Source organism: Marinobacter sp. F3R08, from assembly GCF_018860425.1.
In the GTDB taxonomy this organism is placed as follows: domain Bacteria; phylum Pseudomonadota; class Gammaproteobacteria; order Pseudomonadales; family Oleiphilaceae; genus Marinobacter.
Genome location: NZ_JAHKPI010000015.1, coordinates 398,561 through 456,231 on the forward strand (window position 1 = coordinate 398,561; position 57,671 = coordinate 456,231).

The 57,671-nt window shown below is 55.1% G+C and carries 46 protein-coding genes and 1 tRNA gene (2 of these 47 running past the window's edge); 36 read left to right on the plus strand and 11 right to left on the minus strand.

The window, feature by feature from the left end; translation table 11 throughout:
- Positions 1–108: the 5' end (the start) of a GntR family transcriptional regulator gene (locus KO499_RS10920; RefSeq protein ID WP_215983770.1), read on the minus strand. Its footprint begins 567 nt before the window's first position; only the first 108 of its 675 coding nucleotides appear in the window; the start codon lies at positions 106–108; its stop codon lies off the left edge, out of view.
- A gap of 144 nt (positions 109–252) precedes the next feature.
- Here KO499_RS10920 and dctP point away from each other — a divergent pair, with 144 nt between their 5' ends.
- The 7 genes from dctP to KO499_RS10955 all read left to right on the plus strand — a co-directional run bounded on the left by dctP (position 253) and on the right by KO499_RS10955 (position 8,217).
- A complete protein-coding gene (gene dctP, locus KO499_RS10925; RefSeq protein ID WP_215983771.1) occupies positions 253–1,251 on the plus strand; it encodes a TRAP transporter substrate-binding protein DctP in 999 nt (332 codons plus the stop codon).
- Between the two features lie 87 nt (positions 1,252–1,338).
- The gene (locus tag KO499_RS10930; protein WP_228339875.1) at positions 1,339–1,860 is read left to right on the plus strand and encodes a TRAP transporter small permease subunit; all 522 of its coding nucleotides are present in this window, start codon (positions 1,339–1,341) and stop codon (positions 1,858–1,860) included.
- Between the two features lie 2 nt (positions 1,861–1,862).
- Positions 1,863–3,200 (plus strand): TRAP transporter large permease, encoded by a 1,338-nt coding sequence (locus KO499_RS10935; RefSeq protein WP_215983772.1) that lies wholly within the window; start codon positions 1,863–1,865, stop codon positions 3,198–3,200.
- A gap of 22 nt (positions 3,201–3,222) precedes the next feature.
- On the plus strand, positions 3,223–4,584 hold the full coding sequence (locus KO499_RS10940; RefSeq protein WP_215983773.1) for a malonyl-CoA decarboxylase: 1,362 nt from the start codon (positions 3,223–3,225) through the stop codon (positions 4,582–4,584).
- Entirely contained in the window at positions 4,581–6,110 is a 1,530-nt protein-coding gene (locus tag KO499_RS10945) for a malonate--CoA ligase (RefSeq protein ID WP_215983774.1), read from the plus strand. Before KO499_RS10940 ends, KO499_RS10945 begins: the two co-directional genes overlap by 4 nt.
- A 26-nt stretch (positions 6,111–6,136) precedes the next feature.
- On the plus strand, positions 6,137–6,892 hold the full coding sequence (locus KO499_RS10950; protein WP_323133339.1) for an Asp/Glu racemase: 756 nt from the start codon (positions 6,137–6,139) through the stop codon (positions 6,890–6,892).
- A 128-nt stretch (positions 6,893–7,020) separates the two neighbouring features.
- Positions 7,021–8,217, plus strand: coding sequence for a PilT/PilU family type 4a pilus ATPase (locus KO499_RS10955; protein WP_228339876.1), 1,197 nt, complete (start codon positions 7,021–7,023; stop codon positions 8,215–8,217).
- Between the two features lie 53 nt (positions 8,218–8,270).
- Here KO499_RS10955 and KO499_RS10960 read toward each other — a convergent pair whose 3' ends face one another.
- Complete coding sequence (locus KO499_RS10960; RefSeq protein WP_215983775.1) at positions 8,271–9,464, minus strand: NAD(P)/FAD-dependent oxidoreductase; 1,194 nt, start codon at positions 9,462–9,464, stop codon at positions 8,271–8,273.
- A gap of 43 nt (positions 9,465–9,507) precedes the next feature.
- A complete protein-coding gene (locus tag KO499_RS10965) occupies positions 9,508–10,311 on the minus strand; it encodes a PhzF family phenazine biosynthesis protein (protein ID WP_215983776.1) in 804 nt (267 codons plus the stop codon).
- Positions 10,312–10,552: 241 nt separating this feature from the next.
- Between KO499_RS10965 and KO499_RS10970 the strand changes: the two genes are divergently transcribed.
- Complete coding sequence (locus KO499_RS10970; RefSeq protein ID WP_215983777.1) at positions 10,553–11,968, plus strand: PLP-dependent aminotransferase family protein; 1,416 nt, start codon at positions 10,553–10,555, stop codon at positions 11,966–11,968.
- On the opposite strand, the gene KO499_RS10975 is transcribed toward KO499_RS10970, so the two are convergent.
- Both KO499_RS10975 and KO499_RS10980 read right to left on the minus strand, forming a co-directional pair.
- Positions 11,965–12,630 (minus strand): response regulator transcription factor, encoded by a 666-nt coding sequence (locus KO499_RS10975; protein WP_215983778.1) that lies wholly within the window; start codon positions 12,628–12,630, stop codon positions 11,965–11,967. The two genes, KO499_RS10970 and KO499_RS10975, sit on opposite strands and share 4 nt — an antisense overlap.
- Positions 12,623–14,137, minus strand: a complete 1,515-nt coding sequence (locus tag KO499_RS10980; protein WP_215983779.1) for a PAS domain-containing sensor histidine kinase — start codon at positions 14,135–14,137, stop codon at positions 12,623–12,625. Before KO499_RS10980 ends, KO499_RS10975 begins: the two co-directional genes overlap by 8 nt.
- 151 nt (positions 14,138–14,288) lie before the next feature.
- Here KO499_RS10980 and KO499_RS10985 point away from each other — a divergent pair, with 151 nt between their 5' ends.
- From KO499_RS10985 to KO499_RS11010, 6 genes are all read left to right on the plus strand, one after another.
- Entirely contained in the window at positions 14,289–15,917 is a 1,629-nt protein-coding gene (locus KO499_RS10985) for an acyl-CoA synthetase (RefSeq protein WP_215983780.1), read from the plus strand.
- Between the two features lie 95 nt (positions 15,918–16,012).
- On the plus strand, positions 16,013–17,389 hold the full coding sequence (locus KO499_RS10990) for a solute carrier family 23 protein (protein ID WP_215983781.1): 1,377 nt from the start codon (positions 16,013–16,015) through the stop codon (positions 17,387–17,389).
- A gap of 242 nt (positions 17,390–17,631) precedes the next feature.
- Complete coding sequence (locus KO499_RS10995) at positions 17,632–18,465, plus strand: metal-dependent hydrolase (protein WP_215983782.1); 834 nt, start codon at positions 17,632–17,634, stop codon at positions 18,463–18,465.
- Between the two features lie 110 nt (positions 18,466–18,575).
- Positions 18,576–19,526 (plus strand): DegV family protein, encoded by a 951-nt coding sequence (locus KO499_RS11000; RefSeq protein WP_215983783.1) that lies wholly within the window; start codon positions 18,576–18,578, stop codon positions 19,524–19,526.
- A 138-nt stretch (positions 19,527–19,664) separates the two neighbouring features.
- Entirely contained in the window at positions 19,665–20,699 is a 1,035-nt protein-coding gene (locus KO499_RS11005) for a hypothetical protein (RefSeq protein WP_215983784.1), read from the plus strand.
- Positions 20,700–20,752: 53 nt separating this feature from the next.
- A complete protein-coding gene (locus KO499_RS11010; protein ID WP_215983905.1) occupies positions 20,753–21,382 on the plus strand; it encodes a LysE family translocator in 630 nt (209 codons plus the stop codon).
- A gap of 71 nt (positions 21,383–21,453) precedes the next feature.
- On the opposite strand, the gene fdxA is transcribed toward KO499_RS11010, so the two are convergent.
- Positions 21,454–21,777: a ferredoxin FdxA gene (gene fdxA, locus KO499_RS11015; RefSeq protein WP_215983906.1), complete on the minus strand. Its 324-nt coding sequence runs from the start codon at positions 21,775–21,777 to the stop codon at positions 21,454–21,456.
- Between the two features lie 150 nt (positions 21,778–21,927).
- Positions 21,928–24,558: a DNA mismatch repair protein MutS gene (gene mutS, locus KO499_RS11020; protein WP_215983785.1), complete on the minus strand. Its 2,631-nt coding sequence runs from the start codon at positions 24,556–24,558 to the stop codon at positions 21,928–21,930.
- 81 nt (positions 24,559–24,639) lie between these two features.
- Here mutS and pncC point away from each other — a divergent pair, with 81 nt between their 5' ends.
- Together pncC and recA are read left to right on the plus strand one after the other, a co-directional pair.
- Positions 24,640–25,140, plus strand: a complete 501-nt coding sequence (gene pncC / locus KO499_RS11025; protein ID WP_215983786.1) for a nicotinamide-nucleotide amidase — start codon at positions 24,640–24,642, stop codon at positions 25,138–25,140.
- 164 nt (positions 25,141–25,304) lie between these two features.
- Positions 25,305–26,351, plus strand: coding sequence for a recombinase RecA (gene recA, locus KO499_RS11030; protein WP_215983787.1), 1,047 nt, complete (start codon positions 25,305–25,307; stop codon positions 26,349–26,351).
- Here recA and KO499_RS11035 read toward each other — a convergent pair.
- Positions 26,348–26,608 (minus strand): hypothetical protein, encoded by a 261-nt coding sequence (locus KO499_RS11035; RefSeq protein ID WP_215983788.1) that lies wholly within the window; start codon positions 26,606–26,608, stop codon positions 26,348–26,350. The two genes, recA and KO499_RS11035, sit on opposite strands and share 4 nt — an antisense overlap.
- Before the next feature lie 281 nt (positions 26,609–26,889).
- On the opposite strand from KO499_RS11035, the gene KO499_RS11040 reads away from it, so the two are divergent.
- Positions 26,890–27,360: a flavodoxin family protein gene (locus KO499_RS11040; protein WP_215983789.1), complete on the plus strand. Its 471-nt coding sequence runs from the start codon at positions 26,890–26,892 to the stop codon at positions 27,358–27,360.
- A gap of 14 nt (positions 27,361–27,374) precedes the next feature.
- On the opposite strand, the gene KO499_RS11045 is transcribed toward KO499_RS11040, so the two are convergent.
- Positions 27,375–27,752, minus strand: a complete 378-nt coding sequence (locus KO499_RS11045; RefSeq protein WP_215983790.1) for a PilZ domain-containing protein — start codon at positions 27,750–27,752, stop codon at positions 27,375–27,377.
- A gap of 217 nt (positions 27,753–27,969) precedes the next feature.
- Here KO499_RS11045 and KO499_RS11050 point away from each other — a divergent pair, with 217 nt between their 5' ends.
- The 3 genes from KO499_RS11050 to KO499_RS11060 are packed head-to-tail and all read left to right on the plus strand — an operon-like array spanning position 27,970 to position 32,667.
- Complete coding sequence (locus KO499_RS11050; protein ID WP_215983791.1) at positions 27,970–30,378, plus strand: Lon protease family protein; 2,409 nt, start codon at positions 27,970–27,972, stop codon at positions 30,376–30,378.
- A 39-nt stretch (positions 30,379–30,417) separates the two neighbouring features.
- Entirely contained in the window at positions 30,418–31,044 is a 627-nt protein-coding gene (gene fixJ / locus KO499_RS11055) for a response regulator FixJ (protein ID WP_215983792.1), read from the plus strand.
- A 45-nt stretch (positions 31,045–31,089) separates the two neighbouring features.
- Positions 31,090–32,667, plus strand: a complete 1,578-nt coding sequence (locus tag KO499_RS11060; protein WP_215983793.1) for a response regulator — start codon at positions 31,090–31,092, stop codon at positions 32,665–32,667.
- Here KO499_RS11060 and KO499_RS11065 read toward each other — a convergent pair.
- Entirely contained in the window at positions 32,664–33,539 is an 876-nt protein-coding gene (locus KO499_RS11065) for a MaoC family dehydratase (RefSeq protein WP_215983794.1), read from the minus strand. The genes KO499_RS11060 and KO499_RS11065 overlap by 4 nt on opposite strands.
- Positions 33,540–33,825: 286 nt before the next feature.
- Here KO499_RS11065 and KO499_RS11070 point away from each other — a divergent pair, with 286 nt between their 5' ends.
- Positions 33,826–34,857 (plus strand): AraC family transcriptional regulator, encoded by a 1,032-nt coding sequence (locus KO499_RS11070; protein WP_215983795.1) that lies wholly within the window; start codon positions 33,826–33,828, stop codon positions 34,855–34,857.
- A 133-nt stretch (positions 34,858–34,990) separates the two neighbouring features.
- A tRNA-Asp gene (locus KO499_RS11075) sits at positions 34,991–35,067 on the plus strand.
- 302 nt (positions 35,068–35,369) lie between these two features.
- Here KO499_RS11075 and KO499_RS11080 read toward each other — a convergent pair.
- Positions 35,370–36,419: an AraC family transcriptional regulator gene (locus KO499_RS11080; RefSeq protein WP_215983796.1), complete on the minus strand. Its 1,050-nt coding sequence runs from the start codon at positions 36,417–36,419 to the stop codon at positions 35,370–35,372.
- A 154-nt stretch (positions 36,420–36,573) separates the two neighbouring features.
- On the opposite strand from KO499_RS11080, the gene KO499_RS11085 reads away from it, so the two are divergent.
- The 14 genes from KO499_RS11085 to thrS form a co-directional block, all read left to right on the plus strand.
- Positions 36,574–38,643: an NADPH-dependent 2,4-dienoyl-CoA reductase gene (locus KO499_RS11085; protein ID WP_215983797.1), complete on the plus strand. Its 2,070-nt coding sequence runs from the start codon at positions 36,574–36,576 to the stop codon at positions 38,641–38,643.
- A 108-nt stretch (positions 38,644–38,751) separates the two neighbouring features.
- Positions 38,752–39,999, plus strand: coding sequence for a DNA repair protein (locus KO499_RS11090; protein ID WP_215983798.1), 1,248 nt, complete (start codon positions 38,752–38,754; stop codon positions 39,997–39,999).
- Positions 40,000–40,116: 117 nt separating this feature from the next.
- Positions 40,117–41,001, plus strand: a complete 885-nt coding sequence (locus KO499_RS11095) for an NAD(+) kinase (protein WP_215983799.1) — start codon at positions 40,117–40,119, stop codon at positions 40,999–41,001.
- A gap of 2 nt (positions 41,002–41,003) precedes the next feature.
- Positions 41,004–42,017 (plus strand): metallophosphoesterase, encoded by a 1,014-nt coding sequence (locus KO499_RS11100; RefSeq protein ID WP_215983800.1) that lies wholly within the window; start codon positions 41,004–41,006, stop codon positions 42,015–42,017.
- A 43-nt stretch (positions 42,018–42,060) separates the two neighbouring features.
- The gene (locus KO499_RS11105) at positions 42,061–42,915 is read left to right on the plus strand and encodes a rhomboid family intramembrane serine protease (RefSeq protein ID WP_215983801.1); all 855 of its coding nucleotides are present in this window, start codon (positions 42,061–42,063) and stop codon (positions 42,913–42,915) included.
- A 174-nt stretch (positions 42,916–43,089) separates the two neighbouring features.
- A complete protein-coding gene (locus KO499_RS11110; protein ID WP_215983802.1) occupies positions 43,090–43,380 on the plus strand; it encodes a YeaC family protein in 291 nt (96 codons plus the stop codon).
- The gene (locus tag KO499_RS11115; protein WP_215983803.1) at positions 43,377–44,216 is read left to right on the plus strand and encodes a DUF2797 domain-containing protein; all 840 of its coding nucleotides are present in this window, start codon (positions 43,377–43,379) and stop codon (positions 44,214–44,216) included. Before KO499_RS11110 ends, KO499_RS11115 begins: the two co-directional genes overlap by 4 nt.
- A 79-nt stretch (positions 44,217–44,295) precedes the next feature.
- Positions 44,296–46,938 carry an aminopeptidase N gene (pepN, locus tag KO499_RS11120; RefSeq protein WP_215983804.1) on the plus strand — a complete coding sequence of 881 codons (2,643 nt, stop codon included), beginning with the start codon at positions 44,296–44,298 and terminating at the stop codon, positions 46,936–46,938.
- A gap of 134 nt (positions 46,939–47,072) precedes the next feature.
- The gene (locus KO499_RS11125) at positions 47,073–48,461 is read left to right on the plus strand and encodes a DUF1329 domain-containing protein (protein ID WP_215983805.1); all 1,389 of its coding nucleotides are present in this window, start codon (positions 47,073–47,075) and stop codon (positions 48,459–48,461) included.
- 145 nt (positions 48,462–48,606) lie between these two features.
- On the plus strand, positions 48,607–49,755 hold the full coding sequence (locus tag KO499_RS11130; protein ID WP_228339878.1) for a WD40/YVTN/BNR-like repeat-containing protein: 1,149 nt from the start codon (positions 48,607–48,609) through the stop codon (positions 49,753–49,755).
- A 46-nt stretch (positions 49,756–49,801) separates the two neighbouring features.
- On the plus strand, positions 49,802–52,186 hold the full coding sequence (locus tag KO499_RS11135; RefSeq protein ID WP_215983806.1) for an efflux RND transporter permease subunit: 2,385 nt from the start codon (positions 49,802–49,804) through the stop codon (positions 52,184–52,186).
- 185 nt (positions 52,187–52,371) lie between these two features.
- The gene (locus tag KO499_RS11140; RefSeq protein ID WP_215983807.1) at positions 52,372–53,355 is read left to right on the plus strand and encodes a TAXI family TRAP transporter solute-binding subunit; all 984 of its coding nucleotides are present in this window, start codon (positions 52,372–52,374) and stop codon (positions 53,353–53,355) included.
- An 84-nt stretch (positions 53,356–53,439) separates the two neighbouring features.
- On the plus strand, positions 53,440–56,043 hold the full coding sequence (locus KO499_RS11145; protein WP_215983808.1) for a TRAP transporter permease: 2,604 nt from the start codon (positions 53,440–53,442) through the stop codon (positions 56,041–56,043).
- A gap of 152 nt (positions 56,044–56,195) precedes the next feature.
- Positions 56,196–57,671 carry the 5' portion of a threonine--tRNA ligase gene (thrS, locus tag KO499_RS11150; protein ID WP_215983809.1) on the plus strand. 450 nt of this gene lie beyond the right edge of the window, so 1,476 of the gene's 1,926 nt are visible here — the first part of the coding sequence; the start codon lies at positions 56,196–56,198; the stop codon falls past the right edge of the window.

Consider the following 57,671-nt stretch of genomic DNA (forward strand, 5'->3'; position numbering starts at 1 on the left):
TTCCCTGGCAAGCGCATCGTGGTCGAGTTTCTCACCAGGTAGCAGTCGACCGTTGATGATGTCTTCTTCAAGAGCATCTTTCAGTTTTTGTGCATTTGAGCGCTTCATTGTTACTTCCCATTCTGCGTGGGTGACCACGGATCTGGTCAGATTATAATCTATTTTTGTTGACAAGAATATATATCATGGCTATTGATGTATACATCAGATTACTCTGATCGATATTACAAAAACAATTTTGGAGACCGAATAATGAAAATGCCCTTCGCAAAGTTGGCCATAGCGGCCTCACTGTCTGTTTTTTTCTCCGGTATTGCCGCAGCTGACACAGTACTGCGCGTTTCCCACCAGTTTCCCGGAGGAAAGGGGGATGTCAGAGACGAGATGGTTCAGCTTATGGCCCGAGAAGTCGCTGCCGCTGATGTTGGTCTGGAGCTTCAGATTTATCCCGGTCAGTCACTGTTTAAAGCCAAGGAGCAGTGGGGCGCACTGGTTCGCGGCCGGGTAGATATGATTTCGCTGCCGCTAGACTACGCCAGTGGCCGTCATCCCGAATTTTCAGCAACCCTGATGCCGGGTCTGGTCCGCAACCATGAGCGCGCCGCTCGCCTGAACGATTCCGAGTTCATGGGAATGATCAAGAGCGTCATCAATGACGCGGGAGCCATGGTGCTTGCCGACGCCTGGCTGGCGGGTGGTTTTGCATCCAATACACAGTGCGTCACGTCGCCCGATACCGTGAAGGGACAGACCATGCGTGCAGCCGGCCCGGCCTTTGATGAAATGCTGGCAACGGCGGGCGCGTCTATCGCCTCCATGCCTTCCTCAGAAATCTACACCGCCATGCAGACAGGTGTTCTTGATGGCGCCAACACCTCCTCAGGTTCATTTGTTTCTTATCGCATCTATGAACAGGTTACCTGTCTGACCGCGCCGGGTGCGAATGCGCTCTGGTTTATGTATGAGCCGGTACTGATCTCCGAGCGCAGCTGGAACAGTCTGAATGAAGAGCAGCAGGCGGCCTTGACCGCCGCGGGTGAGAAAGCGGAAGCGTACTTTGCCAAAGAAGCGGCAGGTCTGGACCAGAAGATGGCAGACGTCTTTGCCGAGAATGGTGTCGAAGTGGTCAACATGTCTCACGAGAACTATGAAGCATGGCTGGCTATCGCCAAGGAAAGCTCTTACAAGACCTTCGCAGAAAATGTTCCTAACGGCCAAGCCCTGATCGACGCTGCACTGGCAGTCGAGTAACGCTTCAACATCTGGTTTCAATGTAAATCTTGCTCTGTCCGGCCTGTCTGCCGGGCAGGGTAAGCCCAACTTTTCCGGGTTCTCACTATGTCCCAGTCTTCCAGTTATCAAAGGCCTCCAGTCGGAGGCATTCTTGGCGGGTACATCCGGTTCATGGATGTTGTCTCGCTGGGCGCAGCCTTTTTGGCGGGCATTCTGCTTGCTCTTGGTGTTCTGTCAGTTGTTCACATGGTGTTTGTGCGTTATGTCATGGGTGAGAGCACTGTCTGGCAAACTGAGTTCACCACCTTTGCCATCGCTGCCTCCATGCTTCTGGCTGCGGCCTATGTACTTAAAACCGGCGGCCATGTTGCCGTAACGGTTCTACCTGACGCTCTGCACGGATTGCCCAAGCGGTTGATGAGATTGTCGGCTTCGCTGGTGGGCCTTGCCTTCTGTCTGGCACTGACCTTTGGCTGCTGGTACTACTTCTACGAAGCCTGGGCCTTCGAATGGACGACCGGGACAATCTGGAACCCGCCTCTGTGGGTGCCGGTTCTACCGGTTGCTGTGGGTGCCTCCCTGCTGTCGTTGCAGTATCTGGCCGAAATTCTGCGAGCGGAGCTATAACTATGGATCCGGTTACTAGCGGTATTCTTGTTGTTATCGTGTTGCTGGTTCTGATGGCCATCGGCACGCCTATTGCCTTCGCGCTGGGTGCGGTTTCTCTGGGCGCCTTGCTTCTGGACCAGGGCGTAGGGGAACTGGTCTATTTTGGCGAAACCTTTTTTGGTCATGTGGCGTCTTTTGGCTTCGTTGCGATACCCATGTTTATCCTGATGGGGGCGGCGGTTGCCTCGTCACCAACGGGCCGGGATCTTTACCGGTCTCTGGATCTGTGGATGGGCAAACTACCCGGCGGCCTTGCCATCTCTAACATTGCAGCTTGCTCCATTTTCGCCGCATTGTCTGGTTCCTCACCGGCAACCAGTGCTGCGATTGGAAAACTGGGTATCCCGGAAATGCGCAAGCGTGGTTATCCGGATGGTGTTGCCGCCGGCTGTATTGCCGCCGGCGGTACCCTTGGAATTCTGATTCCGCCCTCAGTCACCATGATCGTCTACGGAATCTCTACCGAGACGTCTATCGGCCGATTGTTCATTGCCGGTGCCATTCCGGGGCTGATGCTGGCGGTGCTGTTTATGATCTGGACCCTGATTGCCTGCAAGATGGCGGGTGGTTACAACACTCCTAATCCGGTGTTCCAGGCGGCAGCACAGATCAAAGAGAACGTTGAGGGCAATCTCAAAGCCCTGGTGCGTGTTCTGCCATTTCTGCTGGTTGTCATGGGCATTCTGTTTGCTCTGTACGGTGGTGTGGCTACGCCCTCTGAGGCGGCGGGCGTTGGTGCTTTCCTGTGCCTTGTGCTGGCGATTCTCGTGTACCGGATGTGGCAGGCCAAACCAATCGGCAACATCATGCGCGACGCGCTGCGTGAGAGTGTGATGATCATGCTGATCATTGCCACCGCAGAGATCTTTGCCTTTGCACTGTCGTCACTGTTTATCACTCAGACTGTGGCCGGTGCCATCGCCGACCTTGAGGTCAATCGCTGGGTTCTGATGGGGATCATCAACCTGTTCCTGCTGGTTGCCGGGTTCTTCTTGCCGCCGGTCGCGGTTATCGTGATGGCAGCTCCCATCCTTTTACCGATTATTCTCGCCGCCAATTTTGATCCCTATTGGTTCGCGGTCATTCTGACCATCAACCTGGAAATTGGCCTGATTACGCCGCCTGTTGGCCTGAACCTATTTATTATCAAAGGGATAGCGCCTGACATCGCGCTCCGGGATATCTTGCTTGGAAGTCTGCCTTATGCTTTATGCATGATCCTGGGGATCTTGCTGTTGTGTTTCTTCCCACAGATCGCCCTGTGGTTGCCGGACCTGATTATGGGAACCGGATCATGACGCCAGGACAGGAGATTTCGCTATGAACATGAGCTTTCTGCAAGAGCTGTTTAGCAGCATTACCCAGCGCGATGCCCTGCAGCGCAGGTTCGGACCTAAGAAGAGCAGCTACGATTCGGTGGATATGGTAGAGGCATGCCATGAGTTGCTGCACAGCGATGGTGAGGCGGCCAGCATTGTAATGGCGAGTCGAGCGCTTGAGATTTACCAGTCGCTCGGAGATGACGACAAGCGCGCTTTCTTCGATGTACTGGCGACGGATTTTGCCGCCGATCCGGACAAGATTGATGCTGCCTACAGGGTGTACAGCAAGGATCGCTCCAATCAGTATCTGGCGGCATTGTTCCGTGTCTGCGAGCCGTTGCGTCAGGAGCTTCTCAGGCGGCTTAATCTGGCACGGGGCGCCACCTATGAATTGGTGAGAATGCGTCAGGATTTTCTGGCGTTGATGAAGGGACACAAGGATTTTGACCCCATTAACGCAGATTTCATTCATCTGTTCGCCTCCTGGTTTAACCGGGGCTTTCTGGTGTTGCGACGCATTGACTGGACGACCCCAGCATCCATCCTGGAGAAAATCATCCGCTATGAGGCGGTGCACAAGATTCAGGGTTGGGATGATCTCCGGCGCCGATTGAATGATCGGGATCGTCGCTGTTTCGGCTTTTTTCACCCGGCCATTGGCGATGAGCCCCTGATCTTTGTGGAAGTGGCGCTGACCAAGGGGATCCCTGACAAGATCCAGCCCATCCTCGCGAACGACCACTACGATATCGACGATCCCCATCTGGCGGATTCAGCAGCATTTTTCGGTATCAGTAACTGTCAGGTGGGGCTTCGGGGCATTTCGTTTGGCAATTTCCTGATCAAACAGGTGGTGCAGGAACTCAAGCAGGAACTGCCCAATCTCAAGAACTTCGTCACCCTGTCGCCCTTGCCGATGTTCCGTAATTGGCTGGAGCAGACCTATCACCCCGATTCAGGCCTCCTGACACCGGAAGCGCAACAGGTTCTGAGTCACCTGGATAATCCGGAGTGGACGAACCACCCGGAACTGTCGGAGCGCCTGAACCAGGTCATTCGCCCACTGGCGGCTCGCTATCTGTTGAAGGAAAAAAACAGTGCCGGCCTTCCGATGAATCCGGTGGCACGTTTTCATCTGGGAAATGGCGCCGAACTGCATCGTATCAACTGGCTGGGTGACGTGTCGGAGAAGGGCATGGAGCAGTCAGCGGGCCTGATGGTTAATTACCTGTATGTGCTCGAGAACATTGAGAGAAACAATGAAAAATACACCACAAACGGTGAAGTCGTTTGTTCCCCGAGCGTGCGTGAACTGAGCAAACAGGGTCGGAAACTGCTTCAAGGAGAATCTGAAAAATGAATCACAACCTATTTCATACCTTTGCAACCAAGATGCAGGAGCGGGGCACGGCGAATTTCATCACCACGCCGGAAGGTAAGACCTATACATACGCTGATGCCCTGGCCAGGACCGGGCGCATTGCCGGCGCCCTTCAAGAGCTGGGTGTCCAGCCAGGCGACCGGGTTGCGGTTCAGGTGGATAAAAGCCCCGAAGCAATTCTTCTTTATCTGGCAACCTTGCGAATCGGCGCGGTGTATCTGCCTCTGAATACCGGATACACCGCCGATGAAATCGGCTATTTCCTGGGTGATGCTGAGCCGGCGCTGTTTGTCTGTCAGCCGGTGGCGCTGGAGGCAGCAAAAGCCATTGCCGCCGAGACCAACTGTCCCTGTGTAAAAACGCTCGGCACCAACGCAGACGGATCCCTGATGGATGCCGTGGAAAAGGCAGCCGCGTATGACGGTATAGAGCAGCGTGCCGAGGACGATCTGGCTGCGATTCTATACACCTCGGGAACCACGGGCCGCTCCAAAGGCGCCATGCTGACGCATAAGAATCTTGGTTCAAACAGTAAGAGTCTGGCCGAGGCCTGGCGCTTTACCGAGAAAGACCGGCTGATCCATGCCTTGCCCATTTTCCACACTCACGGCTTGTTCGTTGCCTGTAATGTGATTCTTGTTACGGGCGCGAGCCTGTACTTCATGTCCAGGTTCGACGTGGATGCCATTATTGCGGCCATGCCTGAAGGAACGTCTCTTATGGGCGTACCGACCTTTTACACGCGCCTGCTGCAGGATGACCGTCTGACTCCGGAACTGACGGCCAACATGCGTTTGTTTACCTCGGGGTCGGCGCCGCTCACTGCAGAAACCCATCAACAGTTCGAACAGCGAACAGGGCATGCCATTCTGGAACGCTATGGCATGACCGAAACCAATATGAATACGTCCAACCCCTATGACGGTGATCGAATTGCCGGCACTGTCGGGTTGCCGCTGCCGGGCGTTGAAATTCGCGTTACCAATCCGGAAGCCGGCGATCATCAGCCGTTGCCCCAGGGTGAGATTGGCATGCTGGAAGTTCGGGGCCCGAATGTGTTCAAGGGCTATTGGCGCATGCCGGAGAAGACCAAAGCGGAACTCCTGGAGGACGGCTTCTTTGTTACCGGCGACCTGGCATTGGTAGACGAGCGTGGCTATGTCCAGATTGTGGGACGTGACAAGGATCTGGTGATCTCGGGGGGCTTCAACGTCTATCCGAAAGAAGTGGAACAGGTCATCGACGCCATGCCGGAAGTCATGGAATCTGCCGTCATTGGTGTATCTCATCCGGATTTTGGCGAAGGCGTGACGGCGGTGGTGGTCCTGCTGCCGGGGCAAAAGCTGGAAGAGGCCGATGTGGTCAAGGCGCTGGCAGGACACCTGGCGAAATTCAAGCAGCCCAAGCGCGTCTTCTTCGTTGATGCTTTGCCCCGCAACACCATGGGCAAGGTTCAGAAGAAGCAGTTGCGGGACCAATACAAAGACATTTACCAGAACGCCTGATCCAGGCCGGCGCAGGAGACGCAAACATGACAAGAAGCTTTCGTATCGGCCAGATCGTTCCGAGCTCAAATACCACCATGGAGACAGAGATTCCGGCAATGCTGCGGGCTCGTGAGGCGGTGGAGCCTGAGCGTTTTACGTTCCATTCCAGCAGAATGCGGATGAAAAAAGTCACCAGGGAAGAGCTGGCGGCCATGGATGATGAGTCGGATCGTTGCGCCCTTGAGTTGTCCGATGCGGCTGTCGACGTGATGGGGTACGCGTGCCTGGTGGCCATTATGAGCCGGGGGGCTGGGTATCACCGTGAGTCTCAGTCCCGCCTGCATGGTGTCACCGTGGAGAACGGCCACCCGACACCCGTTGTCAGCAGTGCTGGCGCTCTTACCGAGGGCCTTGGCGTCCTCGGAGCCAGGCGCGTGGCAATCATTACGCCCTACATGAAGCCCCTGACTCAAATGGTCATTGAGTACATTGAGGCAGAAGGTATTCAGGTGGTCGACAGCATTGCTCTGGAGATTCCCGATAATCTGGAGGTAGGCCGTCGGGATCCGCTGGCGTTGACCGAGATCGTGAAACGCCTGGATATCACCGAAGCCGATGCGGTGGTTCTCTCTGCCTGCGTGCAGATGCCATCACTGGCATCCATTCAGCAGGTTGAGGACTCGCTGGGATTACCGGTGGTGTCGGCGGCAACCTGCACCACGTATCAGATCCTGAAGCAACTGAAGCTCAGACCTCGGGTGCCGAACGCCGGGAGGCTTCTGAACGGCAGCTACGGCTGATAGTGGGCGGCGGGCTTATCATGCAGTTTGAGGTTTTTCCTGATTCTTTGGTTTTGCTTAAATGAACTAAGCTTGAAGAGAGACGAAGGACAAAGCCTCAACGCTGTTACCTGCAGGGAGCATGAATTTTGACCACGCCTATTGAAAAATATCTGAATGTGTTGGCAAAAAATGATGGTTCGGACTTGTATCTGAGTACCGGAGCGCCGCCTTGTGCAAAGTTCCAGGGAACTCTGAAGCCGCTATCCCGGGAGGCACTCAAGCCCGGTGAAGTAGCTGCTATCGCCAACAGCATCATGGACGACGAGCAGCGTGAGGTTTTTAACACCGAACTGGAGATGAACCTCGCCATTTCACTGCCGGGTATTGGTCGGTTCCGGATCAATATTTTTAAACAGCGAAACGATGTTGCGATTGTTGCCCGGAATATCAACACCGATATACCCAAGTTCGAGGATCTTGGATTGCCCCCGGTTTTGAAAGAACTGGTCATGAGCAAACGCGGCCTCGTGCTCTTTGTGGGTGGGACCGGCTCAGGTAAATCCACATCGCTGGCGGCGCTGATTGACTACCGAAACAGCAATGTTGGTGGCCATATCATCACCATCGAAGATCCCGTTGAGTTTGTTCACAAGCACAAGAAATCCATTGTGAACCAGCGCGAAGTGGGCGTGGATACCCGCAGTTTCAAAAATGCCCTGAAGAACACCCTGCGTCAGGCTCCGGATGTAATCCTCATTGGCGAAATTCGTGACCGGGAGACCATGGAGCACGCGCTGGAGTTTTCTGAAACCGGTCACCTGGCGATTTCGACGCTTCATGCGAACAACGCTAATCAGGCGCTCGAACGCATCATTAATCTGTTTCCGGATGAGAAGCGACCGGCCTTGCTCATGAGCCTGGCCCAGAATATCCGTGGTTTCGTTTCCCAGCGTCTGGTGCCAACGGCCGATGGCAAGCGCTGTGCTGCCGTCGAGGTGCTGCTGGGTACGAAAACCGTGCAGGAAATGATACTCAAGAATCGGCTGCCAGAGATCAAAGAGATCATGGAGAAGTCTGAGAATCTGGGTATGCAGACGTTTGATGCGGCGCTGTTTAAACTTCATGAGGCCGGTCGGGTGAAGCTGGAGGATGCTATCGCCAACGCTGACTCTCCCAACAACTTGAGGCTGCGAATCAAGCTTTCCAATGGCGAAAGAGAGCCTGTAGCAGAGGAAAAACCAGTAGCCAGCAAGCCCTCCCTATCGATGAACGAGCTGACCCTGGAAGACATTGCGGAAGATGACGAAGACGATCAGGGAGATGTCTTCAGGCCTGGTCCGTGAATCTGTGACGGGCCGGGATTGCTTGTCTGGAATCGCCTGGTGAAACCACCAGATCAGGCATCGTTGCCAGCAGCCACACCCGAGGCCCAGGCCCACTGAAAGTTGTGGCCGCCAAGGTGCCCGGTCACATCCACCACTTCGCCAATAAAATACAGGTTGGGTCGTTCCAGCACTGCCATGGTTCTGGAGGAGAGCTGGCGGGTGTCTACGCCACCGAGGGTGACTTCCGCTGTGCGGTAGCCTTCAGTGCCAGAGGGTTTGATTGACCAGCGACCCAGAACATCGGCTACCTGATCAATATCGCTGTTCTTGTAGCCCTGCAGGGGGCCTGTCCAGCCCTGAAGTTCATTGAATGCCTGGGCAAATCGTTTCGGCAGGTGCTGGGCCAGGTAGTTCGCAACGGTGGACTGAGGGCGGGTTTTTCGCAGGTTCAGGAGATCGTCCTTGATGCGGCACGCAGGCAGCAGATTGACGGCCAGCCGGTCACCGGGTGTCCAGAAACTTGAGATCTGGAGCATGGCCGGGCCGCTGAGTCCGCGATGAGTGACTAACATGGGTTCCCGGAAATGTTGGTTATGGCATTGCACGTCAACCGGGCAACTGACGCCTGACAGAGGGGCTAGCTGTTCTTTCAGCTCAGGCTGCAGGGTAAAGGGCACCAGACCTGCCCGGGTGGGCAGTATCTCCAGGCCGAACTGCTCGGCCACCTGGTAACCAAATGCGCTGGCGCCCATGGTTGGAATCGACAATCCGCCGGTGGCGATCACCAGGGATTCGCAGGTCAGATCGCCGGTTCCGGTCTGCAGGCGGTAACCCGGGCCGGTTTCGGTGATGCGCTTAACCTCTGTTTTCATTCGTATTTCTGCACAGGCCCATTCACATTCGGTGAGCAGCATGTTGAGGATCTCCTTTGCGCTGTCCTTGCAGAACAGCTGACCGGGTGCTTTCTCCTCGTGCTCAATACCATGGCGATCCACCAGCTCGAGAAAATCCTGGGGAGTGTATCGCTTCAGTGCGGAAATGCAGTATTGGGGGTTGTCTGACAGGAAATTGGCGGGTGTGCTGTTCAGGTTGGTGAAGTTACAGCGCCCGCCGCCGGACATAAGGATTTTTTTGCCCGGTTTGTTGGCATGATCCAGCACCAGCACGCGGCGGCCCCGGTATGCAGCGGTTGCTGCACACATCAGGCCTGCGGCGCCGGCACCGAGGATGATTACGTCGTAGTGTGATGTTGAACCTGCTGCCATGCTGCCCGCCAATCGGATGAAAACGGCGGGCAGTATATCAGTCTCAGGGCAGGGAGACGGAGCCTTCCATGTAGAATGCAACCTGGCCGGCGATGTCCACCCTGTTACCTTTCAGTTCGCAGCGCAGTACGCCACCCCGGGCGGAAATCTGGCGGGCGTCCAGCCGGTTTTTGCCCAGCTGTTGCGCCCAGTAGGGCACCAGCACGCTATGGATGGAGCCGGTGACCGGATCTTCGTCAATACCGGCTCCGGGGGCGAAGTAACGACTGACAAAATCGCAGTCATCACCGGGCGCCGTTATGATCAGCCCCTGGCTGCCCAGCTGTGTGAGTTTCCGGAGATCCGGCTGCGCGGCCCTAACGGCGGCTTCATCGTCCAGAATAATCATGTAATTGGTGTCGTTCGGAACATAGAAAGCCGTTTCTGGCGCCGTCTCCAGAGCTTCCCGAATCAATGTCGGGGTTGGCTGTTCTTCAAACGCCAGATTCGGGAAATCCATGATCAGCCAGCCGTCGGCTTGCCTGACCGAAAGAGGGCCACTTTTGGAGTGAAAACGGATCTCGTTGTTATCCCAGCCAAGCTTGTTGAAGATCACCCAGGCGCTGGCCAGGGTGGCGTGGCCGCACAGCGGTACTTCAACGCCGGGTGTGAACCAGCGGATGTGAAAGTCGGCGTCTGCGCGGTCCGCAAGCGGCACGAGAAAGGCCGTCTCAGAGAGATTGTTTTCCATTGCAAGGGAGAGCATGACGGTATCCGGCAACCACTGCTCCAGCGGCATCACCGCCGCCGGGTTGCCAGCAAACATAGTTCGGGTGAAGGCGTCGACCTGATAGATGGGGTAAGCCATTAATTGTTCTCCTGATGAGTTTCTGGGCCGGATCTGGCAGCGTTTTCCGATTCTGTTGGAATTGTAGAGTTTGGACTGACTGGCGTAACAGATTCAGATATTCTTTTTTGAACCGGTACAGGGTAGGGGAAATCGTATCTGTACCGGTTATATTCTGGGGTACCTGTACTGCACGGATCAGTCTGTGCTCTGTTGCAATAGAGCAGTGGCTCCCCGAGGGCTAATTGATGAGGGACAGGGTATGGGCATTCTCTACAATCAGGTGGCGGATCAGCTTCAGGCATTAATTCATGAGGGCGTATACCGGGATGGAGACCGGTTGCCAGGCGTGCGCCTTCTCAGCCGGCAGTTCGGGGTGAGTATTTCGACCATTCTGCAGGCACACCAGACTCTGGAGGCGCGGGGCTTCCTGCAGGCCCGGGAGCGCAGTGGTTATTTTGTACGTCTGCCCGCAGTGGACGCACCCGAGCCTATCATGCGTCGGCACCGGAGCCGACCGGTGCCGGTCAGTGCCCGTGAGATGGCGCTCGATTTGTGTGCCGACGAGCAGAAACGCATGGTGCCCCTGGCTACCGCGCTTCCACACCCGGATTACCTGCCACTGCGTCAGATCCAGCAGAGTACGCTGTGGGCGGCGCGGAGAGGCCGCGAAACGCTGGATTACGCCTTTCCCGGGAAGGAAACTTTCCGGCGACAGATTGCCCAGCGCATGGCCACAATCGGTGTGCCGGTAACCCCGGATGAAGTGCTGGCTACCAATGGTGCTCAGGAGGCTATCATCCTGGCGCTGCGGGCGGTGACCCAGCCCGGCGATATTGTGGCGGTCGAATCGCCGTCTTTTCCCGGCATTCTTCAGGCCCTTGAGGTTGTCGGGCTGAAGGTAATTGAAATCCCCACCCATCCCTCTGAGGGGTTGAGTCTTGAGGGGTTGCAGCTGGCACTGGAACAGTGGCCATTGAAGGCGTGCGTTGTGGTGACCAATCACAGCAACCCTATGGGGGCACGGATGTCAGACGAGCGGAAAAAACAGTTGGTCTCCATGCTGGCGGCTGTGGGAGTTCCTCTGATTGAAGACGATATATACGGGGATCTCCAACATTCGGGAGACAGGCCGCGGCCGGCAAAGGCGTTTGATCGTAGCGATAATGTGATTTACTGCAGTTCCTTTTCAAAAACGATCTCGGCAGGTTTGCGCCTTGGCTGGATGGTGCCCGGGCGTTACATGGCCAGTGCCCGGCAGCACAAGTATTTCATGAACCTGGCCACCTCCTCGATTTCCCAGATGGCGGTGGCGCATTTTCTGGAACAGGGCGGCTATGACCGTTATCTGCGGTCAGCCCGGCAGAATTATCGGGAGAGTACCGAGCGGATGCGCGCCGCCGTGGCCCGGGCATTTCCGGAAGGCACCGCCGTAAGTCGGCCCCAGGGTGGCTTCGTGCTCTGGGTGCAGTTGCCGGACGGTGTTTCCGGAACCGGGGTCTATCAAAAGGCCAGGGCCGAAAATATCAACGTCGCTCCGGGACTGATGTTTTCTACCGCCAACAAATACGAGAACTGCCTGAGGCTGAACAGTGCCAATCCCTGGAGTGAGCGGATTGAACAGGCGGTGGCCAGGCTGGGTGCACTGGCTCACGAGGCGCCGGTCGCCGAGTGCTAAGGTTGCTCTTTTCCTTCGCCCCGAAGGTCGAGAGGGTCCAGCAAGCCAGCCGCAATGGCGGTTCCGGTAACGTCTGGCAAACGGTCTGCACCCAGGCGTTTCATCACCCGGGCCCGGTAAAGATCAATGGTCTTTACGCTGACATTCAACTGGTCCGCGATTTCCCGGCTGGTGTAGCCCCTGGCCAGCGGAAGAAAAACGTCCCGCTCTCTGCGCGTCAGGGTTGCAAGGAGAGCGTCGGTGGTTTCGTCCCGGGACGGCTGATTGTCGGTGTGCCTGTGTTCCTGTAGCGCCTGTTGCACGCTGTCTAACAGCAGTTGTTCATTGAATGGCTTCTCAATGAAATCGAAGGCACCAAATTTGAATGCCCTGACAACGATGGGTACGTCAGCGTGGCCGGAGACGAAGATAATAGGCAGATCCAGGCCCCGCTTTTGCAGTTCTTCCTGGACGTTGAGGCCGCCGAGGCCTGGCATGCGGACATCCAGAACGACGCAGCCGGCTTTCTTGTTGCCTACAGCGTCAAGGAATGTCCGGCCGTCGCTGTAGGCTTCGACGTTCAGGCCAACCGATTCCAGCAACCACTGGGTCGATTCCAGCATTCCCGCATCGTCGTCAACAATACAGACGGTGGTGGCTTCCGGTTTCGCGTGGTTAGTCATCTGGCTGGATCTCCGTGGTTGTTGTTCTGTGTTTCTGGCCCTGACTGGCGGGAAAGCGGCAAATCAGGGACAGGCCCCCGGTTTTCGCCGGGCGTGCGTCCAGGAAGCCACCAAATCCTTCAATGATTGAGCGACTCATGGAGAGCCCGAGGCCCAGCCCCTGCGGCTTGCTGGTGTAAAACGGCTGGAACATCTGTCGGATGGATTGTTCATCAAGTCCGGGGCCTTCATCGATGACTTCAATCAGGGTTTCGTCCTGATCATTGACGCAGGTTGTGATGACAATACGGGACGGTGAGGGTGACGCCTCGTCATCTCGGGCTTCAGTATTGGCTTCGATGCCATTGCGGATCAGGTTGATCAGAACCTGCTCCAGAAGCACCGGGTCGGCCGTGATCACCGGGGCGCGGCGAGCCAATCTCTCATAGATTCGAACCTGATTTTTTTCTGCTTCCCCCTGGCACAGTCGCGTTACGTTGGTAACCACATCATTCAGCGCTATTGGCGCTGTCCGCTTGTGGCCCTTGCGCAGGAAGGCGCGCAGGCGCTTGATCACTTCCGAGGCGCGGTTGGCGTGGTGAACAATCTTTTGCAGCCCGTCGTCCACCCGATCCAGGCATTCGGGGTTGGTTCGGGCGCTTTTCAGATAGCGTTGGCTGGCGCTGGCAAAGTTCACGATGGTTGCCAGGGGCTGGTTCATCTCATGGGCAATACTGGACGCGAATTCGCCCAGAGTTGCCAGTCTGGCGGTGTGGGCGAGTTCGTCTGCCAACCGACGACTGTTTTCCTCCGATTCCACCCTGGCAGTAATGTCCCGGGAGACGCTGACTACTTCGATAACGGCGCCGGTGTAGGTTTCGCGAATGGCCCGGCTGGCAATTTCGAACCAGCGGCGGGAGCCGTCCCGGTGATTAATCTCAACGGTCATGGTGGCATAGCCGTCATCCCTGAGCCGGTTGCGGGTTTCCGCCAGTTTTTGTGCCACGTTGTTGCCCCGCAGGATCTGATCAAGTGGCTTGCCCCGAAGCTCTTCCGGCCAGTATCCCAGTAACCGCCAGGAAGCGGGCGTAGCATCGATAAAGTGCCCGCCTGGTGCGTGCCGGGAAATGAGGTCGGTGGTGTTTTCGGTGATCAGCCGGTAAAGCCGGTTGGACCGGGTGGCCTCCTCCCGGCCCAGCACCTCTTCGGTGGCATCTCGCGCCCGGGCCAGAACCCGGCTGCTGCCGGAGTCAGGGATAAAGCTCCAGATCAGGATACGCTCCGAGGCGTTGACGGGGATTCTGGATTCCACGTTTTCTATGGCCCTGTCCTGTTCAAGGGCGGACTTGATCAATGCCATGAAGTTGACCGGGAGCAATCCGACTGACGAGGCCAGATTTGCGTTCTGGCGCAGCGTATCGCAGGCACGGTTACCCATGAGCACGCTGCCGGTGACATTCAGAATCAATCCGGGTTGCGGGTCGGCGTCGTGCAAACTAAATACACTTGAAGGGGAAGAATCGGTCATGGCTTTATTTATAGTATATTACCCATAATACATTGGTATAATTTCTAGTATTTCTTCTATCCAATACTATTCTGGCCAGCCCGAAGTATAGCTATTTTAGCGATATTCCTGAATACGTCATAAGAACAACAGTAATCAAGAGGACCACGCAATGACCTCGATCTTCGACCAGGGCCTAGCGCCCGTTGATGCAAACTACGCCGTCCAGTCTCCAATCGACTTTATTGAGCGCACCGCCAGTGTTTACCCGGAATACCCTGCCATTGTTCACGGGGCGATCCGGTATAACTGGGCACAAACCTATGAACGCTGCCGCAGGCTGGCATCTGCTCTGAAGGGGCGTGGAATTGATCGCGGTGACACCGTTGCCGTGATGCTGCCGAATATTCCTGCCATGGTGGAAGCCCACTTCGGGGTTCCGATGATTGGTGCAGTGCTCAATACCCTTAACGTCCGTCTGGATGCCGAGGCGATTGCCTTCATGCTTGGGCACGGTGAGGCCAAGGTTGTAATCGCGGACCGGGAATTCGGTGAGGTGATTAAAGACGCCGTTAGCCGTCTGGATAACAAGCCTCTGGTGATTGATGTTGATGATCCCGAGTACGGCGAGGGTGTTCAGGTCAGTGACCTGGATTACGAGGCCTTCCTGCAGGAAGGGGATCCGCAATTCCAATGGAGCTTTCCCGAGAACGAATGGGATGCCATTTCCCTGAACTACACCTCGGGCACCACCGGTAACCCGAAAGGTGTGGTTTATCATCATCGCGGCGCTTACATAAATTCCATCGGCAACCAGACTGTGTGGTCCATGGACATGCATCCGGTGTACCTGTGGACCTTGCCGATGTTCCACTGCAACGGCTGGTGTTTCCCCTGGACCATCACTGCCATGGCCGGTACCCATGTCTGTTTGCGTCGGGTTGATCCCGAGAAAATCCTCCAACTGATCCGCGACCATCAGGTCACCCATATGTGTGGTGCTCCGATTGTGCTCAACGCACTGCTGACTGTTCCGGAATCTGCCAAGGCAGGTATTGATCACGAAGTGAAGTCGATGACTGCTGGCGCAGCGCCTCCCGCCCAGGTGATCGGTGCTATCGAAGAAATGGGTATCCAGGTGACTCATGTCTATGGCCTGACCGAAGTCTACGGCCCGGTGACGGTGTGTGCCTGGAAGACTGAATGGGATGCGCTGTCATTGCACAATCGTGCCCGCAAAAAAGCCCGTCAGGGCGTTCGTTATCACACCCTGGCAGGCACTATGGTTGGTGATCCGAACACCATGGAGCCGGTGCCTAAAGACGGCAAGACCATTGGTGAAATTTTCCTGCGCGGTAATACCGTGATGAAAGGTTACCTCAAGAACCCCAAGGCGACCGAAGAAGCTTTCCGGGGAGGCTGGTTCCACACCGGTGATCTGGCGGTATGGCACGAAGACGGATATATGGAGATCAAGGACCGACTCAAGGACATCATCATCTCCGGTGGTGAGAATATCTCCACCATTGAGGTTGAAGATACCCTGTACCGGCACCCGGCGGTTCTGGAAGCAGCCGTGGTCGCCCGGCCGGATGAGAAATGGGGCGAAACGCCTTGTGCTTTCGTGACGCTGAAGCCTGAAGCGGGGCAGGTCAGTGAAGAAGACATCATCAACTTCTGTCGCGAACATCTGGCCCGGTTCAAAGTACCCAAGACCATCGTCTTCTCGGAACTGCCCAAAACCTCTACGGGCAAGATTCAGAAGTTCGTGCTGAGAGATCAGGCCAAAGAGCTCAACTGATCTCCTGACCGGCTGCGCTGTCCGGGCGCAGCCGACTCTTACCTGAAAAACAACATTATCAGGCACACGCGCCGCGTGAGCCCGGAGGTCCTTTTATGCAAATGTTTCACCGAAAGAACGGGGAAGAGCAGCCGTACTGGCCGGCTGGTCCCTTCAAGATCCGCCTGCCGTTTGTCCATTACCGTTGGGAATTTGCGGAGATGGTCCAGGCGTTGATCATGTTCGTGGTCAGCCTGGCCATGATTCCGCTGCTTGAGAAATACCTGGGCGTGCCTTACGACGTCGCCCTGGCCTACGTGGTGATCTGTGGTATCGGATTCATGTTACCTGCACTGCTGGGCGTCCCGTTGGTGCCAGGCTGGATAACACCCGGTATTCCGGTCGTGCTGCTGTTCCTGAGTGACTATGAGCCAGGCCCTGAAGCGATCCAGGCCCTGTTCGCCCTGCAATTCCTGGTGTTCATCATTTTCCTCGTACTCGGTGTTACCCGGCTTGGTAGCAAGCTGGTGGAACTGATTCCCCGCTCCATGAAAGGGGGAATCATCATTGGGGCCGGTATCGCAGCCCTGATGGGTGAGATCGAGGCCGGGGGCCGACTGGCAAATACGCCGATCTCCCTGATCATCGGTGGTCTGGTGTGCCTTTACCTGATGTTCTCCGTGTCTTTCAAAGGCTTTGTTGAAAGCAATTCGATTGCCCGCAAGATTGCCAACTACGGCATGGTTCCGGGGATGGTGGTGGCTATCCTGGTTGGCTTTATCACGGGCGAATACGCGGTGCCGAACGTCGAGTGGGGTATTACCAAACCGGCCTTTGATGAGCTGTGGAACTACCTGCCATTCGCCGTTGGTTTTCCGGATGCGAATGTATTCCTGTACGCGATTCCAACGGCGGTGATTGCCTATGTAATCGCCTTCGGGGACATCGTGGTCGGCCAGTCACTGATGAATCGCGTCGATCATCTTCGTAAAGATGAAGACATTGATAACAGCATTGACCGTGTGCACCTGGTAACCGCTATCCGTAACGGTGGTCATGCGTTTTTCGCGCCCTATCCTGGCCTGGCCGGTCCAATCTGGACGGCCGTGACTGCGACCATGGCTGAGCGTTACAAATACGGCCGTAATGCCATGGACTCCATCTACAGTGGCGGTGGTACCTTCTGGATCACCGGGTTTATCGCACTGTTTGTTCTGCCCCTGGTGAGCTTCTTCCAGCCGGTGCTGCCGATCGCCCTGTCGCTGACCCTGCTGCTGACGGGCTATATCTGTCTGATGGTTGGTCTGGAACAGCTGGAAAACAATACTGAGCGCGGCATTGCCGGCACCATGGGTGTGGTTCTGGCGGTGTACGGTGCAGGCTGGGGCCTCGCCACGGGTGCTGTCCTCTATTTCCTGATCGAACGCACCAAATTGCTTGGCTTTACCGCCGACCCGGAGGCTCCGGGGAAGCAATCCACAGAAGAGCACTAAATCTGTGCCTTCCGGCACTGAGCCGGAGGGCGCTGACCCCCTGTGTGTCCTTGGGAGGCTTCGTGCCTCCCTTTTTTTGCTTTCAATGCAATGTTGACAGACTGTCATTTGGTGACAGGTTGTCATTTTTTTCCTGGTTGTGGCTTCCTTCTCTTCGGTTTCCGGGTTTAAACTGTGTCGACTGATGATTTTTTGTCCGCTGTTCATTGCTGAAAACAAAATTACAAAAACAGGAGGCAGTCATGACAATCAGTTCCACGCCCGAGGGTGTGTCTGTTGAGCCGAGACATTTGCGGTTCGATATCGAAGAAGACCTCAAAACGCTCTGGCATGGCGATGATGCCTTCCGGACAGCGTTTTTCAACGCACTGTCTCTGCAATTCCCTCGCGGCGAACAACATTTCATCAATGCTGTTCGGCTTTATCGTGACCGGATCGAGGACCCCAAGCTGAAAGCGGAAATTCGTGGTTTTATTGGTCAGGAAGCCCTGCACAGCCGCGAACATAATGACTATAACGAAGCCTTGAAACTACGAGGCTACGACATCGATGCGTTGGACGCACGATTCCGAAAGCACATGACGTGGGTGAACAAGCTGCCACCAAGCCAGCAACTGGCGGGCACCTGCGGTGCCGAGCATTACACGGCTGTTCTGGCAAACGCCATCCTGAGTCAACCTGAATGGATGGAAGGGGCCACGCCAGCCATGGCGAAGCTCTGGCGCTGGCATGCTGTTGAGGAAACCGAACATAAATCCGTTGCCTTTGACGTTTACCGGGAATGTGTCGGCAATGAACGGCTGCGCCGGGTTATTTTCCTGTTTGTTACCTGGAATTTCCTGAAATACACCTTCATCAATACCTGCAGCTTGCTGAAATCTGACGGCAAACTATGGAAGTTCGGTACCTGGGCGGGTGGTTTCAACTTTCTCTGGGGCAGACCCGGGATTCTGCGTAAGTGTCTGCCGGAGTTTCTGGCTTACCTGCGCAAAGGCTTTCATCCCTGGCAGCAGGACAACCGGGAGCTCCTTGAACGGAACCTGAAGGAACTGGGTATGGCTTCCTCTACAGGGTAGGGGGTGCTGAAATCCCGGGAAGGTTGTGTAACACTAAGCGTCACAAAGAATAACGACAATAAATAAAGGGGACTTCCGATTGAGAAGTTGCCCGAAGTTGGAGGCCCATCATGCGAGTTGGTTTGATCGTCGATTCTGCGTGCGATTTACCCTATGAGTTCAGCCGCAAGCACGATTTGTTCATTCTTCCTGTCACTGCCGTAATAGACGGTCAGACCTATATAGACGATCACGATCCCGTCCGCACCCAGGAGTTCTACCAGAGTGGCCTGTTACAGAAAGGGCACGAGGCCGAAACCCGGGCGTTCACAACGCAACAGATCCATGATCTGTTCATGGAGAAGATCGTTACCCAGTTTGATGTTGCGATCTGTGAGACGGTCACGAAAACCCGCAGCCTGATTTTTCAGAATGCCACAGAGGCGATGAACAGTGTTCTTGCGAAGTACGAACGTGCGCGGGAGGTCGCAGGTCGCGAGGGCCGGTTTTTCATGAGGGTCATCGACAGCAAGCAGATTTTTGCCGGCCAGGGTTTGCTGGTCGCTCACACCCTGAAACTGATCGACGAGAAAGTGTCCAAGAATGCACTGCGTCATGAGGTAGAGAACTTTTCGGACAACATCTACACATGCGTAATTCCACGGGACCTGCACTATATCCGCGAGCGGGCAAGGCGTCGTGGCGACAAAAGCGTATCAGCACTGGGTGCCTTTCTTGGAAAAACGCTCAATATTACGCCGGTCATTTTTGGACAGGGCGCTGAAGGTCAACCTGCTGCCAAAACCCGGAGTTTCGATGTCGCGGTGGAAAAGGTCATGAATTATGCCGCTGCGCGGGTGGAAGCCGGGCTGCTGACCCCCTACGTCAGCCTGTCGTGCGGCCTTACCTGGACAGAGATCGAGGATCTGCCCGGCCTCAATCGCCTCAGGGACGCCTGTGAACGGAACGGTGTTGAACTGCTGCTGTCTCAGATGGGCATAACCAGCAGTATCTATGTCGGTCCAGGCAGTCTTTGCCTGGCTCTGGCTGCAGAACCTCACACCTTCAACGATTTCCAGTAAGCTCATCAAATAGATGCGGTTGAACCGGACTGGCCCGGCCGCATTTGTTCGCCTGTGATTTAAGCGAATCCTCCTGCCCATGCTTCATGTTAGCCTCTGAACAATGCACTCCTTTCCAATAACAGGACTACTGATGCCATGACCAAAGGCAGATCCGATCTGGCTACCGAGTTGCTTGAACAGCATGTGAAGCACGAGCTGGCCTCACTCAAGGGGGCAAAGTTACACAGGTTTCTGGAGCAGGAGGTGACAGAACTCTGGAGTTATGCCGGTAAGATAACCCTGAACCGGATTACCTCAGAGGCGCAGGTGATGGGGGTGATCCAGCGGATTGTGATGAACATGGAGCTGGACCCAGGCATTCCGCGACTGGCGGCGGACATGGCCACCGAGGTGCTTAATGCGAGCGTGCAGTCCCAAACCACTCTGGGGGAGATTATCACGCGTGAGCAGGCAACCGGTTTTCTCGAAGAGGCCCTTGAGCTCAGGCATCAGCGTGAGCGAATCATCAGTGAAATTATGGCTCATCCGGTCTATCAGGAGCTGGTGTCTAACGTGGTTTACCACGGCCTGGTGAACTACCTGTACGAGGACAACCTGATTACCAAGTCTGTGCCGGGTGTCGGTTCAATGATGAAGTTTGGCAAGCGTATGGCCAACAGAGCCGTGCCTGGTCTGGACGAAACCTTTGAGCGGCGCCTGAAGGCCTGGTTATCGGACAGCTTGCCTGGCCTGATCAGTCGGAGTGAACAGTTCCTGCATGAGGCTCTGTCGGATGAGGAGTTACGGAGCAGTGTGATGGCCGCCTGGGAGGCTCTGGAGGGGCGCACCATTGAGGAGCTGCGGGAGGGCCTTGGCGATGTGGAGTTACAGGAGTTTCTAGTGTCAGGTTTTGAGTTCTGGCAGCAGTTCCGCAAGACCGACTACTTTGAAGGCTGTGCCCGGGCCGTGGTTTCACACCTGTTTGCACAATATGGTGAGCGCCCCCTGACGGATCTTCTGGGGGACATGGGCGTAAGCACTGAAGTTGTGATGACGGAGATGGATGCCTACGCAATTCCGGTTATAGACGTATTGAGGGAAGAGGGCTATGTTGAGGCCCTGGTTCGTCGGCGGCTCGCACCTTTCTATACCTCAGCCGCTGCCCGTAAAATCCTCCGGCAGGAGGCCTGACGTCTCGATTACCGGTCGGGCTGTTTTTGAATATAAAGGGAGCCAAGGTTTTGATCTCTGATCTGTTCTGGGCCTATCTGGTCGCCATCACATTGCTTACCATAACGCCCGGTGTCGATACCCTGCTGGTGATGCGTAACACCGGCCGTGGCGGCTTGCGGGATGGTTATGTGACCAGTGCGGGGATCTGTAGTGGCCTGTTTATTCACGCCACGCTCTCGGCACTGGGTATTTCGCTTCTGCTTGTGGAGACTGCCTGGGCATTTTCCGCTCTGAAGTGGGCAGGTGCCTGTTACCTGGTGTGGCTGGGTATTGGCTCGTTGCGTCAGGCTTTTCGCCGTAGCAAAGCCCCAGCGGCGAGCGCAGAAACGGTGGTCCGCCGGAAGGTTACAGTAGCGGTATCTTTCCGGGAGGGTTTGCTGTCCAACGTTCTGAATCCAAAAACTGCACTGTTCTATATGGCTTTGCTACCACAGTTTGTAGATCCTGCGGGAAATGCGTTTCAACAATCCCTGATGCTGGCGGGCGTGCATTTTCTGCTGGCGATGCTCTGGCAGTGCGGTCTGGCCTGGGTGGTGGTCACCTTCCGGAGTCTGGGCGTGAACGCTCGGCTCAAGCAGGTGCTGAATGGCCTGACCGGTGGTTTTTTTGTTGCCATGGGAGCAAAACTGGCCAGTACATAAAGAATCGGGCATCGTTCGGGTAATAAAAAAGGGAAGCCTCAGCTTCCCTTTTTTTGGTCAGTGCCAGTAGGTCACTTTTCCAGATACTGGAGTTTGTCCGGCTTGCCGTCCCACTCTTCAGCATCCGGCAGCGGATCTTTTTTCTCGGTGATGTTCGGCCATTTGCCTGCGAGATCGGCATTGATCTCAACAAACTGAACCTGATCGGCGGGCAGCTCGTCTTCAGAGAAGATGGCTTCGGCCGGGCACTCTGGCTCACAAAGCGCACAATCGATGCACTCGTCCGGGTCGATTACCAGAAAGTTCGGTCCTTCGTAGAAGCAGTCTACCGGGCAGACTTCCACGCAGTCTGTGTATTTGCACTTGATGCAGTTATCAGTAACGATAAACGCCATAGTCAGATCCCTGGTCCAGTGGTCGGTCAGTCTCATCAGGAGCGCCGTCTGGCGCCACCGTTATATTTTAATGCGCGATATTGTAGGGAGCGACCCGCACTGCCGCAAGCGTTAGGCTGCTATAACCTTATTACACAGATCAATTTTCCATTATTTCTTCATCAATTCCTTCAGTTCGTACAGTCGGTTCATGGCATCGCGTGGGGTTAACCCATCCAGATCCAACTCGCTGAGGGCCTCTTCCACCGCGCTGGGCTCAAAACTTGAAAACATATCGCCCTGGTAGACGGGTTCGCTGACCTGAGTGGCTGGTTTTGTGCGTGCGCCATCGGTGTGCCCGGTGCTGTCCGTTGCTGCAGGCGCCGCCGGAGTGGCACTGCCTTCCAGGTGTGAGAGCTGGGTTTTGGCGTTGCGGATTACGTCCTGTGGTACGCCGGCCAGTTTCGCGACCTGAAGCCCATAACTCTGGCTGGCCGGGCCATCGTGCACGTTGTGGAGAAACACAATGCTGTCGTCGTGCTCAGTAGCCGTGAGGTGGACGTTGACGGCATGTTGCAGTTCATCAGCCAGCTGGGTCAGCTCGAAGTAATGGGTGGCAAACAGGGTGTAGCAGCGGATTTCCCGAGCCAGATGTTCTGCGGTCGCCCAGGCCAGTGACAAGCCGTCAAAGGTGCTTGTACCGCGCCCCACCTCGTCCATCAATACCAGACTGTGTTCGGTTGCGTTATGCAGGATGTTGGCGGTTTCGGTCATTTCCACCATGAACGTGGAGCGGCCGCCAGCGATGTCGTCTGAGGAGCCCATTCGGGTGAATATCCGGTCCACCGGGCCGATGACCACGCGATTGGCGGGTACGAAGCTGCCGGTGTAGGCGAGCAGGGCGATCAGCGCGGCCTGGCGCATATAGGTGGATTTACCGCCCATATTCGGGCCGGTAATCACCAGCATTCGTCGCTGGCCATCCATCAGCAGACCGTTGGGGACGAAGGGCTCGTCCAGCAATTGCTCGACCACCGGGTGACGGCCTTCTTCGATATCAAAACCCGGAGACTCGCTGAATTCCGGTGCAGAGAAACGCAGTGAGGTGGCCCGTTCTGCGAAATTGCTCAGAACATCCAGCTCCGCCAGTGCCTGAGCCGCATCCTGGAGTGGCGCCAGTTGCGCCGCGACAGTTTCCAGCACGTCATCGTACAGGCCCTTCTCGCGGGCCAGGGCCCGGCTCTTTGCACTTAAAGCCTTGTCTTCGAATTCTTTAAGTTCCGGCGTAATGAATCGCTCGGCATTCTTCAGGGTCTGGCGTCGAATGTAATCCACCGGTGCCTGATCAGACTGGGCCCGGCTGATTTCGATGTAATAGCCGTGTACGCGGTTATAACCGACCTTCAGCGTGCTGATACCGGTACGCTCCCGCTCACGGGTCTCGACATCAAGCAGGTACTGACCGGCGTTCTCGCTGATGTTGCGCAGCTCGTCCAGCTCCTCGTCGAAGCCTTCCTGTATCACGCCGCCCTCCCGGATCACCACTGGCGGGTTGTCGATGATCGCTCGCTCAAGCAGGTCTGCCAGTTCCGGATACTCACCAATGGTGGTTGCGAGTTTAACCACGTGGTGCGAATTCACCGGCCTCAGTGTCTGCTGAAGATCCGGCAATGCCAGGAAGGCATCCCGCAAGCGGGCCAGATCCCGTGGGCGCGCGGATCGCAGGGCTACCCGTGCCAGTACCCGTTCAATATCACCAACGGCTTTCAGAAGGTCGTGCACCGGTTCGTAGTGAAACCCGTCGAGCAGGGCAGAAACCGCTTGCTGGCGCTGGCGGACAATCTCCACATCACGGAGCGGGCGGTTCAGCCAGCGCCGGAGCTCCCGGCCACCCATGGCTGTCGCGGTGCGGTCCATAACCCAGGCCAGGGTGTACTGGTGACCACCCATCAGGTTGGTATCAATTTCCAGGTTGCGGCGGCTGGCGGCATCCAGGATCACCGCTTCATCACGCCGTTCACGGGTCAGCTTGCGAATGTGGGGCAGGGCGGTGCGCTGGGTTTCCCGGGCATATTGAAGCAGACAGCCGGCAGCACAGACGGCCAGGTTGAGATCCTCGCACCCGAATCCGGTCAGGTCGCGCACCTGTAACTGCTGGGTGATCACCCGTCGGGCGGTGTCTGACTCGAACAGCCAGGGCCCCTGGCGCCGTATGCCGGTGAAGCCTTCCAGTACGTCCTGGTAGGGGAAATCCTCGCTGACCAGGATTTCCGCCGGGCGCACCCGCTGGAGTTCTCCCTGCAGGGCTTCCAGGTTCTCCAGCTCTGACACCGCAAAACGGCCACTGGAGATGTCCAGAGACGCAAAGCCGAATTGCTCCCGGTGGTTATAGATGGCCACAAGCAGGTTGTCGCGGCGGTCCTCCAGATAGGCGTCGTCACTCAGGGTGCCCGGTGTGACAATACGGACCACCTGGCGCTCCACCGGTCCCTTGCTGGTGGCCGGGTCACCGATCTGCTCGCAAATGGCGATGGATTGACCTGCCCGAACCAGGCGGGCAATGTAGCCCTCAGAGGAATGGTAGGGAATACCTGCCATGGGAATCGGGTTGCCACCGGACTGACCCCGGGCGGTGAGCGTAATGTCCATCAGCTCGGCCGCTTTCTTGGCGTCTTCGTAGAAGAGCTCGTAGAAATCCCCCATGCGGTAGAACACCAGTTCATCGGGGTGCTGGCCTTTGATCTTCAGGTACTGCTGCATCATTGGAGTGTGCTTGGAAAGATCGGTCTGAGCTGCTGACATGAACGGGTCCGGTAGCCTTGCTTTGGATGAAGGCGTGAATTGTAAGAAAATAACCGCCGCGATGAAATGAAGGAGGTCATTATGCTGGCCAGCGATCAGGAATTGGAAGGGGCAGGTAACCGCCTTGGTGAACGATTATTGCGTGCCGGCCGCACTGTTGCTACGGCCGAGAGTTGCACTGGCGGCTGGGTTGCCAAGGTGCTGACCGACCGGGCCGGTTCCTCGGCTTATGTACTTGGCGGGCTGGTAACCTACAGCAATGAAGCCAAGCAGGGGCTGCTGGGGGTTACCCCGAAATCGCTGGATGATCACGGTGCAGTGAGCGAGCCGGTGGTGCGGGAAATGGTCGCCGGTGCGCTGGTGGCGACCGGGGCTGATGTCGCCGTGGCCATAAGCGGTGTAGCGGGGCCCGGCGGTGGCAGTGAGGACAAGCCTGTGGGTACTGTCTGGTTTGCCTGGGGCAGTGACTCTGCCTCCACTGTAGCGGTGGTGAAACGTTTCGAGGGCGACCGTGATCAGGTGCGTCGGCAAGCTGTTCTCTTTGCTCTTCAGGGAGTTAACGAATTTGTGAGCGAACTCTGACGGCTTTCACATCCGGAGGGGTTGGTCTCCTCTGCGGGTTATGCTTTAATACTGTTCAAATATACAGGGAATTGGCTGTTTAAGCCTTAAGAGTTCCCGGCTAACTATTTCGCTGCCGGCCTTTCATTGACTGCCGGCGGCTCAGGCGACAGAGGGTTTGACTGATGGAAGACAACCGCAAAAAAGCATTGAGCGCAGCACTTGGACAGATCGAGCGCCAGTTCGGCAAGGGCGCTGTAATGAAAATGGGCGACCAGCCCCGCGAAGCGATTCCTGCGGTCTCCACCGGTTCCCTGGGCCTGGATGTTGCTCTGGGTATTGGTGGCCTTCCTTATGGTCGGATCTGCGAAATCTACGGTCCTGAGAGCTCCGGTAAGACCACACTTACCCTTCAGGTAATTGCAGAAGCCCAGAAGGCAGGAAAAACCTGTGCGTTTGTGGATGCCGAGCACGCGCTCGACCCGGTTTACGCCGAGAAGCTGGGCGTCAATGTCGATGATCTGCTGGTTTCCCAGCCGGACACCGGCGAACAGGCTCTGGAGATCGCCGATATGCTGGTCCGCTCCAACGCGGTTGACATCATCATCGTTGACTCCGTTGCCGCTCTGACGCCGAAAGCGGAAATCGAGGGTGAAATGGGCGATAGCCATGTTGGTCTGCAGGCGCGACTAATGTCACAGGCGCTGCGGAAACTGACAGGGAACGTGAAGCACGCCAACTGCCTGATGATCTTCATCAACCAGATCCGTATGAAAATTGGCGTCATGTTCGGTTCTCCCGAAACGACGACTGGCGGTAACGCCCTGAAATTCTACTCCTCTGTGCGCCTGGATATCCGTCGTATCGGTGCGGTGAAGGACGGTGACGAAGTGGTGGGTAACGAAACCCGGGTGAAGGTCGTCAAGAACAAGGTGTCGCCGCCGTTCAAACAGGCCGAATTCCAGATCATGTACGGCAAGGGCATCTACCACATGGCAGAAGTCCTGGATATGGGGGTCAAGGAAGGCTTTGTTGACAAGTCCGGTGCCTGGTACGCCTATAACGGTGACAAGATTGGCCAGGGCAAGGCCAATGCCTGCAAGTTCCTGGAAGAGAACATGGACATCGCTAACGAGATCGAAGCCAAGGTTCGGGACAAGCTGATGCCCAAGCCGGTCTCCAAGAAAGACGCTGAAGAAGCACCGGCGGAAGCCAACGGCGAATTGCTTTAAGTCTTGATCAGCGACATGGGCATGGACGGCAGGCGTAACTTGACGCCTGTCGCATCCGCGCCTTTTTCGGCTCTCTCTCCAGATATCAGTGTTTCCTCCAGTTCTCGCCTGAAGTGCCCCGGTGCAGCGCCAATATCGGTCTCAAGTCGTCTCAGGTAGTCGGCACCGCCAGCTTGCTGCAGCTGCCTTCTGATCCAGTTTCTGTATTTCATCCGGCGATAGAGTTTGTGTAGCTTTGAAGCGTTGATTTTTTGCATCGACTTTTCCTCCTGTGCAGTTTAAACATGCTAAGCAGAAGTCTTTGCAAAGTATCGATTCAGATCGCCTGAAAGTGCGCGTAACAGATCTCCAGATTTCATCTCTGTGCTGTACGGAAAGTGAACATCTGTGCTTGTGATTCCTGGATTCGTTCGCACTGGTTTTTATCGGGAGAATTGATTGGGCCATGCTGGAATTCAGAAAGCCGCTGGTGGCAGAATGCATAGATATCCAATGATCGCTCAGATCTGCCATTCTTCAGCCACACATGGGGCAAGGTATGGACGCAAAAAAGAGATTACTGATCGTTGCCCATGCGCCATCCCCGAACACCCTCACCCTTCGGGACGCAGCAGTGCAGGGTGCCCGTCACGAAGACATTGAGAATGTTGAGGTAACTGTCCTCGCGCCACTGGATGCTGGCCCTGAGGATGTTCTTGCTTGTGATGCCATCATTCTCGGCACGACTGAAAACCTCGGGTATATGAGCGGGGCCCTGAAGGATTTTTTTGATCGCAGTTACTATCCCTGCCTGGAGAAAACCCAGGGTTTGCCTTTTGCTTACTTCATCCGGGCCGGCCACGACGGCACAGGCACCAACCGGGCGATTGAAAGTATTACTAGAGGTCTGCGCTGGAAGCGGATTCAGGAGCCCCTTATTTGCAGGGGAGAGTACCAGGTTGCTTTCGAATACCAGTGCAGGGAGCTCGGAATGTATGTGGCGGCCAGTCTGGATGCGGGATTGGTGTAAGCGGAGGAGCCGGCTTAGCTGGCAAATCGGTTGTAAATGCCTTCAATCCGTGACAGAGCGTTGTCGACGGTTCGTGAATATCTCTTGTTATCCAGGCAATAGCTGAACTGAACGCTGACGCGATAACCGGTCTGATAGGGGTGGCATTCCACCACGCGGGCACTAACCTGGGATTCACTGATGTATTTGCCATCAAAATCCATGTACAGGCGGACTCCAGGCTCCAGCGGCCTTGGGCACAGTATTGCCATACCGTAGCGGTTGAGATCAAGGCAGGTAACCGGTGTGGATTGTTTGCCTCGGCGAAAGAAACCACGTTCCTGAAGCTGGACCTTCAGGCAGGAAGCTGGGTAGCGGTTCTTGATTCTGCGCTCTGCGGAATCATGGGTCATACGCTGCCGTCCGTTGCTTGCATTGGATTTGGGATTGGACCACGAAGTGTAGTTCCGCATAGATTGCCTGAAAAATAACCGATTGCGAAAATGTGAACTGGTCAACATATTGCTGCGCATTGTGCGCAATTCCAGAAATCTTCCTGCTGCACGCGACAGAGCTGACCACAGAATCTACAATGATCGGCCAATGTGTTAATCGTTACAGGACCTAACCTTGAAGTCACTGTCTCTGCACCAGCTCTACAAAGCATGTGTTCTGAAGGATCTGCCGTTTAAAACCACCAAGCAACTGGAGCCGCTGGCTGAAATTGTTGGCCAGAACCGCGCTCAGGAAGCTGTGCGTTTCGCTCTGGCGATGCCCCACGGCGGCTACAATGTCTACGCCGTTGGCCGTAATGGCCTGGGTAAGCGCACCATGATGTTGCGCTACCTTGAGCACCATGTGGATACGGATCAGCAGAGTCATGACTGGTGCTACGTGGCTAATTTCGAGGAGCCTCGTATACCGAAACTGCTCCAGCTTCCTGCCGGAAAGGGGACACAGCTCAAGCAGGACATGGAAAAGCTGATGAGTCGCCTGGTAAAGGTGATTCCCCAGACCTTTGACAGCGATAGTTTTCTTGAGCGTTCTGAGCAGTTGAAGAACGAGTACGGACAGAAGCAGGAAGACGAGTTGGAGAAGGTCGCAGCACAGGCCAGACGAAAAAAAGTCAACCTGACGGTAACTACGCCGGGTGGTTACCGGTTGGTTGCCATGAACGGTGAAGAGCCCCATACGGCGGAATCTTTCCAGGCTCTGACGGATGAGCAACGAGACAAGTTTGAAGATTCGATCAACAAACTGGAGAAAAAGCTCCGGCAGGCGCTGCGCAAACTGGCCGACTGGGAGCAGGAGTACGCTGACAAACAGCAAGCCCTGAACCAGGAGACCCTGGAGAGCATTTCCGGTCATCAGATTGATGAGTTGGTCGAGAAATACAAGGATCTTCCCGAGGTATTGGCGTACTTCGAGGCGGTAAGGGCGGATCTGGTCGAGAATCTGGACATCTTTCTTGAGGATAACGAGGAGCAGGCTGCGATTGCCTACGCCTCCCTCGACAAGAAAATGCCTCGCCGGTATCTGATCAATGTGCTGGTGCACCAGAAGACCAATGAAGTGCCGGTTGTCGTGGAGGACAATCCCACCTATCACAATCTGTTTGGGTATGTGGAGAACGTTACCTTCAAGGGCTCCGTGTTCACGGACTACTCTCTGATTCGCCCCGGCAGCCTGCATCGGGCCAATGGCGGATACCTTCTGATGGATGCCATCAAGGTTCTGGAACAGCCTTTCGTATGGGACGGACTCAAGCGCGCCTTGCGATCAAAATCCATACAGATTAACTCCCTGGAGAGAGAGCTCACTCTTTCAGGAACCATCTCCATCGAGCCCGAGTCGGTTCCACTGGATGTGAAAATTGTTTTGTTCGGTGATCGTGAAACCTGGATGCTGTTACAGGAGTACGATTCCGAGTTTGCCGAACTGTTCCGGGTGACAGCGGATTTCGAGAATGAGATGTACCGTTCCGATGCCAGCCAGTTGCTCTACGCCAAGTTTATCGCCAGTCTTGTGAGCGAGAAGAAATTGCTGCACTGTTCGAACAAGGCGGTTGCCAGGATCATTGAGCACAGCGCCCGGATGGCTGAGCATCAGGACCGACTGTCACTGCACGCGGCAGATATTGCGAATCTTCTCCGCGAATCGGATTTCTGGGCCCGGCAGGCCGGCGCCAGACTGATTCAGGACCTCCACGTGGAGAGAGCACTGGAAAGTGCAAAATATCGCAGCAGCAGGATCAGGGACCAATTCTATGATTCGATCCGTGATGGCACCACGCTCGTAACAACGAGCGGCAATTGTGTTGGTCAGGTCAATGCGTTGTCAGTGCTGTCTACAGGTGGTTTCGAGTTCGGCTTGTCCAACCGTGTCACTGCGACCTGCTATTATGGAGATGGCGCGGTCATCGATATTGAGCGCGATGTGAAACTCGGCGGTAATATTCACTCCAAGGGTGTGATGATCCTGAGTTCCTGGCTGGCCTCTCATTTTGCGGTCAACGATCCGATGCATCTGTCGGCCAGTCTTACGTTTGAGCAGAATTATGGTGAGGTGGACGGTGACAGTGCCTCGCTCGCTGAGCTGTGTGCGTTGGTGTCGTCCCTGTCCGGTATTCCGGTACGACAGGATCTCGCGATTACAGGGTCGGTCAACCAGTTTGGTGAGGTTCAGCCCATTGGCGGAGTCAACGAGAAGGTCGAAGGCTTTTTCACAACCTGCCAGCTCAAGGGTGGACTCTCTGGCAGCCAGGGCGTCATTGTGCCCAGTACCAATGTGCAGAACCTGATGCTCGACAGCGAAGTTGTGCAGGCGGTGCGTACGGGGCAGTTTTCGGTCTATGCCGTTGCCCGTGTTGAGGAAGCCATAACCCTTCTGCTTGGCAAGCCGGCGGGCAAGGCCGATGATAAAGGCCGGTACCCGAAGCAGAGTGTTTTTGGCATTATCCAGCAACGGCTTGAATCAATGAGGGAGCACGAGCGTCAGGAACATGCTCGTGAGGACCCAAAAGACCCGTCAATTCACTGACCGGCGATCATAAGAAAACGGACAGGAGAGAACACACTGATGACTGATATCCAGCAAACCGTATTCGTGGTAGAGGACGATGAAGCAGTCCGGGATTCTCTGGAGTTGCTGCTGAAATCCGACGGCAAGCCGGTCAAAACCTTTGAAAGTGCAACTGCGTTTCTGAAAGAGTATTCCGACAAGATGGCGGGCTGCATTGTGCTGGATATCCGCATGCCCGGTATGGATGGCATGGAGCTCCAGAAAAAACTCAATGAAAAGCACTCTATTCTTCCGATCATTTTTGTGACCGGCCACGGCGACGTTCCCATGGCCGTGGATGCCATGAAAGAGGGCGCAGTAGACTTCATCCAGAAGCCTTACCGCGAAGAAGCGCTGCTGGAAAAAATCGAGGCGGCACTGAAGCAGGATCTGGATCAGCGTAAATCCCTGGATGAAAAGCAGGAGATTATTCGCCGTATCAAGAGCCTGACGCCCCGGGAACACGAGATTATGGATCGGATGATTGCCGGTCAGGCCAACAAGGTCATTGCCATTGAGCTGGAAATCAGTCAGCGCACGGTGGAGATTCACCGCTCCCGTGTTATGCATAAAATGGGTACACATTCCCTGGCACATCTCGTTCGTATGGTCCTGTCCGTAAAGGACCTTATCGACGCAGGGTAATCCCGGCGGCATCATAAGGCTACGTTATTAACCGGCCCGACATTTATGACTGAAGCTGTCAGCGAGAACTCGGAGGTGACGGTTCTGCTTGTGGATGATAATCCGCAGAACCTCAAAGTCCTCTATGAGACCCTGAAAGACAAAGGTTACCGGCTGCTCATTGCCAATGAAGGCGACAAGGCCCTCGACCTTGCCCATCGCCATCAGCCCGAAGTGATTCTCCTCGATATCATGATGCCGGAGATGGATGGCTATGAAGTGTGTGAGCGCCTCAAAGCGGATCCTCAGACGGCGGATTGTGCTGTTGTTTTCCTGTCTGCTCTGGATGACCTGCAAGCGAAGGTGAAAGGTTTCTCCCTTGGGGGAGCCGACTACATCTCCAAGCCCTTCCAGTCCCAGGAAGTAATCGCCAGGGTAAAAACCCATGCAAGTGTCATTCGTCTCGAGCGGGAGCTGCATGCCCGTAATCGCGAGTTGCAGAGTGATCAGGCACGGATTCTCAACTCCATCAGTGAAGGCATCTACGGTCTCGACGAGAACGGCATTATTGAATTTGCCAACCCTGCGGCGGCATCGATCGTTGGCTGTCCTGTGGAAGAGCTGATAGGTCGTAATTTTTTTGAAACTCATTTCGCCACGGCCGGAGACAATCCGGACAGCCTGCCGGTAAAGGCTACGTGTCGGCAGGGTCAGGCAGAGAGCCAGAGAGATATCCGGATGATGCGGGCGGACGAAACAGGGTTCCCGGCAGAGTATCGTTCGACGCCCAAGCTGGATTCCGATGAGTTGCATGGCGCTGTTGTAGTGTTCAGGGATATTACCGCGGAGCTGGATAACGAAAAGGCGCTTGAAGACGCCCGGCAATTGGTTCAGGAGCAGCGTGACCAGCTTGCCCACACATCCCGCCTGACCACCATGGGGGAAATGGCTGCCGGCGTTGCTCACGAGGTAAATCAGCCTCTGACCGCTATCACGAATTACGCCCGTGTCGCCAAGCGGATGATGTCAAAGCCGAGCCTGGATGTGGATCTGCTTCAGCAGACCCTGGATAAGATCGAAGCCCAGTCCCACCGTGCCAGTGAGATTATCCGCCGGATCCGCCGGTTCATGAAAAAGCCGGCCACTGGCAAGGAAGTATTGTCAGTTTCTGCGTTGCTGGAAGATACCCGGCAGTTCGCGGAGGTGGATATGCGCAACAACAAAGGTGCCATTGAAGTTTCGGTTCTCGGAGATATACCGGACGTTCTTGCGGATCCGATCCAGGTACAACAGGTCGCACTGAACCTGATACGTAATGCTCTGGAAGCTACGAGCAGCATTGATTCGGAAGCTCCGGTAGAAGTGACGGCCAGTCTGCACAATGGAACCTGTGTACGAATTCAGGTGCGCGACCATGGTGTCGGCTTGTCCGACGATGCTGAGGAGAAGCTGTTCCTGCCGTTCTTCACAACCAAGGATGAGGGGATGGGGATAGGCCTATCAACCTGCCGCTCCCTGATCCAGGCCCAGGGCGGTGACATTGGATTTGAGCGCCCGGAGGATGGTGGCGCCTGTTTCTACTTTACCCTGCCCGTTGCCGGCGCTCATGGTTCGCCCTGCGCACAGGATAGTGAATCCCCCTAGAGCCAATCGATTCGCCCGATCAGGTGGGGGGCACTGCCGTTGGCATTAAGTACCTGATAGTCCCAGCGCTTGTCCCCCGTCAGCCAGTTCAACTGGGCTGATCCGGGTAAATACAGCGGCTTTTTGAAGTTGCAACTAATCCGCAAAGCCCCGCCTTTCCAGCTCGCTTGTTGCTCCAGTAGCGCAAGCGCATGGGCGTGCGTCCACATGCCGTGGGCGATTGCTCTTGGGAAACCGAATGCTTTGGCGCTAAGGGCGTGGATGTGGATAGGGTTGCTGTCACCTGAAAGCCGGGCATATCGTCGCCCAATGGACTCGGGTGCTTCCAGCTTCTCTGTATTTGGATAGTGCGTCAGCTCAGGTGGTGTTTTGGGTTCCGCAGGGCTGTTTTCTGCCTTTGATTGACGAAACAACATTGTACTTGCCTCTTCCCAAACCCGTTTGCCGGCCGAACGGGCCTCAGTGATCAGAGTAAACTCCAGGCCCCGGCCACTTTCCTCGGTATTTCCCAGGCGTACGCAAAAATCCAGGTTTTCCCCGATGCCGATTGCGCGGTGCTGGGTAATTGTGTTTCTCAGGTGCACCAGGCCAAGCAGTGGCAAGGGAAACCTCTTCTCGGTCAGAAGTTTCAGGTGTAAAGGAAAGGCCAGAACGTGAGGCCAGGTGACGGGCAGGTGGCTGTGAGCCAGGAAGCCGCACACCTCTTGGTAGCGCTTCAGATTGTTGCCTGCGGTGCTGACGCCTAAAAGGCTACCGGAGAGGTTCGGGATGCTGATGGGCCCACCCTTAGGCTTTTGTTTTCGCCGTAGCGTTCTGATGTACATTGGGAGCAAGGCGGGTGCAGAGTTGTGGTAAACGAGGTTCTCTGGCATTGGTCTTCTCCTTCAGGGCCCGTAGGGTTCACTCAGGCACCGCCTGATTTGAAAGCTGTGACGTAAAGGGTAGGCATTTTTTTGCAATCTGGTACGACTCGATGCCTGTGGACTGATATGCTTCAATATAAGACTAATGTCTAATAAGGGATGGTTTATAGGCGTTATGAGTCTGACAAACCTCTGAAGTCTGGCAACCCCCGCCGGATCCGGCACTGGCCTGGAGTTTTCTGGCGCCGGACCTGCCGGCCCACGGGGTCATCGAAAAATATAAAAATGGGATTTTATGCAGGAACTTCGTGACTCGGGACTGATGTTGCGCCTGATTTATGAGGCGATGAAGAAGAAGGGAATCGATACCGGTGCCATTTTCAGTCGTCTGGGCGTCGATGAAAACTATGTCTATACCGAGCAACTCCGAACACCCCACAGTGCCCAGATTTTTTTTTGGCAGGCCGTCGAGGACGTTTCCGGAGATCCAGATGTGGGGCTGCATCTGGGGCAGCTGTTGCCTGCCTACAATGGTCAGGTGCTGGAATACCTCTTTCTGAGCAGTCCTACCTTCGGTGAGGGCCTGCGGCGGGCGCAGAACTATCAGCGCCTGTTGAGTGACGCGGCGAATACCGGTTTCTTCATTGAGGGTGATCATGCCTGTATGGTTCTGGATACGGCGTCTGATGATGTTCGCCGGCTGAAGCACTTCAACGAATGTTTCGTGCTGGGATTGATTACCTTCTTCCGCTCAATTACCGATAGTCATTTCCACCCCTCTTGTATTGAGTTCGAGCACGAGCGGAATGAGGGGCAGGATCATGTGCGTGAGGTATTCGGGTGCGACGTCACCTTTGGCGCGCCGGAAAGTCGCCTCTATTTTCCCGTCAAGCTCCTGTCCCACGCCTCTCCGCATGCGGAACCGGAGCTCCTGGATCTGCACGAACGGTTTGCCATTGCGCAGGTAGCCCGGCTGGAGAAGAAAGATATCGTGGGCCAGGTGGAGAGGGTGGTGGCAGAGCTGCTGGATAGCGGAGGGAGTTCCCTGGATGCGGTGGCCGAGCGTCTTGGCATCAGGCCCAGAACTCTGCGTACGCGGTTGAGTGAGGCCGATACCAGCTTTAACCAGGTGCTTGCAGACTTTCGCTATCGTCTGGCTCGTCGGCTATTGGCAACAACTGATGAATCCATTGATGAGATTGTTTATCTCACCGGCTTTTCTGAGCCCAGTACGTTCTATCGCGCCTTCAAGCGCTGGTCCGGGATGACGCCCATCGGATATCGGAAAACGGCTCAGGGCAAAAACGCTATGGTTGAGGCGATGTAACAGAGGCCTTTCTGATTTTTTTCAGAAAAAGCGTTGACATAGCTGAGTGCGTCTATATAATTCGCCCTCGTTGTCACAGCGCAGTCATGACACTGATTGCAGAGCTTGAAAAGCTAATGGTGATAACCCGCGCGGAGCGGTAGTTCAGTTGGTTAGAATACCGGCCTGTCACGCCGGGGGTCGCGGGTTCGAGTCCCGTCCGCTCCGCCATTTTTATCCTTCGATTGATTCTTTTCTGTTTACCTCCGTTTTCTCTGATGTGCTCCAGAATTTCTGATTCCTCTTTTCGGTCGCCAGGGTCGGACTGCTTGTCATCATTCTGTCATTTCGATGTTCTAGTCTGCTCCGGAAAGTCGAGGAACAGGATGGTTATGATGCAGGATTATGAAGAAGAGCGAATTGAGAGTCAGTTCGAAGAATACGAAGACGATACTGGCTGGGACGATGCCATGGAACTCTAACGGGCGCCCAGGACAGGTACCGGGTAAAGTTGAAAAGAACCTGTTCCGCTATCAGAGGAGCCTGATTTGCTTCCTGTGTTCCCCAGGGCTCAGACTGAACCACCGCCGATAGGCTTTGTGAAAAGCTGCAGGATTGGCAAATCCCAGAAGCCAGGCAATTTCCGCCAGTGATGTATCCGTTTCACGAATATAGTCCCGAGCCAACTGCTTGCGCGTTTCATCCATCAGTTCTCTGAATTTTGTCCCCTCGGCAGCCAGCTGTCTCTGAAGTGTCCACGGTGCCACCCCCATTTTCATCGCAATCGTTTCCAGGCTCGGAGTCTCCCCCCGGAACAAAGGTGTGAGAAGGTTTCTTACCCTGTCTCCTGTCGTGCATCCTCGTCGGATTTGTTGCAGTTCCTGCTCGCAGAGCTCTGAAAGTTTTTCATGCATGGCCGGCTGGGCCTGCTGATTACCACTCTCCCAGATATCCTGTCGCACAGTGAGGCTGTTTTTTTCTGCTCCGAACTGCACCGGACAGCGAAACCAGCGTTCGAATAACTCGTCCTGGCCAGTAGACCGGTATTCGATCGTGACTCGTTCCAGAACATTATATCGGCCAGTGATAGTGCGCAGAAACTGAGTCCAGGCCGCAAGGACGGAATCCACCACAAAATAGTTGAAATCGTTGTAAGGGCGTATTGAATAAAACAACGCCTGCCGGCTCTCCGGCCTGACTATCGGAACGCCGCGGCTATTTCGGCTGGTCAGTAGCGCGTAACGAATCAGAGTGGTGATCGCGGCGCCGGCGGTATCGGCGGTTTCTCCGGCCAGGCCCGCGATACCGGCATCGACAGGGCGTGATAATGCCCCCATCCTCAGTCCCAAAGCCCGGTTTCCGGTCTGATTGATCGCCGCATGCCCCAGACGCATAAACCGTGGAATGCTGATCCGCGCTTCCGGAGATGTCAGTGTCTGGTGGTCAAGTTGAAAACGGGAGGCGAGTTCTGAGCTGTTGGCGCCCTCGGCTTGTGCCGCACGCATGAGCGCGGAAACATATAGAACGCTGATGTCTCCCAGTGAGTTCCGGCTTTCCCGCGGGGCGGGTCTCTGTTCGATCATCGAAGCTTTTGTCTGACATGTTATCCCAAGATAACAGAATGTTATTCTGGGATATTGTCGATGGCAAGAACCGCGAGTAGTTTAAGGCCCAACAATGAACGGGGCCCTCGCAGTTTGGGGCGTCCCGCCGTAGATCACGATGAGGAGACCGAACATGACTGCGAGCACAACTCCAGGCGTTGCAAACTATCCGAACCTTCTTGAGCCACTGGACCTTGGTTTTACCAGGCTGCGTAACCGCACGCTGATGGGTTCCATGCATACCGGCCTGGAAGAAGCTAAAAATGGATTTGAGCGTCTGGCCGCATTCTATGCAGAGCGTGCCCGTGGCGGCGCTGGTCTGATTGTTACCGGTGGTATTGCTCCGAACGTTGAAGGCGGGGTATTCCAGCACGCCGCCAAAATGACCACCGAAGAAGAGTCTGACAAGCACAGGATTATCACCGACGCGGTGCACGAAGCGGATGGCAAAATCTGTATGCAGATCCTTCATGCCGGTCGTTATGCCTATTCTCCGGAACTTGTTGCGCCCTCAGCGATACAGGCGCCCATCAACCCGTTCAAGCCCAGGGAGCTGGATGACGCCGGCATCGAAAAGCAGATTCAGGACTATGCGGATTGCTCCGCGCTGGCGCAGCGCGCCGGTTATGATGGCGTTGAGATCATGGGGTCGGAAGGATATTTCATCAATCAGTTCATTGTTTCCCATACCAATCAGCGAACCGACGGCTGGGGGGGCAGTTACGAAAACCGTATTCGTCTTCCCATTGAGATTGTGCGCCGTGTTCGTGAGCGGGTGGGCGAGAACTTTATCCTGATTTATCGATTGTCCATGCTGGATCTGATCGAAGATGGCAGCACCTGGGATGAGGTTGTGCATCTGGCCAAAGAAATCGAAAAGGCAGGTGCAACGATTATCAATACCGGCATCGGCTGGCACGAAGCCCGGGTACCAACGATTGCCACCTCGGTTCCCCGTGGGGCGTTTACCAAGGTAACGGCCAGACTGAAAGGGGAGGTCAGCATTCCTCTGGTTACTACCAACCGGATCAACATGCCGGATGTGGCCGAGAAAATTCTGGCAGAAGGTGACGCCGATATGGTGTCGATGGCTCGCCCCTTCCTGGCGGATGCCGACCTGGTTCTGAAGGCAGCGGAGGATCGTGCTGATGAGATCAATACCTGTATCGGCTGTAACCAGGCATGTCTTGATCACACCTTCGGCGGCAAGCTGACGTCCTGCCTGGTCAATCCCCGGGCCTGTCACGAGACGGAACTGACCTATGTGAAAACGGCTGAGCCCAAATCCATCGCCGTCGTCGGTGCCGGCCCCGCGGGTCTGGCGTTTGCTTCGGTGGCTGCAGAGCGGGGGCATAAGGTCACCCTGTTTGATGCCGGCAGCGAGATTGGTGGCCAGTTCAACGTCGCCAAGTTGATTCCTGGTAAGGAAGAGTTTTATGAAACGTTGCGCTATTTCCGCGTAATGCTCGATAAGCATCAGGTAGACGTGCGCTTGAACACGCGGGTCAGCGCTGACGATCTAAAGGCCGAAGGCTTTGATGAGGTGATCCTTGCGACCGGCGTCAAACCTCGCACCCCTGAGATCGAAGGGATTGATCACCCCAAAGTAATCGGATACCTGGACGCCCTGCTGGAACGCAAACCGGTTGGTCAGAAAGTGGCGGTGATCGGTGCCGGGGGCATTGGTTTCGACGTCTCTGAATTTATCGTCCACAAGGGCACGTCCGCTGCCTTGGATACCGACCACTTCATGCGTGAATGGGGAGTGGATCTGAGTGTTGAGCACCGGGGTGGAATTCAGGGCGTTGAGCCAGAGGTGCCGGAGCCGGCCCGTGAAGTCTATTTGCTTCAGCGCAAAGCGTCGAAGGTCGGAAAGAACCTGGGCAAGACCACAGGCTGGATTCACCGCACCTCCCTGAAAAATCGTCAGGTTCAGATGGTTCCGGGCGTGACTTATCGTCGAATCGATGATGAGGGACTGCACATAACGGTCACGCCTAAAGGGGCAGAGCAGGGCGAGGACCGCGTGCTGCCAGTGGATACCATCATCATCTGTGCGGGGCAGGAGCCACTGCGTGAGCTGCAAGGCAATCTTGAGGCAGCCGGAATTCCTGTTCATCTGATTGGTGGTTCGGATGTGGCGGCAGAGCTGGATGCCAAACGAGCGATCAATCAGGGTAGTCGCCTGGCGGCAGAACTGTAAGCGTAAACACGATCACAAAACATTGCAGTTTTTCCATGTGCAGAAACGATTGTCTGGCTAGACTAATAGCCTTGGTACTGTCGAGTCGATGATTTTGGAGAGCGTGCAATGGTGTCTGCCGACCAGGCAACCGATGGATATTCGGCGGTGTTCTTTCTGGAAGGGAATCGGGTGGCCCGCGAGATGCGGGCCACTGAATTCGGGGCCTTCCTGGATGGCTATGTAGGGCTTTCAGATCTCGCCGGAACCGATGTCAGGGCTGTGCTGGTTGAGCTGAGTGGCGATCTTCTGGTTCAGGCTCTGGTTTTCTTCCGGATCTGGTTTGACGAGGAGGGCCGTGCCGATAGTCACTGGAACTTGCCGATTGAAGATCTGGCCAGGCGAGGCGCCAAAGGGCCAAATATGGGTGGTGGCGCGATCCGACTGGTTTGCAGGAGCCAATGCCCTGATCCCAAGTTCAAGGAGGATCTGTGGGACCCGGACATGACACCCGGGAACAATCATTTCCAGATAATCCGCAAAGTTGTCGCGGCCAACAGTCTCAAATTCCGGAAACTGGAATCGGCCCAGGAAGAAAATATCCCGATTCTCAGTGATCAGGCTGAGGATACGAATGGTCGGGAGGAGTCCGGAGCAGCGGCAGATCGTTCTCGCCTGGCGCAGTTGATCCGGGAGCAGCGTCTACGAATCAAAACCCTCCAGAGTGTTCACCGTGATGCCTTGTCGGATATGCAGCGTGAGCATCGCCTGGAGATTCAGGGGCTGCGGAGTGATTTTGCCGATCTCGAACAGAAATACGAACGACAACGTCTGAGTAACGATCAGCTTAAAAAACGCCTGTCGGAACGAAACGAACAATATCTTGCCATGCAGGAGCAGATAGCTGCCGATGGTGAAAAAAAGCAACGGGAAGATTCAAACGCGGGTGCGGAATTATTGTTGCTCAGGGAGCAGTTGGAGCGGCGCCAGCGAGAGCTGGAGTTGAGAGACGAGAAAATCGTCGCTCTTGAGGAGGAAAACCATGAACTGCGCAACCGCGAACCGCCCGAAGGCTCCATATTGGATCATCTGAAGCGTCAGACGGTGTTCCTGGTGGCCTATCAGCCCGGTGCGGGTCATGTGACGTTGCCATTCAAAGACGTTGAAACATACTTTAGTAACCCCACTGCCTATGCCGCAGAACGCTGTGGTATGAATGAGCCCGCCTATCTGGAATGGCTCGAACATTATGAGAATCCTGTCTGCTCTCATACCGACGAAAACGGAAAGTGTTGTGGTGAGCCGATTCTTCGGGTTAGTCAGCCAGCGGAGTTCCGGTCTGGCATCGATGACCGGTGCGAGAAACACCAGAGCTAGGGTGGATTCCTAACTTTTTTCAGAATCCGGGTGACTTTCGTTAAACTGTACGCCAGATTGTCACCGGGGTAACGCTTGCGTTGGTCCCCGCCGCATCCCGACACCACAGGAAGCTTCATGGATCATTTCAGGAACATTGGTGTGATTGGCCGAATGGGCAGCGTGAAAGTGGTTGAATCACTACGCCAGCTCAAGCAATACCTGATCGCAAACAATTATCACGTCATTCTTGAGGAAGACACGGCCAGCATGTTGCCCGGGCACGGCCTGCAGGTGGCAAGCAAGAAACTTCTTGGCGAAATTTGTGATCTGGTCATTGTGGTCGGCGGTGATGGCAGTCTTCTGGGTGCTGCTCGCGAGTTGGCGAAGTCCAAGATTCCCCTGCTTGGGGTGAACCGTGGCCGTCTGGGCTTTCTGACCGACATTTCCCCTTCCGACCTTGAGGATCGCCTCGGCAAGGTGCTTGAAGGCGAATACATGGAAGAGACCCGGTTTTTGCTGGACGGTAATGTCGAGCGCAACGGGCAGCCTCTGGGGTTCGGCACGGCCCTGAATGATGTGGTGCTGCATCCTGGTAGATCTACCCGGATGATCGGCTTTGATCTGTTTATTGATGGTCATTTTGTCTACAGTCAGCGCTCAGACGGCCTTATTGTTTCAACGCCGACGGGCTCCACCGCCTATTCGCTGTCCGCTGGAGGCCCGATCATGCATCCGAAGCTGGATGCCATTGTTCTGGTACCGATGTTTCCCCACACTCTGAGCAGCCGGCCGATCGTTGTCGATGGCAAGAGTGAGATTAAACTGGTGATCGGAGAGACCAATGAAACCTATCCGCAAATCAGCTTTGACGGTCAGATGAACATCGCCTGTGCACCGGGTGATATCATTCGAATCACGAAGAAACCGTTCAAGATCCGGTTGATTCATCCCACCGACCATAATTTCTACGCCACCTGCCGTGACAAGCTTGGCTGGGCCAGTGAAATATCAGCGAGTTAATCATGGCTGGAACAAAATCGACCGCTCATCGCGGTTACGACATCATTGGTGATATTCATGGTTGTGCCCTCACGTTGGTCAGATTGCTGGACCAGATGGGGTATCGCAAGGTTAATGGGATCTATCAGCATCCTCGTCGTCAGGCGATTTTTATTGGCGATATCATTGATCGGGGTCCCCGCATTCGTGAGTCTCTTCACCTTGTCAGGGATATGGTGGAGCATGGTTCGGCCCGCATTGTTATGGGCAATCATGAGTACAATGCCCTTGGCTATTGCACGCGGGCCCGCCCGGGCAGTGGCAAAACCTTTTTGCGTGAACACAACGCCCGTCACGACCGCCTGATCCGGGAGACACTCGATCAGTTCGAGGCGTATCCGTATGAGTGGAACGAGTTCCTCGAATGGTTCTATACCATACCGCTGTTTATCGATGACGAGGATTTCCGGGTTGTTCACGCCTGTTGGGACGGGGATCTGATCGAAAAATTCAAGCGGGTACAGGGCGGCGCCTGCATCGACGAGGATTTTCTGCACGCCTCTGCTGCTATCGAATCCTTCGCGGGGCAGGTCATGGATACCCTGCTGAGGGGCACGGATCTCAGATTGCCGGAGGGGATGGCTATTAGCGGTCGTGACGGCTATGTTCGTGAGTTTTTCCGTACCAAATTCTGGGCTGATAATCCTCATACCTATGCAGACGTTGTGTTCCAGCCAGACCCTTTGCCACCAGAAGTGGCAAGACGGGTATTGACGACAGAAGAGCGGAAGCAGCTGATCAGCTATCCTCTGGATGCGCCGCCGGTGTTTGTCGGGCATTACTGGATGGAGGGGGAGCCAGCGCCACTGAGGTCCAACGTTGCCTGCATAGACTACAGCGCGGTGAAGTACGGTCGGCTGGTGGCTTATAGAATGGATGGCGAGAGGGCACTTTCCCGGGACAAGTTTGTCTGGGTAGATGTGGAACGGCCGGAGCAGCCGGGCTATCCCCATACCGAAGACAGCGTTGCGCGTTAAAGCGTGCAAGACGGCTGAATCACTTCTGGAGGCATGGTAAGCGGTGTATCGAGTAAAGCAGTTAGATGCCACGGTAAACCTGGCGGGCTTTAGCCAGTGGTTGAACGGGCAGGGTGTTGCTCATCGCATTACCGAGGAAGGTGGTTTTCAGGTGCTCTGGCTGGAGGATCCAGCTCACGCAGAGCCTGTGCTTGCAGCCCTGGACCGTTTCATTACGGAGCCCGAGCTCAGGGCTGCCGTGGATCAACAGAACCGTTCGCCGGTGTTTGTCGGGGGGCGCTGGCAGCCTTCACCACGTCATGCGCCTCTGGTGCTTGGTATCATCGTATTTGCGGTTGTGATGGTCTGGCTTACCGCCATGGGACAGAACGAAGTGGCGGCCAGCCTGATGATGATTGATCCGCGTGATTACGATTGGTTCACCCTGGCTGACCGTCTTGAGGCTCTGACTTCAACTCTCTTGGGTGGTCAGATCTGGCGGCTGGTGACACCGGATTTCCTGCATTTCAGCTGGACCCATATAATTTTCAATTCTGTCATGCTCTGGTTTCTTGGTAGTCAGATAGAGTGGTTCGACGGCCGGGCCCGGTTGGTTGCGTTGTTTGTGGTAACAAGTCTGATCTCTAACGGCTTGCAGTATTTTGTTTCCGGTCCTCTGTTCGGTGGGCTATCCGGAGTGGTCTATGGAATTCTGGGCTATTGCTGGCTTAGCCAGCGATCTGTGCCGAGGTTCCAGTTTCCGCCTGCGCTGGTTACCTTTGCGGTTGTATGGATGGTGATCGGGTTTACGCCGCTTCCGGAAATGCTCGGGCTTGGGCGCATGGCCAACGAGGCGCATCTGGGAGGCTTTGTTGCCGGACTGGCCCTTGCTTTTGTTTTGCCCGTAAAAGGCAGGTGAGGCACATAAAAAAGCCCCGCCAGAGGCGGGGCATTAAAAGAGCTTTAAGCTCCTGATGAGAGAGACCAAATGATACGACCGTCGTCATTTGGTGAGGTAATGATAATCATTATCGTTTGATTCTGTCAAACGGTTCCTCCACATTTTTAATGAACATTATTTCAGGAGAGCGGGATGACATACGAAGAACTGATCGAGCGACTGGATCCTAATGTGTACCGGAGCCTCCGGCAGTCAATTGAGCTCGGCAAATGGCCTGATGGTCGCAAGCTGACGCCCGAGCAGCGTGAAATCAGCCTCGAGGCGGTGATCTATTACGAAAATCTCCACAACATTCCTGAAGAGGAGCGTACCGGCTATCTCGACAGGGGCGTCAAGGCCGGAACTGCCTGTGACCCCTCTGTCCAGCGCAGGCAGGCTAACGGCGATGTGGATCCCGATCAGTATGTCGAGGTCAAATCTTGAGTGAGCTGATTGACGTAACCGGCCGGCTCCGGAAAATGCCGGCAGAGGCAGGCGATCCGGTGGCCTATACCATTGCCGTTGGTGATGCCCGAATTCCGATGAACGACTTGATTGGTAAGTCGCTGCGGCTGGATTTCGATGGCGTGATCCGATGCATCAACTGTGACCGGAAGACCAATAAAAGTTTCAATCAGGGCTTCTGTTATCCCTGTTTCCGTAAACTTGCGGCCTGCGACAGTTGCATCATGAGCCCGGAAAAGTGCCACTATCATCTTGGCACTTGTCGAGAGCCGGAGTGGGGCGAGACCCACTGCATGGTAGAGCATGTGGTGTATCTGGCCAATTCGTCAGGTCTCAAGGTCGGCATTACCCGTGGATCCCAGGTGCCTACGCGCTGGATCGACCAGGGGGCAGTGGACGCAATACCAATGGTGCGGGTTGCAACCCGATATATTGCCGGGCTGGTGGAAGTGGCCTGTAAGGCTCATGTTGCTGACCGGACCAACTGGCGGGCGATGCTCAAGGGAGATGTTCCCGAACTGGATCTGACGGATGAGCGTCGTCGAGTACTTGGTTTGATCGCAGACGACCTTGAACGGCTCAGGCAGAGCCACGGCGAGGAGGCGATCCGTGAAGTTGACGAGCAAGGGCTTGGCCTGAGCTACCCTGTGCAGGTCTGGCCAGCCAAGATCAAGACCCATAACCTCGATAAATTGCCGGAAGTGGAAGGAGTTCTCGAGGGGATCAAGGGGCAATATCTCATTCTGAATACCGGTGTGATCAATATTCGGAAGTACACCGGTTATGAAGTCCGTTTCCGGGTCATAGAAGGCTGATAACGCCTTACCCGGCACTCTTTTCATGCCTTCGGGGTTGATGTGTCAGCACCGGGGGCCGCGACTCTGGAGAAAACCAATGCGCACCAGCCAGCCTCAGACCATTTACCTTAGCGATTACAAGGTACCTGCATATCTGGTCGACACCGTAGACTTGAGGTTCGAGCTTTTTGAAGACGGAGCCCGGGTGCATAGTAAGCTCGGGCTTCGTCGTAATCCCGAATCCGATGAGGTGGCAGCCCCGCTGGCGCTGGATGGTGATCGTCTGACGCTGGAATCCGTCGCGTTGGATGATGTGGAGTTGGCTGCGAGCGAATACGAGGACCGGGGTGAGCAGTTGGTGGTCGGCTCTGTGCCTGACCAGTTCACGCTGACTGTGGTGACCTGGATAGAACCTCAGAACAATACCCGCCTGGAAGGGTTGTATAAATCCTCCGGTATGTTCTGCACGCAGTGTGAGGCTGAGGGATTTCGCAGCATCACCTTTTTCCCGGATCGTCCGGATGTAATGGCCCGTTTTCGTACTCGCATTGAAGCCAGCAAGGCGGACTATCCGATTCTTCTTTCCAATGGTAATGATGTTGAAAAAGGGGAGCTGGAAAACGGCCGGCATTTTGTCACCTGGGAGGATCCGTTTCCCAAGCCCTGCTATCTCTTTGCCCTGGTGGCCGGGGATCTGGTAGAAAAAAGGGATACGTTTTCGACTTGCTCGGGCCGGGATATCGACCTGCGCATGTACGTTGAGCCCCGCAATGCCGAGAAGTGCGAACATGCCATGGACTCCCTGAAGCGGTCTATGCGCTGGGATGAAGAAGTCTATGGTCGTGAGTACGACCTCGATATCTTCATGATTGTGGCGGTCGATGACTTCAACATGGGGGCGATGGAAAACAAGGGGCTCAATATCTTTAACTCCTCTTGTGTGCTGGCCAGCCAGGAAACCGCTACGGATCTGGCGTTCCAGCGTATTGAAGCCATCGTTGCCCACGAGTACTTTCATAACTGGTCGGGTAACCGGGTCACCTGTCGTGACTGGTTCCAGCTCAGCCTGAAAGAAGGCTTTACCGTATTTCGGGATTCCCAGTTCTCGGCCGACATGGGGTCGCCGACGGTGAAGCGGATTGAGGATGTGACGTTGCTGCGTACCGCTCAGTTTGCGGAAGACGGAGGGCCCATGGCGCATCCGGTGCGGCCGGCCTCGTATATGGAAATCTCCAATTTCTACACCCTGACCATTTATGAAAAAGGGGCGGAAGTTGTACGCATGATCCATACCCTGTTAGGGCCGGACATGTTCCGTAAAGGCAGTGATTTGTATTTTGAGCGTCACGATGGCCAGGCTGTAACAACCGATGACTTTGTGAAAGCTATGGAAGATGCTTCCGGTCGTGATCTGACCCAATTCCGCCTTTGGTATGAGCAGGCTGGAACACCGGTTTTGAGCGTGTCGGATGATTTTGATGCGGGAGCCGGTGTGTACAGGCTGACCATCGAACAAAGCATTCCCGATAGCCCTGGGCAGACCAATAAAAAGCCCCAGCACATTCCGTTTGCACTTGGTCTTCTGGGACCAGATGGACTGCCTCTGGCTCTTCAGCTTGAGTCGGGTCAGGCAAACGCGCCGACGGAGCGGGTACTTGAGCTCACCGAAGCGGTTCATACCTTCGAATTTCATGGAATAGAGTCCAGGCCCGTTCCATCCCTGTTGAGGCACTTCTCCGCACCGGTTCGGGTTCACTACTCCTGGACTCGTGAACAGCTGCTCTTCCTGATGAATCATGATCCGGACGGATTCAATCGCTGGGATGCAGGGCAGAGACTGGCGGTCGATGTTATCCAGTCGTTGGTTGGCGCCCCTGAAAATGCCGAAATCGAACCGAGGTTGGTTGACGCATATCGCAAATTGATTTCCGACACAGGTCTTGATCAGGCCCTGGTCGCAAAAATGTTGCAGCTTCCCTCTGAAGCGTATCTCATCGAATTGGCCGATAATGCCGATGTGCCGGCGATCCATCGGGCCCGTGAGAGGGTGCTGCGGCATCTGGCCGGTGCCCTGAAAAACGAGCTGCTCTCTTGCTATCGTCGTCATCAGGGTAGTGGTCCCTACGAGGTAACTCCGGAGGCTATTGCCCGTCGCAGCCTTTGCAACACTGCTCTGGCCTGGTTGTTGGCAATCAATGACGAGGAAGGGCGGGCCCTGGCGGTCGCGCAATTGGCCGCCGCCGACAATATGACGGATCGCATGGGCGCCTTAAGGGCTCTGGTCAATTCCGGTTTTGAGTCGGATCGCCAGCAAGCACTGGCTGACTTTTACGATCGTTTTCGTGATGACCCTCAGGTCGTTGAGCAGTGGTTCTCCGTGCAGGCGGCCAGTGACCAGGCCGGGCAGTTGTCGGACATCCATGCTCTGCTGGAGCATCCGGCGTTCGACTGGAAAAATCCCAACAAGATCCGGTCTGTGATCGGCGCGTTTGCGGGTCAGAATCTGGCCGCGTTCCATAATCCGGATGGATCAGGTTACGACTTTCTGGCTGAACAGGTCTGTCGGCTGGACGACAGTAATCCGCAGATTGCCGCGCGTCTGGTAACGCCGCTGACTCGGTGGCGGAAGTTTGCTCCATCTTACAGCGCTCAGATGAAGTCTGGCCTGGAACGTATTCGCGAAAAATCCGGCTTGTCCAGGGATGTTTATGAGGTGGTACACAAGAGTCTTGCTGATTGAATTCAGATACAAAATCGCACTTTCGGTCGATAGACTTTAGTCTGGGATCGAGTAATCTGGAATAAGGTCTGAAGTTCCATCAGGCAACAATAAAAAAGCCTCCGCAGAGGCTTCCAGACGCACTAAGGTTTCAAATGATATATAACAAAAATGCGATTCTCGGTGGCCTGCTGGCTCTTTCCGTGGTGTCACCATCTGCGTGGGCGGCTGTTTCCTCCAGTGAAGCGGCCCGCCTGGGACAGGACTTGACCCCCTTTGGCTCGCCCAAGGCCGGCAACAGTGCCGGAACCATTCCGGCCTGGACCGGAGGATTGACGGAGGCGCCTCCCGGCTATGAGGGCAGCGGGCAGCATCACATCAATCCGTTCCCGGATGACGAAGTCCTGTTCACCATCACGCCTGCCAATATGGATCAATATGAGGAATTCCTCACGGATGGTGTGAAGGCGATGCTGGAAACCTATCCGACAACCTTCAGGGTGCCCGTTTACCAGTCGCGCCGAACCCATGCGATTCCCGATTGGGTGGCTGAAAATACCCGTGAGAACGCGGTAAGCGCAGAAATTGTTGGTCAGGGTGAAGGTCTCGATGGCGCGTTTGGTGGTTATCCTTTTCCGATCCTGCATGGCAACGATGAACAGAAAGCCTGGCAAGCGGTCTGGAATCATTTGACCCGGTGGCGCGGCATTTCTGTGACCCGGCGTTCCAGTGAGGTGGCAGTTCAGACTGACGGTGATTATTCGCTGGTCACCTCCCAGCAGGAAGCCTTCTTCAATTATTACAACCCGGAAGGTGGTGAAGCTGAACTGGACAACGTGATCTTCTACTACCTTTCGTTTACCCAGTCCCCGCCCCGGCTTGCCGGTGGTGCTATTCTGATTCATGAAACCCTGAACCAGATAATCAACCCGAGGAATGGCTGGGGCTACAACGCCGGCCAACGCCGGGTACGCCGGGCGCCGAACCTTGGTTACGATTCTCCGATTGCGGCGGCCGACAATCTGCGCACGGCAGACGATACCGATATTTTCAACGGAGCACTGGATCGTTACAACTGGAGCTATGAGGGCAAGCGGGAAATCTATATTCCCTACAACAACTATCTGATCGGTGTGAAAGGGACGCCTTACGAGGAGATTCTCGGGATCTCCCATTTGAATCCTGATCTCACCCGTTGGGAGCTCCATCGCGTTCATGTTGTTGAAGCCACACTGAAAGACGGTGAGCGTCATATTTATGGTAAGCGCCGCTTATACATAGATGAGGATAGTTGGAACACGGTTCTGCTGGATCAGTACGATGGCCGCGGTGAGCTTTGGCGTGTCACGATGGGGCTGCCGAAAAACTATTATGAACTTCCGGGTGTGTGGACTGTTCTTGACGTCTATCATGACCTTCAGGCCCGTCGTTATCATGTTCTCGGGTTGGATACTGAAGAGGCGAATACCCGCGTATTCACCGATGATGTCCCGAACAAGCGCTACTTCTCGCCGGCGTCCCTGCGTCGCAGAAGTGTTCGCTAGCACACTGGTGGTGGAGGGGGACGCCTCCGCCCATGGGACATGACGACACGACATGCCTGCAATCGGAACGTTGCCGGTATGTCCACCGTTATTCCCGGCTTTAGCGGACAGAAACACAGCAAAAACAACACAATAGGCAAACTGAATGGCTAAAAGGTTGATGTGCAAGACACTGGGCGTTGCCTGCCTTGGACTTTCCATGATCGGGGCTGCCCCGGCAGCGTTTGCGCTTGCAGATATCATCGAAACTCCGGCCCGCTCGACGGATCTGGCTCCGGAAAATCTTCTCACCGACGCGACCCGGATTGGAGAGCGTATCGTGGCTGTCGGAGAGCGCGGCCACATCATTTATTCAGATGATGAGGGGAAAACCTGGGTTCAGGGTGAGGTTCCTGTGTCTGCGACCCTGACAGCGATTGATTTCGGGTCCGAGTCCCATGGTTGGGCCGTCGGTCATAGTGGTGTTGTCCTCCATACCAGCGATGCCGGGGCCACCTGGAGTCTGCAGATTGATGGCATTCGGGCCATGGAACTGGCCATAGAGAGTCAGGAAAACCAGATTGCTGCTATGGAGGCGCGCATTGACAGTGCGCCTGAGGATGAAAAAGAGGATCTCGAGTGGGCTTTGGACGATCTCTACTTTGCCCTCGAAAACATTCAGGCAGACAAGGACATCGGTCCGGTTAATCCGTTACTGGATGTCTGGTTTGAGAACGAGAATCGCGGTTTCGTTGTCGGCGCCTATGGCATGTTCCTGCGCACGATGGACGGTGGTAAGACCTGGAAAGACTGGGCGCCGAAGCTTGATAACCGGCAGAACTTTCACCTCAATGGTATTGCCCGGATAACAGGCGGCGCCCTGGTTGTGGTTGGTGAGGCCGGTCAAATACATGTTTCTGTCGATGGTGGCGAAACCTTTGAACGCCGTGAGGCACCCTATGAAGGTTCTCTGTTTGGTGTAATCGGCACCGGCCAGGTGAACGAAATACTGGCCTTTGGCTTGCGGGGCAACATGCTGTTTTCATCCGACCTGGGCAAGAACTGGCGAACAGTCCCCAATTCGGCCGGGGCTACCCTCAACGACGGTGTTATTGCAGAAGACGGCCGTATTACCCTGGTAGGTAATGGCGGTGCGGTATTGATGAGCACCAACGGCGCCGAATCCTTCCGTGAACATTTCCGCAGTGATCGCGAAGGCGTTATGAGTGCCGTGCCCATTTCAGGAACAGACCTGCTGATTGTCGGCGAAGGTGGCGTGAAAATCACAGACGCCCGTGGAAGAAACCTTCAATAACGCCCTGATGTGGCAACAACCGAACGAACAATAGAGGGGCTTTTGAATGTCCAACCCTAAGCATGACAAGGGCGAGCACTACCTGACCACGCCCAAGGCGGAACCCTTTCTCGAGAGACTGATCTTTAACAATAGAGCAGTCATTCTTGTTGCCTTCACTTTGTTGACGCTGTTTCTTGGCTACAACGCCATCAAGATTCAGCCCGACGCCAGTTTTGAGCGCATGATCCCGCTAGAGCATCCGTACATCGTGAACATGCTTGAGCACAGGGATGACCTGGAGAATCTGGGTAATTTTGTTCGTATAGCTGTTGAGTCCAAAGAGGGTGACATCTTTACTCAGGAGTATATGGAAACCCTGAAGCAGATCACCGATGAAGTTTTTTATCTCAACGGCGTGGACCGTTCCGGTCTTAAGTCTCTCTGGACGTCGAATGTCCGCTGGGTTGAGGTCACCGAACAGGGGTTCCAGGGCGGCACAGTCATTCCTGACGGGTACGATGGTTCTCGTGACAGCCTCGAGCAACTCCGCCAGAACGTGCTGCGCTCTAATGAGGTCGGGCGTCTGATCTCTGATAACTTCAATTCAACGATTGTTTATGCCCCGCTGTACGAAACGAATCCTGAAACCGGTGAGGCTCTGGACTACGGCGAATTCTCTCGCCAGCTCGAAGAAAAAATTCGGGAAAAATACGAAGAACAGAACCCCAATATTGAGATCCACATCGTTGGATTTGCCAAGAAAGTCGGCGATCTGATTGAAGGGATTGGTTCTATCGCCTGGTTTGCCGGGATTACCATCCTCCTGACCACGCTGCTGCTGTTCTGGTATTCCCGCTCTGTTACCGGGACTCTGGTGCCCGTTTTTACCTCGATTATTGCAGTATTTCTGCAGCTGGGTACGTTGCGTCTCCTGGGCTATGGTCTGGATCCGTATTCCGTTCTGGTGCCTTTCCTGGTATTCGCCATTGGAATCAGCCACGGTGTTCAGATTGTGAATGCCATGGCCGTCGAGGCGGCCAAGGGCTTTGATGCGGTAACTGCTGCACGCCTCGCTTTTCGTGCTCTCTATATACCGGGCATGTTGGCTCTGATCTCGGACGCCTTCGGATTCCTGACCCTGTTCTTTATTGAGATTGATGTTATCCGCGATCTGGCGGTTGCTGCAGGTATTGGTGTGGCGTTCGTTATCCTCACCAACCTGGTGTTGCATGTTCTGATCATGTCGTACATCGGAATATCCAAAGGCGGAGTTCGTCATGTGCAGAATCATGGCGAAAAGCAGGACAGGAAGTGGCGGGTGCTGTCCTACTTTTCTCACCCTGGTGTGGCGCCGATATCGCTGTTGATTGCAGTGATCGGATTGGGGCTTGGACTTTATTACAAGCAGAACCTCAAGATTGGTGATCTGGATCAGGGGGCACCCGAGCTGAGAGCGGATTCCCGATACAATAAAGACAATGCCTACATCATCAATAATTACTCAACCAGTGCTGATGTGCTGGTGGTAATGGTCAAAACCCCGGAAGAGCAGTGCACCCAGTACAACGTGCTGCGGGCTATGGACACTCTGCAATGGGAGCTGCAAAACACGCCGGGCGTTCAGTCGTCGGTATCCCTGGCGGATGTCTCCAAGGTGGTGACCAAAGCTCTGAATGAGGGCAACTGGAAGTGGTACGAGATCTCTCGCAACCAGACCATCATCAACGCTTCTATCCGTGAAGCTCCTGCCGGTTTGATCAACACCGATTGCAGTCTGACGCCCGTGCTGGTCTTCCTTGAGGATCATAAGGCAGAAACGTTGGAAACCGTTGTTGAGCGGGTAGAAGTGTTCGCCGCGAATAACAGCACGGATGAGCACAGATTCCTGCTCGCTGCGGGTAATGCCGGTGTAGAGTCTGCGACTAACGAGGTTATCTCGGGCGCCAAGGACAAAATGCTGATGTTGGTCTACGGTGTGGTGAGTCTGTTGTGCTTCGTAACCTTCCGTTCGATCAGAGCGGTGTTGTGTATCGTAATACCCTTGGGTCTGACGTCGATCCTGTGTGAGGCGATCATGTCGGTATCCGGGATTGGTATCAAAGTCGCGACTTTGCCGGTTATTGCGTTGGGTGTTGGTATCGGTGTCGACTACGGCATTTACATCTATAGCAAGCTGGAGAAATACCTGCTTGAAGGCAAGACGCTTCAGGAGGCTTACTACGAGACCCTGCGCTCCACCGGTAAAGCGGTTATGTTTACCGGCGTAACTCTTGGCCTTGGTGTTGTCACCTGGATATTTTCTCCGATCAAATTCCAGGCGGACATGGGCTTCCTGCTGTTCTTTATGTTCCTCTGGAACATGGTTGGAGCCATTTGGCTGCTGCCGGCGCTGGCCCGATTCCTGCTCAGGCCGGATCAGATGGTTGCCAAAGCCCGCGCTGCGAAATAATATTCGCGCTGACTCGCAGAAAAGCCCGCAATGCGGGCTTTTTTGTTGTTTGCTCAAATGGTTAGCGGGCTAATCCACGCTTTATTTATGGTGTGAAGTGGTCTATGTTTTACGTTGACCGTATGTTCTGCCCGCCTCACTGGCGGGCGACTCATTACAATGAACAGAAAAAAGGAAGAACTCACATGACACTGAAACTCAAAGCCTCCGCGTTTGCTGTCGCTGCCGCAGTCAGCCTGGGTGCGGCTTCATCTGCCGTTTCCGCTCAGGAGCAGCGCTTTGTGACCATCGGCACCGGTGGTGTAACAGGTGTTTATTATCCGGCCGGTGGTGCTATCTGTCGTCTGGTAAACATGGATCGTAAAGAGCACGGAATTCGTTGTTCCGTAGAGAGTACCGGTGGCTCGGTTTACAACCTGAATGCTATCCGTCAGGGTGAACTTGACCTGGCTGTCGCCCAGTCTGACTGGCAATATCATGCCTACAATGGTACCAGCCAGTTCAAGGATGACGGCGCTAACAAGGACCTTCGTGCGGTTTTCTCACTGCACCCGGAACCCTTCACCGTTGTCGCGAGCAAAGGCTCCGGTATCAAGAGCTTTGAAGACCTGGAAGGCAAGCGGGTATCTGTAGGTAACCCGGGCTCTGGCCAGCGTGCCACCGCCGAAGTTCTGATGGACGAAATGGGCTGGACTCTGGACAAGTTCTCACTGGCTGCAGAAATCAAGGCTGCCGAACAGTCCCAGGCTCTGTGCGATGGCAACATCGACGCCTTCTTCTACACCGTGGGTCACCCCTCCGGAGCGATCAAGGAAGCGACAACGTCTTGTGACAGCGTCCTGGTCAATGTAGACAATGCAGCGACCAAGCAGCTGATTGACGACAACCCGTACTATCGCAAGGCTGTTATCCCTGGCGGCATGTATCGTGGTAGTGATAATGATGTCACCACATTTGGTGTTGCGGCAACCTTCGTGTCATCCACGGATGTGCCAGAAGATGTTGTCTACGCTGTAGTAAAGGCTGTGTTTGAAAACTTCGACAGCTTCAAGCGTCTGCATCCCGCCTTTGCGAACCTGAACAAGGAAGAGATGGTTTCTGATGCCCTGAGCGCACCGCTGCACCCGGGTGCAGCCAAGTACTACAAGGAAGCCGGCCTGATCGACTGATCTGTCTGCACTCAGACACAGCGGGGGTACAACCCGCTGTGTCGTTCTCTCAGAGACTAATCTTTCACGTGACGGGACTAATTTATGGCAACGAGCAATCCGGCTAACGGAGCTGGTGCTGGTGGTGGCAATAATGTAGATCAGATCCTGCAGACTGAAACCGGGGGCAGGGCTACCAGTGGGTATGCCGCGGTGATTCTGTTTATCGTTCCCCTGGTGTGGTCGCTGTTTCAACTCTGGATTGCATCGCCACTCCCTTATATTTTCAATTTTGCCATCTTTAATTCCACGGAAGCGCGTTCTATTCATCTCGCGTTTGCCGTTTTCCTGGCGTTTTCCGCCTTTCCGATGATCAAGGGCCGGCATGTTAACTTCGTGCCTGTTTTTGACTGGGTTTTGGCGCTCGCTGCTGCTTTCTGCGCCTCCTATCTCTATGTCTTCTACCAAGAGCTTTCAACCCGCCCGGGGGCACCTATAACCCAGGATCTGTGGGTTGCTCTGATCGGTCTTGTACTGCTGCTTGAAGCGACCCGGCGTGCACTGGGTCTGCCTCTGACTATTGTTGCTGCCGTTTTCATTACCTACTCGATTGCCGGTCCCTCCATGCCGGATGTGATAGCCCATAAAGGTGTGAGCCTGAATAAACTGGCATCGCACCAGTGGCTTGGCACGGAAGGTGTGTTTGGTGTGGCTCTCGGGGTTTCGACCAGCTTTGTTTTCCTGTTCGTATTATTTGGTGCCTTGCTGGAGCGGGCCGGAGCGGGTAACTATTTTATCAAGGTCGCCTACGCCATGCTGGGCCACATGCGTGGTGGCCCCGCGAAAGCTGCGGTGGTTTCCAGTGGTCTCAGTGGCGTGATTTCCGGTTCTTCTATCGCGAACGTTGTAACCACCGGAACGTTTACTATCCCTCTGATGAAGCGTGTTGGTTTCCCGGCGACCAAAGCGGGTGCGGTTGAAGTTGCCGCCTCTACCAATGGCCAGCTGACACCGCCGATCATGGGGGCTGCGGCCTTCCTGATGGTTGAATACGTGGGTATTTCCTATCTGGAGGTTATCAAGCACGCCATTTTGCCAGCGCTCATTTCCTACGTTGCACTGATCTATATCGTTCACCTTGAGGCCTGCAAGCTGAAGATGCAGGGTATTGAGCGTCTGAACAAGCCAACCCTTGCCCAGCGGATGCTGAATTGGGTGGTCATTCTGCTCGGCCTGATTGTGCTGACCCTCGCTGTCTATTACGGCATTGGCTGGATGAAATCAGTCCTTGGCAGCGCGGCTATCTGGGTGCTGGCGCCTATGCTTTTGCTGGCGTATATCGGCCTGGTGGGGTATGCCACACGTTTTCCCGAACTTGAAGAAGATGATCCTGAAAAAGAAATGGGCGAGCTCCCCGAAGTAGGGCCTACCGTCAAGACCGGTCTGTATTTCCTGTTGCCCGTTGTTGTGCTGGTGTGGTGTCTTACCGTTGAACGGTTCTCACCGCAGCTGTCTGCATTCTGGGCCACGTTGTTCATGATATTTATCGTGATTACCCAGCGCCCACTGAAGGCCTTTTTCTACAAGCACGGCAACTTCCTGAGTGCGTTCAAGGACGGGGTTTACGATCTGGGGCATTCGCTGGCCACTGGCGCCCGGAATATGGTGGGTATTGGTGTGGCAACGGCGACCGCCGGCATTGTGGTGGGAACGGTTACCCTGACCGGTATCGGCCTGGTGATGACCGAATTCGTGGAGTTTCTGTCGGGCGGTAATCTGTTGCTGATGCTGGTTTTCACGGCTGTTATCAGTCTGATCCTTGGGATGGGATTGCCAACGACCGCCAACTACATTGTGGTGTCTACACTGATGGCGCCGGTGATCGTTACCCTCGGAGCACAGAATGGCCTGATCGTACCCCTGATTGCCGTGCATCTGTTTGTGTTCTACTTCGGCATCCTTGCGGACGACACGCCGCCCGTGGGGCTGGCGGCTTATGCCGCCGCCGCAATATCCGGGGCAGACCCCATCCGAACGGGTATCCAGGGGTTTACCTACGACATCCGTACAGCGATCCTGCCGTTCATGTTCATCTTCAACACCCAGTTGTTGCTGATCGGGCTAAGTGGCTGGTTTGATTTGCTGGTGACAATATTCAGTGCGGTAACGGCCATGCTGGTATTTTCTGCAGCGACCCAGGGCTTTTGGTTCACCAAGAGTTACAAGTGGGAGTCCCTGTTGTTGCTGTTGATTACCTTCACCATGTTCCGGCCAGGCTTCTGGTGGGACATGGTGTACCCGCCAACGCAGGACCGCCCCGGCGCTGAGATCATGGAATATGTCGAAAGCGTACCGGCCGATAAGCCAATTGTGCTCAAGGCATCGGGCATGAGCATTGATGGTGACGACGTGACAACGTATCTGCGTCTCGAGATTCCTGGCGGAGAAAGCCCTGAACAGCGTCTGATGGACGCAGGCCTGGAGCTTAGCCCGGATGGCGACAATATGGCGGTAGATTTCGTTGGCTTCGGCAGCCCGGCTGAAGAAGCAGGCATTCAGTTTGGGTGGACCATCGAGTCAGTTCAGGTTGAGCTGGATCGGCCACCCAAGGAATTGATGTTCATTCCTGCTCTGGTATTGCTGGGACTCCTTGCGTTCGGTCAGTTACGCCGTCGAGCCAGGGAAGAGGAAGCAGGGCAACCTGCCTGAACCTCGGCATAGTCGAAAAAAACCCGGCATTAACCTGCCGGGTTTTTTTCTGTTAGAATTCCGCTCGATTCGGCCCGCGGTTTGTTTCGCGTTGTGCCGTCAACATGTGGTCTCTGGTATAGATCACCGCTGAGTAACTAAAGGAGCTCTTCATGCCCGTTGTAACCCTGCCCGATGGCAGTCATCGCAGTTTTGCCGAACCCGTAACCGTTCATGACGTTGCCGCCGACATCGGCGCTGGCCTTGCCAAAGCCGCACTTGCCGGCAAAGTGGATGGTCAGCTTGTGGATACCAGTTATCGTATTGAGAATGATGCCGAACTGGCAATTGTCACCGAGCGTGATGAGGACGGCGTAGATGTTATCCGGCATTCAACGGCCCACCTGATGGCAATGGCTGTTCAGGAGTTGTTTCCGGGCGCTCAGGTTACCATCGGTCCGGTCATCGACAACGGTTTCTATTACGACTTCAAATACGACCGTCCGTTCACCAATGAGGATATGGCGCGGATCGAGAAGCGTATGGAAGAGCTGGCAAAGCAGGATCTTCCGGTTTCGCGCTCCATCATGTCGCGTGACGAGGCGATCAAGCTTTTTGAAGATATGGGCGAGGAATACAAGGTCCGTATCATCCAGGATATTCCCGGCGAAGAGGATCTGTCGTTTTATCGTCAGGGTGACTTCGTCGACTTGTGTCGCGGTCCTCACGTTCCAAGTACTGGCAAGCTGAAAGCCTTCAAGCTGACCAAGGTGGCCGGCGCTTATTGGCGTGGTGATACAAGCAATGAGCAGCTTCAGCGAGTGTACGGTACGGCATGGGGTAATAAAAAAGACCTCAAGGCGTATCTGCACCGTCTGGAAGAAGCCGAGAAGCGAGACCATCGTAAGGTCGGCAAGAAGCTCGGTCTGTTCCATATGCAGGAAGAAGCGCCTGGCATGGTTTTCTGGCACCCGGATGGCTGGTCACTGTATCAGGAAATCGAGCAATACATGCGCCGCAAGCAACAGGAGCATGGCTACAAAGAAATCAGGACGCCGCAGGTGGTATCGCGGAGCCTGTGGGAGAAGTCGGGGCACTGGGACAAGTTCCAGGATGACATGTTTACCACAGAGTCGGAGAAGCACGACTACGCAATCAAACCCATGAACTGTCCTTGCCACGTGCAGATATTCAATCAGGGCTTGAAAAGCTACAAGGATCTGCCGCTCAGGTTGGCGGAGTTCGGGTCCTGTCACCGCAACGAGGCCTCCGGCGCGCTGCATGGGCTGATGCGTGTTCGTGGTTTTACTCAGGATGATGCCCATATCTTCTGTGAAGAGGACGCCATTCAGCAGGAAGTGTCAGCCTTTATTGAAATGCTGCACGAGATCTATACTGACTTCGGATTCACCGAGATTCAGTATAAGCTGTCTACCCGCCCGGAAAAACGGGTTGGTTCCGATGAGGTGTGGGACAAGGCCGAGGCTGCCCTGGAAGAAGCGCTGAATCGTGAAGGTGTGGACTGGGAGCTGTTACCGGGAGAAGGGGCGTTCTATGGCCCCAAGATCGAATTCTCTTTGAAAGACTGTATCGGTCGGGTGTGGCAATGTGGCACCATTCAAGTCGATTTTTCGATGCCGGGCCGCTTG

Excerpts from the sequence above, each read along its gene's own strand:
- KO499_RS10985 (WP_215983780.1), top strand. The coding sequence starts at position 14,289 with ATGACCTCGATCTTCGACCAGGGCCTAGCGCCCGTTGATGCAAACTAC.
- KO499_RS11145 (WP_215983808.1), top strand. The coding sequence starts at position 53,440 with ATGGCAACGAGCAATCCGGCTAACGGAGCTGGTGCTGGTGGTGGCAAT.
- KO499_RS10970 (WP_215983777.1), top strand. The coding sequence starts at position 10,553 with ATGGGCATTCTCTACAATCAGGTGGCGGATCAGCTTCAGGCATTAATT.
- mutS (WP_215983785.1), bottom strand. The coding sequence starts at position 24,558 with ATGTCAGCAGCTCAGACCGATCTTTCCAAGCACACTCCAATGATGCAG.
- KO499_RS10940 (WP_215983773.1), top strand. The coding sequence starts at position 3,223 with ATGAACATGAGCTTTCTGCAAGAGCTGTTTAGCAGCATTACCCAGCGC.
- pepN (WP_215983804.1), top strand. The coding sequence starts at position 44,296 with ATGCGCACCAGCCAGCCTCAGACCATTTACCTTAGCGATTACAAGGTA.
- KO499_RS10930 (WP_228339875.1), top strand. The coding sequence starts at position 1,339 with ATGTCCCAGTCTTCCAGTTATCAAAGGCCTCCAGTCGGAGGCATTCTT.
- KO499_RS11000 (WP_215983783.1), top strand. The coding sequence starts at position 18,576 with ATGCGAGTTGGTTTGATCGTCGATTCTGCGTGCGATTTACCCTATGAG.
- KO499_RS11085 (WP_215983797.1), top strand. The coding sequence starts at position 36,574 with ATGACTGCGAGCACAACTCCAGGCGTTGCAAACTATCCGAACCTTCTT.
- KO499_RS11045 (WP_215983790.1), bottom strand. The coding sequence starts at position 27,752 with ATGACCCATGATTCCGCAGAGCGCAGAATCAAGAACCGCTACCCAGCT.
- KO499_RS11070 (WP_215983795.1), top strand. The coding sequence starts at position 33,826 with ATGCAGGAACTTCGTGACTCGGGACTGATGTTGCGCCTGATTTATGAG.
- KO499_RS10935 (WP_215983772.1), top strand. The coding sequence starts at position 1,863 with ATGGATCCGGTTACTAGCGGTATTCTTGTTGTTATCGTGTTGCTGGTT.
- fdxA (WP_215983906.1), bottom strand. The coding sequence starts at position 21,777 with ATGGCGTTTATCGTTACTGATAACTGCATCAAGTGCAAATACACAGAC.
- fixJ (WP_215983792.1), top strand. The coding sequence starts at position 30,418 with ATGACTGATATCCAGCAAACCGTATTCGTGGTAGAGGACGATGAAGCA.
- KO499_RS11035 (WP_215983788.1), bottom strand. The coding sequence starts at position 26,608 with ATGCAAAAAATCAACGCTTCAAAGCTACACAAACTCTATCGCCGGATG.
- dctP (WP_215983771.1), top strand. The coding sequence starts at position 253 with ATGAAAATGCCCTTCGCAAAGTTGGCCATAGCGGCCTCACTGTCTGTT.
- KO499_RS11065 (WP_215983794.1), bottom strand. The coding sequence starts at position 33,539 with ATGCCAGAGAACCTCGTTTACCACAACTCTGCACCCGCCTTGCTCCCA.
- KO499_RS10950 (WP_323133339.1), top strand. The coding sequence starts at position 6,137 with ATGACAAGAAGCTTTCGTATCGGCCAGATCGTTCCGAGCTCAAATACC.
- KO499_RS10945 (WP_215983774.1), top strand. The coding sequence starts at position 4,581 with ATGAATCACAACCTATTTCATACCTTTGCAACCAAGATGCAGGAGCGG.
- KO499_RS11095 (WP_215983799.1), top strand. The coding sequence starts at position 40,117 with ATGGATCATTTCAGGAACATTGGTGTGATTGGCCGAATGGGCAGCGTG.
- KO499_RS10960 (WP_215983775.1), bottom strand. The coding sequence starts at position 9,464 with ATGGCAGCAGGTTCAACATCACACTACGACGTAATCATCCTCGGTGCC.
- KO499_RS11110 (WP_215983802.1), top strand. The coding sequence starts at position 43,090 with ATGACATACGAAGAACTGATCGAGCGACTGGATCCTAATGTGTACCGG.
- KO499_RS10975 (WP_215983778.1), bottom strand. The coding sequence starts at position 12,630 with ATGACTAACCACGCGAAACCGGAAGCCACCACCGTCTGTATTGTTGAC.
- KO499_RS11125 (WP_215983805.1), top strand. The coding sequence starts at position 47,073 with ATGATATATAACAAAAATGCGATTCTCGGTGGCCTGCTGGCTCTTTCC.
- KO499_RS11040 (WP_215983789.1), top strand. The coding sequence starts at position 26,890 with ATGGACGCAAAAAAGAGATTACTGATCGTTGCCCATGCGCCATCCCCG.
- KO499_RS11005 (WP_215983784.1), top strand. The coding sequence starts at position 19,665 with ATGACCAAAGGCAGATCCGATCTGGCTACCGAGTTGCTTGAACAGCAT.
- KO499_RS11140 (WP_215983807.1), top strand. The coding sequence starts at position 52,372 with ATGACACTGAAACTCAAAGCCTCCGCGTTTGCTGTCGCTGCCGCAGTC.
- KO499_RS10995 (WP_215983782.1), top strand. The coding sequence starts at position 17,632 with ATGACAATCAGTTCCACGCCCGAGGGTGTGTCTGTTGAGCCGAGACAT.
- KO499_RS11090 (WP_215983798.1), top strand. The coding sequence starts at position 38,752 with ATGGTGTCTGCCGACCAGGCAACCGATGGATATTCGGCGGTGTTCTTT.
- KO499_RS10980 (WP_215983779.1), bottom strand. The coding sequence starts at position 14,137 with ATGACCGATTCTTCCCCTTCAAGTGTATTTAGTTTGCACGACGCCGAC.
- KO499_RS11100 (WP_215983800.1), top strand. The coding sequence starts at position 41,004 with ATGGCTGGAACAAAATCGACCGCTCATCGCGGTTACGACATCATTGGT.
- KO499_RS10990 (WP_215983781.1), top strand. The coding sequence starts at position 16,013 with ATGCAAATGTTTCACCGAAAGAACGGGGAAGAGCAGCCGTACTGGCCG.
- recA (WP_215983787.1), top strand. The coding sequence starts at position 25,305 with ATGGAAGACAACCGCAAAAAAGCATTGAGCGCAGCACTTGGACAGATC.
- KO499_RS11080 (WP_215983796.1), bottom strand. The coding sequence starts at position 36,419 with ATGATCGAACAGAGACCCGCCCCGCGGGAAAGCCGGAACTCACTGGGA.
- KO499_RS11130 (WP_228339878.1), top strand. The coding sequence starts at position 48,607 with ATGGCTAAAAGGTTGATGTGCAAGACACTGGGCGTTGCCTGCCTTGGA.
- KO499_RS11060 (WP_215983793.1), top strand. The coding sequence starts at position 31,090 with ATGACTGAAGCTGTCAGCGAGAACTCGGAGGTGACGGTTCTGCTTGTG.
- pncC (WP_215983786.1), top strand. The coding sequence starts at position 24,640 with ATGCTGGCCAGCGATCAGGAATTGGAAGGGGCAGGTAACCGCCTTGGT.
- KO499_RS10965 (WP_215983776.1), bottom strand. The coding sequence starts at position 10,311 with ATGGCTTACCCCATCTATCAGGTCGACGCCTTCACCCGAACTATGTTT.
- KO499_RS11135 (WP_215983806.1), top strand. The coding sequence starts at position 49,802 with ATGTCCAACCCTAAGCATGACAAGGGCGAGCACTACCTGACCACGCCC.